Source organism: Rhizobium sp. 05L429 (genome assembly GCF_056397645.1).
The window spans coordinates 1-56,088 of the sequence record NZ_JBFTNV010000044.1 but is presented as its reverse complement, the minus strand read 5'-3'; the positions used below and the strand labels follow the sequence as shown (position 1 = coordinate 56,088).

54 protein-coding genes and 1 pseudogene are annotated in these 56,088 nt (G+C 61.3%); 31 read left to right on the top strand and 24 right to left on the bottom strand.

The window, feature by feature from the left end:
* Nucleotides 1-115: pseudogene (locus AC1DNW_RS32220) on the top strand (IS5/IS1182 family transposase); the annotation flags it as partial.
* A gap of 120 nt (nt 116-235) precedes the next feature.
* Here the strand turns inward: AC1DNW_RS32220 and AC1DNW_RS32215 are convergent.
* Entirely contained in the window at nt 236-1,111 is an 876-nt protein-coding gene (locus tag AC1DNW_RS32215; RefSeq protein ID WP_477855453.1) for a LysR family transcriptional regulator, read from the bottom strand.
* 93 nt (nt 1,112-1,204) lie between these two features.
* Between AC1DNW_RS32215 and AC1DNW_RS32210 the strand changes: the two genes are divergently transcribed.
* The 3 genes from AC1DNW_RS32210 to AC1DNW_RS32200 are packed head-to-tail and all read left to right on the top strand — an operon-like array spanning nt 1,205 to nt 3,627.
* A complete protein-coding gene (locus AC1DNW_RS32210; RefSeq protein ID WP_162748607.1) occupies nt 1,205-1,990 on the top strand; it encodes an SDR family oxidoreductase in 786 nt (261 codons plus the stop codon).
* A gap of 9 nt (nt 1,991-1,999) precedes the next feature.
* Nucleotides 2,000-2,704, top strand: a complete 705-nt coding sequence (locus AC1DNW_RS32205; protein WP_113311182.1) for a ribonuclease activity regulator RraA — start codon at nt 2,000-2,002, stop codon at nt 2,702-2,704.
* Nucleotides 2,701-3,627 carry a dihydrodipicolinate synthase family protein gene (locus tag AC1DNW_RS32200; protein WP_113311183.1) on the top strand — a complete coding sequence of 309 codons (927 nt, stop codon included), beginning with the start codon at nt 2,701-2,703 and terminating at the stop codon, nt 3,625-3,627. Before AC1DNW_RS32205 ends, AC1DNW_RS32200 begins: the two co-directional genes overlap by 4 nt.
* Before the next feature lie 111 nt (nt 3,628-3,738).
* On the opposite strand, the gene AC1DNW_RS32195 is transcribed toward AC1DNW_RS32200, so the two are convergent.
* The 3 genes from AC1DNW_RS32195 to AC1DNW_RS32185 form a co-directional block, all read right to left on the bottom strand.
* A complete protein-coding gene (locus AC1DNW_RS32195) occupies nt 3,739-4,710 on the bottom strand; it encodes a D-2-hydroxyacid dehydrogenase family protein (protein ID WP_477855452.1) in 972 nt (323 codons plus the stop codon).
* 107 nt (nt 4,711-4,817) lie between these two features.
* Nucleotides 4,818-6,014 carry a LysR family transcriptional regulator gene (locus tag AC1DNW_RS32190; protein WP_113311184.1) on the bottom strand — a complete coding sequence of 399 codons (1,197 nt, stop codon included), beginning with the start codon at nt 6,012-6,014 and terminating at the stop codon, nt 4,818-4,820.
* A gap of 32 nt (nt 6,015-6,046) precedes the next feature.
* Complete coding sequence (locus AC1DNW_RS32185; protein ID WP_477855451.1) at nt 6,047-6,967, bottom strand: methylenetetrahydrofolate reductase; 921 nt, start codon at nt 6,965-6,967, stop codon at nt 6,047-6,049.
* A gap of 355 nt (nt 6,968-7,322) precedes the next feature.
* Here AC1DNW_RS32185 and AC1DNW_RS32180 point away from each other — a divergent pair, with 355 nt between their 5' ends.
* From AC1DNW_RS32180 to AC1DNW_RS32155, 6 genes are all read left to right on the top strand, one after another.
* On the top strand, nt 7,323-8,792 hold the full coding sequence (locus AC1DNW_RS32180) for an aldehyde dehydrogenase (protein WP_477855450.1): 1,470 nt from the start codon (nt 7,323-7,325) through the stop codon (nt 8,790-8,792).
* 232 nt (nt 8,793-9,024) lie between these two features.
* Entirely contained in the window at nt 9,025-9,984 is a 960-nt protein-coding gene (locus tag AC1DNW_RS32175; protein WP_477855449.1) for a VOC family protein, read from the top strand.
* A 3-nt stretch (nt 9,985-9,987) separates the two neighbouring features.
* Complete coding sequence (locus AC1DNW_RS32170) at nt 9,988-10,716, top strand: PIG-L deacetylase family protein (protein ID WP_113311188.1); 729 nt, start codon at nt 9,988-9,990, stop codon at nt 10,714-10,716.
* Nucleotides 10,716-11,387, top strand: a complete 672-nt coding sequence (locus AC1DNW_RS32165) for a 4-carboxy-4-hydroxy-2-oxoadipate aldolase/oxaloacetate decarboxylase (protein WP_477855448.1) — start codon at nt 10,716-10,718, stop codon at nt 11,385-11,387. Before AC1DNW_RS32170 ends, AC1DNW_RS32165 begins: the two co-directional genes overlap by 1 nt.
* On the top strand, nt 11,380-12,438 hold the full coding sequence (locus AC1DNW_RS32160; RefSeq protein ID WP_477855447.1) for a 4-oxalomesaconate tautomerase: 1,059 nt from the start codon (nt 11,380-11,382) through the stop codon (nt 12,436-12,438). The genes AC1DNW_RS32165 and AC1DNW_RS32160 overlap by 8 nt, the downstream gene beginning before the upstream one ends.
* 65 nt (nt 12,439-12,503) lie before the next feature.
* A complete protein-coding gene (locus tag AC1DNW_RS32155) occupies nt 12,504-13,370 on the top strand; it encodes an NAD(P)-dependent oxidoreductase (protein ID WP_477855446.1) in 867 nt (288 codons plus the stop codon).
* 152 nt (nt 13,371-13,522) lie between these two features.
* On the opposite strand, the gene AC1DNW_RS32150 is transcribed toward AC1DNW_RS32155, so the two are convergent.
* Genes AC1DNW_RS32150 through AC1DNW_RS32135 form a run of 4 tightly spaced genes read right to left on the bottom strand, consistent with a single transcriptional unit; the run spans nt 13,523 to nt 15,740 of the window.
* Nucleotides 13,523-13,849, bottom strand: a complete 327-nt coding sequence (locus AC1DNW_RS32150; RefSeq protein WP_477855445.1) for a YciI family protein — start codon at nt 13,847-13,849, stop codon at nt 13,523-13,525.
* Complete coding sequence (locus AC1DNW_RS32145; protein WP_477855444.1) at nt 13,849-14,691, bottom strand: class III extradiol dioxygenase family protein; 843 nt, start codon at nt 14,689-14,691, stop codon at nt 13,849-13,851. Before AC1DNW_RS32145 ends, AC1DNW_RS32150 begins: the two co-directional genes overlap by 1 nt.
* Nucleotides 14,684-15,037, bottom strand: a complete 354-nt coding sequence (locus AC1DNW_RS32140; RefSeq protein ID WP_113299883.1) for an extradiol ring-cleavage dioxygenase — start codon at nt 15,035-15,037, stop codon at nt 14,684-14,686. The genes AC1DNW_RS32145 and AC1DNW_RS32140 overlap by 8 nt, the downstream gene beginning before the upstream one ends.
* Nucleotides 15,030-15,740: an alpha/beta fold hydrolase gene (locus AC1DNW_RS32135; RefSeq protein ID WP_477855443.1), complete on the bottom strand. Its 711-nt coding sequence runs from the start codon at nt 15,738-15,740 to the stop codon at nt 15,030-15,032. The genes AC1DNW_RS32140 and AC1DNW_RS32135 overlap by 8 nt, the downstream gene beginning before the upstream one ends.
* 198 nt (nt 15,741-15,938) lie before the next feature.
* Here AC1DNW_RS32135 and AC1DNW_RS32130 point away from each other — a divergent pair, with 198 nt between their 5' ends.
* From AC1DNW_RS32130 to murA, 3 genes are all read left to right on the top strand, one after another.
* Nucleotides 15,939-16,673, top strand: a complete 735-nt coding sequence (locus AC1DNW_RS32130) for a GntR family transcriptional regulator (RefSeq protein WP_477855442.1) — start codon at nt 15,939-15,941, stop codon at nt 16,671-16,673.
* Between the two features lie 157 nt (nt 16,674-16,830).
* Nucleotides 16,831-18,243 (top strand): vanillate/3-O-methylgallate O-demethylase, encoded by a 1,413-nt coding sequence (ligM, locus tag AC1DNW_RS32125; RefSeq protein ID WP_477855441.1) that lies wholly within the window; start codon nt 16,831-16,833, stop codon nt 18,241-18,243.
* Nucleotides 18,244-18,445: 202 nt separating this feature from the next.
* Complete coding sequence (gene murA, locus AC1DNW_RS32120; protein WP_477855440.1) at nt 18,446-19,759, top strand: UDP-N-acetylglucosamine 1-carboxyvinyltransferase; 1,314 nt, start codon at nt 18,446-18,448, stop codon at nt 19,757-19,759.
* Nucleotides 19,760-19,763: 4 nt separating this feature from the next.
* Here murA and AC1DNW_RS32115 read toward each other — a convergent pair whose 3' ends face one another.
* Genes AC1DNW_RS32115 through AC1DNW_RS32095 form a run of 5 tightly spaced genes read right to left on the bottom strand, consistent with a single transcriptional unit; the run spans nt 19,764 to nt 24,327 of the window.
* Nucleotides 19,764-20,462, bottom strand: coding sequence for an ABC transporter ATP-binding protein (locus AC1DNW_RS32115; protein WP_477855439.1), 699 nt, complete (start codon nt 20,460-20,462; stop codon nt 19,764-19,766).
* Entirely contained in the window at nt 20,462-21,208 is a 747-nt protein-coding gene (locus AC1DNW_RS32110) for an ABC transporter ATP-binding protein (RefSeq protein ID WP_113311196.1), read from the bottom strand. Before AC1DNW_RS32110 ends, AC1DNW_RS32115 begins: the two co-directional genes overlap by 1 nt.
* On the bottom strand, nt 21,205-22,239 hold the full coding sequence (locus AC1DNW_RS32105; protein WP_113311197.1) for a branched-chain amino acid ABC transporter permease: 1,035 nt from the start codon (nt 22,237-22,239) through the stop codon (nt 21,205-21,207). The genes AC1DNW_RS32110 and AC1DNW_RS32105 overlap by 4 nt, the downstream gene beginning before the upstream one ends.
* Nucleotides 22,236-23,096: a branched-chain amino acid ABC transporter permease gene (locus tag AC1DNW_RS32100; RefSeq protein ID WP_113311198.1), complete on the bottom strand. Its 861-nt coding sequence runs from the start codon at nt 23,094-23,096 to the stop codon at nt 22,236-22,238. Before AC1DNW_RS32100 ends, AC1DNW_RS32105 begins: the two co-directional genes overlap by 4 nt.
* A gap of 55 nt (nt 23,097-23,151) precedes the next feature.
* The gene (locus tag AC1DNW_RS32095) at nt 23,152-24,327 is read right to left on the bottom strand and encodes an ABC transporter substrate-binding protein (protein ID WP_477855438.1); all 1,176 of its coding nucleotides are present in this window, start codon (nt 24,325-24,327) and stop codon (nt 23,152-23,154) included.
* A 333-nt stretch (nt 24,328-24,660) separates the two neighbouring features.
* On the opposite strand from AC1DNW_RS32095, the gene ppk2 reads away from it, so the two are divergent.
* A complete protein-coding gene (gene ppk2, locus AC1DNW_RS32090) occupies nt 24,661-25,569 on the top strand; it encodes a polyphosphate kinase 2 (RefSeq protein ID WP_477855437.1) in 909 nt (302 codons plus the stop codon).
* Between the two features lie 45 nt (nt 25,570-25,614).
* Here ppk2 and AC1DNW_RS32085 read toward each other — a convergent pair whose 3' ends face one another.
* The 4 genes from AC1DNW_RS32085 to AC1DNW_RS32070 all read right to left on the bottom strand — a co-directional run bounded on the left by AC1DNW_RS32085 (nt 25,615) and on the right by AC1DNW_RS32070 (nt 29,789).
* Entirely contained in the window at nt 25,615-26,457 is an 843-nt protein-coding gene (locus tag AC1DNW_RS32085) for an ABC transporter permease subunit (protein WP_113311201.1), read from the bottom strand.
* Nucleotides 26,458-26,460: 3 nt separating this feature from the next.
* Nucleotides 26,461-27,342, bottom strand: coding sequence for an ABC transporter permease subunit (locus AC1DNW_RS32080; RefSeq protein WP_113299871.1), 882 nt, complete (start codon nt 27,340-27,342; stop codon nt 26,461-26,463).
* On the bottom strand, nt 27,339-28,448 hold the full coding sequence (locus AC1DNW_RS32075) for an ABC transporter ATP-binding protein (protein ID WP_477855436.1): 1,110 nt from the start codon (nt 28,446-28,448) through the stop codon (nt 27,339-27,341). The genes AC1DNW_RS32080 and AC1DNW_RS32075 overlap by 4 nt, the downstream gene beginning before the upstream one ends.
* A 165-nt stretch (nt 28,449-28,613) precedes the next feature.
* A complete protein-coding gene (locus AC1DNW_RS32070; RefSeq protein ID WP_113311311.1) occupies nt 28,614-29,789 on the bottom strand; it encodes an extracellular solute-binding protein in 1,176 nt (391 codons plus the stop codon).
* 238 nt (nt 29,790-30,027) lie between these two features.
* Between AC1DNW_RS32070 and AC1DNW_RS32065 the strand changes: the two genes are divergently transcribed.
* Together AC1DNW_RS32065 and uxuA are read left to right on the top strand one after the other, a co-directional pair.
* Nucleotides 30,028-30,750, top strand: coding sequence for a GntR family transcriptional regulator (locus AC1DNW_RS32065; RefSeq protein ID WP_477855435.1), 723 nt, complete (start codon nt 30,028-30,030; stop codon nt 30,748-30,750).
* Nucleotides 30,751-30,790: 40 nt separating this feature from the next.
* Nucleotides 30,791-31,978 carry a mannonate dehydratase gene (gene uxuA / locus AC1DNW_RS32060; RefSeq protein WP_113311203.1) on the top strand — a complete coding sequence of 396 codons (1,188 nt, stop codon included), beginning with the start codon at nt 30,791-30,793 and terminating at the stop codon, nt 31,976-31,978.
* Nucleotides 31,979-31,980: 2 nt separating this feature from the next.
* Here uxuA and AC1DNW_RS32055 read toward each other — a convergent pair whose 3' ends face one another.
* The 5 genes from AC1DNW_RS32055 to AC1DNW_RS32035 form a co-directional block, all read right to left on the bottom strand.
* On the bottom strand, nt 31,981-32,391 hold the full coding sequence (locus tag AC1DNW_RS32055; protein ID WP_113299867.1) for an ACT domain-containing protein: 411 nt from the start codon (nt 32,389-32,391) through the stop codon (nt 31,981-31,983).
* Nucleotides 32,392-32,481: 90 nt separating this feature from the next.
* Complete coding sequence (locus AC1DNW_RS32050; protein ID WP_113311204.1) at nt 32,482-32,688, bottom strand: hypothetical protein; 207 nt, start codon at nt 32,686-32,688, stop codon at nt 32,482-32,484.
* Between the two features lie 143 nt (nt 32,689-32,831).
* On the bottom strand, nt 32,832-33,200 hold the full coding sequence (locus tag AC1DNW_RS32045; RefSeq protein WP_113299865.1) for a response regulator: 369 nt from the start codon (nt 33,198-33,200) through the stop codon (nt 32,832-32,834).
* A gap of 93 nt (nt 33,201-33,293) precedes the next feature.
* Complete coding sequence (locus tag AC1DNW_RS32040; protein WP_113311205.1) at nt 33,294-33,941, bottom strand: response regulator transcription factor; 648 nt, start codon at nt 33,939-33,941, stop codon at nt 33,294-33,296.
* Nucleotides 33,928-35,517, bottom strand: a complete 1,590-nt coding sequence (locus tag AC1DNW_RS32035) for a sensor histidine kinase (RefSeq protein WP_477855434.1) — start codon at nt 35,515-35,517, stop codon at nt 33,928-33,930. Before AC1DNW_RS32035 ends, AC1DNW_RS32040 begins: the two co-directional genes overlap by 14 nt.
* Nucleotides 35,518-36,072: 555 nt before the next feature.
* On the opposite strand from AC1DNW_RS32035, the gene AC1DNW_RS32030 reads away from it, so the two are divergent.
* The 14 genes from AC1DNW_RS32030 to AC1DNW_RS31965 all read left to right on the top strand — a co-directional run bounded on the left by AC1DNW_RS32030 (nt 36,073) and on the right by AC1DNW_RS31965 (nt 53,010).
* The gene (locus AC1DNW_RS32030; protein ID WP_477855433.1) at nt 36,073-37,062 is read left to right on the top strand and encodes an HlyD family secretion protein; all 990 of its coding nucleotides are present in this window, start codon (nt 36,073-36,075) and stop codon (nt 37,060-37,062) included.
* A 1-nt stretch (nt 37,063) separates the two neighbouring features.
* Nucleotides 37,064-38,275, top strand: coding sequence for an ABC transporter permease (locus AC1DNW_RS32025; protein WP_113311208.1), 1,212 nt, complete (start codon nt 37,064-37,066; stop codon nt 38,273-38,275).
* Nucleotides 38,272-39,426, top strand: a complete 1,155-nt coding sequence (locus tag AC1DNW_RS32020) for an ABC transporter permease (RefSeq protein WP_113311209.1) — start codon at nt 38,272-38,274, stop codon at nt 39,424-39,426. The genes AC1DNW_RS32025 and AC1DNW_RS32020 overlap by 4 nt, the downstream gene beginning before the upstream one ends.
* Before the next feature lie 123 nt (nt 39,427-39,549).
* The gene (locus AC1DNW_RS32015) at nt 39,550-40,545 is read left to right on the top strand and encodes an aldo/keto reductase (protein ID WP_113311210.1); all 996 of its coding nucleotides are present in this window, start codon (nt 39,550-39,552) and stop codon (nt 40,543-40,545) included.
* A 33-nt stretch (nt 40,546-40,578) separates the two neighbouring features.
* Entirely contained in the window at nt 40,579-41,088 is a 510-nt protein-coding gene (fae, locus tag AC1DNW_RS32010) for a formaldehyde-activating enzyme (protein WP_113311211.1), read from the top strand.
* Between the two features lies 1 nt (nt 41,089).
* Nucleotides 41,090-42,535, top strand: a complete 1,446-nt coding sequence (locus tag AC1DNW_RS32005) for an NAD-dependent succinate-semialdehyde dehydrogenase (RefSeq protein ID WP_477855432.1) — start codon at nt 41,090-41,092, stop codon at nt 42,533-42,535.
* Nucleotides 42,535-43,530: a LysR family transcriptional regulator gene (locus tag AC1DNW_RS32000; RefSeq protein ID WP_113311213.1), complete on the top strand. Its 996-nt coding sequence runs from the start codon at nt 42,535-42,537 to the stop codon at nt 43,528-43,530. The genes AC1DNW_RS32005 and AC1DNW_RS32000 overlap by 1 nt, the downstream gene beginning before the upstream one ends.
* 36 nt (nt 43,531-43,566) lie before the next feature.
* Entirely contained in the window at nt 43,567-45,192 is a 1,626-nt protein-coding gene (locus tag AC1DNW_RS31995; RefSeq protein WP_113311214.1) for an ABC transporter substrate-binding protein, read from the top strand.
* 53 nt (nt 45,193-45,245) lie between these two features.
* On the top strand, nt 45,246-46,205 hold the full coding sequence (locus AC1DNW_RS31990) for an ABC transporter permease (RefSeq protein WP_477855431.1): 960 nt from the start codon (nt 45,246-45,248) through the stop codon (nt 46,203-46,205).
* 7 nt (nt 46,206-46,212) lie between these two features.
* Entirely contained in the window at nt 46,213-47,058 is an 846-nt protein-coding gene (locus AC1DNW_RS31985; protein ID WP_113311215.1) for an ABC transporter permease, read from the top strand.
* Complete coding sequence (locus tag AC1DNW_RS31980) at nt 47,055-48,644, top strand: dipeptide ABC transporter ATP-binding protein (protein WP_477855430.1); 1,590 nt, start codon at nt 47,055-47,057, stop codon at nt 48,642-48,644. Before AC1DNW_RS31985 ends, AC1DNW_RS31980 begins: the two co-directional genes overlap by 4 nt.
* Nucleotides 48,645-48,740: 96 nt before the next feature.
* On the top strand, nt 48,741-50,159 hold the full coding sequence (locus AC1DNW_RS31975; protein WP_477855429.1) for an aldehyde dehydrogenase family protein: 1,419 nt from the start codon (nt 48,741-48,743) through the stop codon (nt 50,157-50,159).
* An 11-nt stretch (nt 50,160-50,170) separates the two neighbouring features.
* Complete coding sequence (locus tag AC1DNW_RS31970) at nt 50,171-51,388, top strand: mandelate racemase/muconate lactonizing enzyme family protein (RefSeq protein ID WP_113311218.1); 1,218 nt, start codon at nt 50,171-50,173, stop codon at nt 51,386-51,388.
* An 8-nt stretch (nt 51,389-51,396) separates the two neighbouring features.
* Complete coding sequence (locus tag AC1DNW_RS31965; protein ID WP_477855428.1) at nt 51,397-53,010, top strand: GMC family oxidoreductase; 1,614 nt, start codon at nt 51,397-51,399, stop codon at nt 53,008-53,010.
* A gap of 3 nt (nt 53,011-53,013) precedes the next feature.
* Here the strand turns inward: AC1DNW_RS31965 and AC1DNW_RS31960 are convergent, their stop codons facing one another.
* The gene (locus AC1DNW_RS31960; protein WP_025668423.1) at nt 53,014-53,484 is read right to left on the bottom strand and encodes a cupin domain-containing protein; all 471 of its coding nucleotides are present in this window, start codon (nt 53,482-53,484) and stop codon (nt 53,014-53,016) included.
* A 74-nt stretch (nt 53,485-53,558) separates the two neighbouring features.
* Nucleotides 53,559-54,917, bottom strand: a complete 1,359-nt coding sequence (locus tag AC1DNW_RS31955; protein ID WP_113311220.1) for a M24 family metallopeptidase — start codon at nt 54,915-54,917, stop codon at nt 53,559-53,561.
* A 148-nt stretch (nt 54,918-55,065) separates the two neighbouring features.
* Between AC1DNW_RS31955 and AC1DNW_RS31950 the strand changes: the two genes are divergently transcribed.
* Nucleotides 55,066-56,067, top strand: coding sequence for a LacI family DNA-binding transcriptional regulator (locus AC1DNW_RS31950; RefSeq protein WP_477855427.1), 1,002 nt, complete (start codon nt 55,066-55,068; stop codon nt 56,065-56,067).
* Nucleotides 56,068-56,088: the final 21 nt, after the last annotated feature.

The window sequence follows — 56,088 nt, the reverse complement described above, 5'->3', positions numbered from 1 at the left end:
ACGTGCTTTCTGTCGCCTCAAGGACTGGAGGCGTGTCGCAACTCGATATGACAAGCTCATGCTCAACTTCGCGGCAACTTGCTACATCGCCGMCATCGTCATTTGGTGGGCCTGATTGAGTCTGGAGCCTAAAGCGCGTCGCGATCTTTCAGGTTCGCTTGCCGCGCTTTAGGCTTTTATTTTCGCATKGCGTGATCGCAAAACCGCTGCATACTTTTGCGCGGGACGCTTAGCGCTAGATAGCGGTCTGCGAGCGTTTGAGCGCATCGAGTACGATGCGGGTCAGCCGGCGCGACGGGGAACTGCGTGGCCAAAGCATCCCGACCTCTCGCGGTGGGAAGGGGACGGGCAGTTCGAGGACGGCGATGTTGAGGCCTTCGGGCCAGGGTCTTGCCCAGTCCGGCACGAGCGAGATGCCAAGCCCATTGGCGACCATGACCGAGATCGCTTCGAGGGAATCGAGTTCCAGACGCTCGGCGGGTTTCAAGCCTTGTTTCTGAAGATATTCGTCGGCAAGACGTCCGCCCCAGTTGTTTCGGTCGTAGCGGATGAAGGGCCGTGTCTTCAGGAGTTGGTGCGGGTTCTCGCCCCGGCAATCGGCGGGGGCCACAAGAACCAGACGTTCAGCCCGCAGAAGCTCCCATTCCAATGTTTTCGGTATCGAAAAAGGTGGCTTTACGAGGATCGCCGCGTCGATATCCCTGTCCATCAGCCGCTGATAGAGATCAGTGGAGGGTCCGGGTAGCAGAAAGACCTCGACATGCGGCATGCTGGCGAAGACCTCATGGAGAGCCGCTGGCAGCAGCCCGGTCAGCGCAGTGGTGATGGCACCAAGGCGAAGCTCCCCGKAGGGCAGGTCGGCATTGGCKAGGCTGCGCAGATCGCGGACCTCGGCAAGGATCGTACGGCTCTTTTCGATGATGGCGTGGCCGGTGTCGGTCGGGCGGACGCGGCGTCCGACACGGGTCAACAACGGCACACCGACATCGTCTTCCAACGCCTGCATGCGCTGGGCGACCGCGGCAGGCGTAATGCCGAGGCGGCGGGAGGCTTCGGCCAGTGATCCAAGCTCGGCAACGAGCAGGAATGTGTCGAGAAAGCGCGTTTCCATAAGAATAGATTTTCTATCTTCTGAAACCAGGGAAAGCGAGATTTTTCTTCTTGTCGCGATCGCCATAATGCCGGCGAAACCGGAGTATCTGCCTTGGATATGCGATTGGACGGAAAGACCGCGCTGGTGTTCGGCGCGGGTGGTGGACTGGGTGGTGCAATTGCCCGCTCGCTGGTTTCGGAGGGCGTTCGCGTCGCCGTAGCCGATATCGATGACGCCGCCGCTGCAAAGACGGCGGAGGGTATTGTGTCTGCGGGAGGAAAGGCGCTGGCGATCAGCTGGAACATCGCCGATCTCTCCGTCATCGAGGCGAGGCTGGCTGTGATTGCGGAGACTTTCGGACCCGTCGATATTCTCGTCAACAATACGGGTGGGCCACCGCCGACACTGGCCTCCGGTCAGTCGGCGGAGACCTGGTCGAAATATTTCGACATGATGGTGCGTTCGGTGATTGCCGTGACGGACGCCGTGTTGCCCGGCATGAAAGAACGCGGCTGGGGTCGGATCATCACCTCCACGTCGTCAGGCGTCGTGGCGCCGATCGCCAATCTCGGCATTTCCAACAGCCTTCGCCTGGCGCTGGTCGGCTGGTCGAAGACACTTGCACGCGAGATCGGCCGCGATGGGATTACCGCCAATATCGTGCTGCCGGGGCGCATCGCGACCGGCCGCATTACTTTCCTCGACGAGCAGAAGGCGAAGCGCGAAAACCGGCCGGTGGAAGAGGTGACGGCGGAGAGCACAGCCGCCATTCCCGTCGGGCGTTACGGCCGTCCGGAGGAATATGGAGACACGGTTGCTTTTCTCGCCAGCCCGCGCGCATCCTATATTACCGGCTCCGTCATCCGTATCGACGGCGGCCTCATCCAGAGCATATGAGGTGCATCCATGTCTCTCGATTCAGTGGTTATCGAAACCCTGAAGGGCGTTTCCACGGCGACTCTGACAACCGTGCTTCTTAAAAAGGGGCTCAGGAATGTCTGGATGCGCGGCACAAAGCCGCTGAGGCCGGGCCAGGAGCGGGTGGTCGGCCCAGCCTTCACGCTGCGTTTCGTACCGGCGCGTGAGGATCTGGCAACGCCCGAAAGCTGGGCTTCGCCGATCTCCACGCGGGCGGCGATCGAGGATATGCCGGAAGGATGCATCGCCGTGGTCGATGCCATGGGCGTGCAGGATGCCGGCATCTTCGGCGATATCCTCTGTGCCCGGATGATGAAGCGCAAGGTCGCGGCCCTGGTCAGCGATGGTGTGGTGCGCGATCTGGAAGGCGTGCTCGGAAGCGGCCTGCCTGTGTGGTGCGACGGCATGGCGGCTCCGCCTTCCGTCGCCGGGCTGACATTCGTCGGCTGGCAGCAGCCGATCGCCTGCGGCGGCGTTGCGGTTTTCCCCGGCGATATCGTCGTTGCCGACAAGGATGGCGCAGTGCTCATCCCGGCGGCCCTGCTGGATGCGGTGCTTGCCGAAGCGCCGGAGCAGGAGCGCATGGAAGGCTGGATCATGACCGAAATCGACCGGGGCGTGCCGCTTCCCGGTCTCTATCCCATGAATGCGGAAACAAAGGCGCGCTATCAGGCGTGGAAGGATGCACAATGAGCTTCGGAATTGACGCAAAAGGCGTCTATGCGATCGCAACCACGCCGTTCCTGCCGGACGGCACAATCGATGCGCCGTCGATCGATCGGCTGACCGACTTCTATCAGGATAGTGGCGTCACCGGCATGACGATCCTYGGCATCATGGGCGAGGCACCCAAGCTGGAGCCTGCGGAATCGCGGGCAATCATTCGCCAGGTGGTCGGCCGTTCCAGAGTGCCGGTCATTGTCGGTGTCTCCGCACCCGGCCTTGCGGCGATGCGTTCGCTTGCTCGCGATGCGATGGATATGGGGGCTGCCGGCGTGATGATTGCTCCGACGCCGGCGCTTCGCACCGACGAGCAGATCGTCCAGTATTTCGCGCAGGCCGTCGAAGCCGTCGGCACAGACGTTCCTTGGGTGCTGCAGGATTATCCGCTGACGCTGACGGTCGTCATGTCGGCCGGCGTCATTGCCAAGATCATCTCCGATCACCCTTCATGTCTTATGCTCAAGCACGAGGACTGGCCAGGATTGGAGAAGATCTCGAAGCTGCGCGCCATGCAGAAGGCCGGCGAGCTTCGTCCCTTCTCGATCCTCTGCGGCAATGGCGGTATGTTCCTTGATTTCGAGCCGGAGCGCGGCGCAGACGGCGCCATGACCGGCTATGGCTTCCCGGACATGCTGGCCGAACTGGTCGGCCTCTTTGCCGCCGGCAAGCGTGACGAGGCACATGATCTCTTTGACGCGCATCTGCCGCTGATCCGTTATGAGCAGCAGCTCGGCATCGGTCTTGCCGTCCGCAAGCATGTTCTCATGCGTCGAGGCGTCATCACCTCGGATGCGCAGCGCAAGCCCGGAGGCGCGCTCAGCGCCACGGCGCGCGCCGAGGTCGACTATCTGCTGCGGCGTCTTGCGCGGCATGATCCGCGTGCACCCGTCTGACCAACATGGCTCTCTGCGGCAAAGCGGGGAGCCTCCGAGTTCAAAAAGTGCCGTCGCCGGCTCGACGGCGGCGCTCGCCTGCGAGGCGATGTGTAAGCAGTCGTTCCTGCTCTACCTCGGAGCATTAAGAACCCGGACCGGTTTTCCGTCGATGCAGGCGGCAATATCCTCGAGGGCATCGCGGTAGAAGATGCGATAGGTTTCCTCCGTCACGTAGCCAAGATGCGGGGTTGCCACGACATTGGCGAGCCGCCGAAAGGCATGGTTTGCGGGCAKAGGTTCTTGATCGAACACGTCAAGGCCGGCGCCGCCGAGGTGGCCACTTTCCAGAGCCTCGATCAGCGCCTGCTCATCGACGAGCGGTCCACGGGAGGTGTTGAGAAGAATGGCGTCACGCTTCAGGCGGCCGAGTTCGCGCTTGCCGATAATGCCTTTGGTTTCCGCATTCAGGGTGAGATGCAGCGTGACGATATCGGCGGCAGGCAGCAGCTCTTCGACCGAAGCGGCATAGCCGATCCCGAGTTCGGCGCTCTTCTCCGGCGTATTGGAGCGCGACCAGCCGATGACGTTCATGCCGAAGGCGCGGCCATAGGTAGCGACCTGCTGGCCGAGCTTGCCAAGGCCGACGACGCCGAGCGTCAGTCCCCGAAGGTCGCGTCCGACGGAGATCTGCCACGGATCTTGCGCTGCGCGGAAATTGGCGACTTCCGAGGGGATATGGCGAACCATCGCCATMAGCAGCGCCCAGGTGAGTTCGGCGGCCGAGCCGACGAAACCGCGCGTGCCGGCAACCGTGATGCCGAGGCGGGCAGCAGCAGTCATGTCGATCGAGGCATTGGCCATGCCGGTCGTGATCAGCAGTTTCAGCTTCGGCAGCCGTCCGAGGCGTTCGGCGTCGAAGACTGTGCGTTCCCGCATGGCGATGATAATGTCGTAATCCGCCAGCCGGGCGATGAGCGCATCCGTGTCGGCGATATGGTCGTCGAAACGATCGATGGCGATTTTCGCCTCGATGCCACTCCAGTCGGCCATGGACAGCGCCACGTGCTGGTAATCATCGAGAATGGCGCAGCGTAAAGGCATTGGAAGAACTCCATGGAAGTATCGATGTTTGCCGCCCCCGGCGAAAGAACCATTATCGCATATTCCGAGGCGATGGTGGCTGCTCGCGCAATCGTGAGACAGAACGGCTAGTTCAGTCCTGCCGAATGTTCCCGCAGCAAACCCAGAAATTCCGCCTGAAGGGCGGTCGGCAGCCAGTGGCGGCGCAGGGTGATGCCGACGGGGCGGCGGGAACCCGGGAGCGGATAATCCATCGCTGCGAGGAAACCTGCTTCCAGCTCATAGCGGATCTGATGACGGGAGAGCAGGGCAAGGTGATCGGACCTCAGGAGCACGCCCCTGATCGCGTTGAGCGAGCCGGTCTCCACGCTCTGGCGGGCTGGTTTGTCCGCCGGAAAGGTCGCGGCCATGGTGTTGAACGTCTCGCGCGACGGCGTATCGCGGCGGGCAACGACCCAGGGATAGTCCGAGAGATCGTCCGGGGTGATTTCTCGACGTTGCTTCAGCGGATGGTCGGCGCGTCCGACGATGCTGAGTTCGAAATCGAACAGCGGTTCCTGATGCAAGGTTTTCGAAACAAGGCTCCTGCGCAGCGCGCCGACGAGAATATCGATGCGCCCGCGCTCGAGATCGTCGATCAGTACCTCATAGCTGCCCTCCACGATTTCGAAGCGTGCGAGCGGATGGCGATTGGCGAGAAGGGCGATCACATCGGGCACAAGGAAGGTGCGGGTCAGCGGCAGAGTGCCGATGGAAATTCGGCCGGCATAGTGGTTGCGGGCCTCCAGGAGTTCGTCGCGCAGACTGTCGAATTCTGCGAGCGTCAGACTGAACCAACGGGCTGCGGAGAGTCCTGCGGCCGTCAGCCGGACATTGCGGCCGGAGTTTTCAAAGAGGGGAATGCCCATAACGGCTTCGGCCTCGCGGGCGGCGCGCTGCACGGCCGGTTCGGATTGATCCAGCATGCGGGCCACTGCACTGAAGCTGCCATGTTCGGCAAAACCCGTGATGGCGCGCAGGTGGGGCCATGCCAGACGGGTTTCGACGATGCCGATCGCTGCTTTTGCGACCTGAGTACAGGCCTGACGGATGAGATCGCAGAGGCGGCGGAACCGCTGCAAGGCGATCTTGCCTTCCACTGTCAATGCCATGCCGTCGCGTTCGACGAGGGCGACGTCCAGAAGCTGTTCCAATCGCCGCAAGGCCTGGGATGCGGCGGGTTGGGTGATGCCGAGCATGGCCGCGGCCGACGTCAGCGAACCGGTTTCGGCGCAGGCAATGAACAGCCTGATATGTCTGATATTCGGAAGGGTGGGCGTCGGCATGGTTCTCCCTGAAGGCCCGCAGCCGGACCATCTCAGGGTAGCGCGACAGGTGTTGCGAAGGAACGGTGTTTGTTCATCCAATTGGTGGCCACCTGGATGCCGCCGAGCGGGAAGATGTGCAGCTGACTGATGAGGCTTTCCGGCTTTCTTGCCTTGTAATCGGCAAAGGCCGCGACGAGGTCGGTTGGCTCATAGGGTAAGAGCAGCTTGCTCATGTCCATGGCGCGTTTCTGCAGTACCTCCATCGAGGGGCCGATGCCGCAGGAAATGGCGTATTTGATCAGCGTCTGCAATTTGGCAGGGCCGGCAATGCCGACATGGATGGGCATGGTGACGCCGGCTGCCTGGATGCGCTCCGCCCAGTCGATGATGGGCTGCGGGTCGAAGGCGAACTGGGTGGCTATGGCAAGCTTCGCATCGGTTCGCGAGGCGAGATCCTGCTTCCAGCGCAGTGCCCGATCGGCCAGGGCGGTTGATCCGTCCGGATCGACATCACGGCTGCCTTCCGGATGACCGGCAAAATGCAGATGCGTGTAGCCGTGGTGGTCGAAAAGCCCGGTCTCGATCAACTGCATGGAACTGTGAAAATCGCCTGCAGGCGCGGCCCTGCCGCCGCCGAGCAGGAGAGCCTGACGGACATCGGCTTCGCCGCGATAGCGTTCCAGCCAGTCCGCCAATGTGCTGATATCAGGAATACTGCGGGCCGGGAGATGCGGCATGACCGGAAATCCCTGTCCGTTTAGCCGCCTTGCCGTCGCTACCATATCCTCGATCGGGGTGCCGTCGAGGTGAGCGATATAGACGCGGGTCCCGGTCGGCAGGAGGGCGCGAAAGTCATCGATCTTGGCGGCCGTGCGCGGCATCACCTCGATCGACCAAGCCTCGATCATGTCTGCGAATTCCGGCTCCGAAGTGCGTTCCCTCGACTTGCCGGTGAAATTCAACAAAGCCATTCCAGCGCTCCCTTCGGTACTCCTTCATGCCTTCGAAATGTATACATCGATATATCTATTTCAATCAAGATGAGTCAATTTCGTGTGAAAAATGCAAAAATCTGCAAATTTTCCGATTTTATAGTATGCATTTTTATCGAGAAGAATGGCTTTCCGCTCGAAAGCAACTTGCGCGCTAAAGTCTCCTCTGGCACTCTGCTTTCCCGGAGGAGGTGCAGGTTTCGTGGAGGGAACCGGCACTGCGGCAATGACATGACATCGGCCGGGTTTTGCCCGGCATCCGGTGCCGAGGCACCTGAAATTGCCGGATCTGTTAAGCCTAGCAAACCGTCACCATATCTGAGGAGGAGCAGCAATGAATGTCATGACCGCGCCAAAGTCTGTGTTGCGTGCGCCGGAGAAATTCTTCATCGGCGGCGAATGGGTGAGCCCGCTTTCGGACCGGATGCTCGATGTAATTTCGCCGGTCACCGAAGAGCTGATAATGCAATATCCGGAGGCCTCGATCGAGGATATGGATGCGGCCGTGGCCGCTGCCCGTGACGCCTTTGACAACGGCCCGTGGCCGCGGCTTTCACCGCGGGAGCGCGCCGAGTATCTGCGCAAGATCGCCGCAAATATTTCTGAGCGACTTGATGATATCGCCGAAGCCTGGACTCTGCAGGTCGGCGCGCCGATCATGCTGACGAAGAAGCTGGTGCCGCAGAATGCGACGCTCTTCAATTATTATGCCGATCTGATCGATGGCAATTCCTACAGTTTCGTCGACGAGCGTACGCGCGCAGATGGCGGCAAGGTGCGGGTCGTCAGGGAGCCTGTGGGCGTTTGCGCAGCGGTCACTCCCTGGAATGCACCGATGGTGCTCCTGAGCTACAAGATCGCAGCCGGTCTTGCGGCAGGCTGCACCTTCGTTTCCAAGCCTTCGCCGGAAACGCCGCTGGAAGCCTATATCCTTGCCGAATGCATCGAGGCGGCGGGCCTGCCGAAAGGTGTTTTCAATCTCGTTCCGGCAGGGCGCAAAGCGGGTGATTATCTGATCCGCCACAAGGGCATCGACAAGGTCGCCTTCAYCGGCTCGACCGCAGCGGGCAAACACATCGCCGCGGCCTGCGCCGAGCGTCTCGCTCGCGTCAGCCTGGAACTTGGCGGCAAGTCCGCAGCGCTTCTTCTCGACGATGCGGATTTCAAGCAAGCGCTGCCAAGCCTGATGATCTACACCATGCCGATCACCGGCCAGGTCTGCTTTTCGCTGACGCGCATCCTCGTGCCGGAGACCCGCAAGCAGGAATTCCTCGATCTTTTCCTCGGCGCCGTCTCCAATATCAAGGTCGGAGACCCTTCCGACCCCACTGTGCATATGGGACCGCTTGCCATGGGTCGTCAGCTCGAGCGTGTGAAAACCTATATCGATGCCGGCATCAAGGGCGGCGCGACACTTGCCTGTGGCGGTGGACGGCCGGCGGGGTTGGAGAAGGGCTTTTATGTCGAGCCGACCGTCTTTACGGATGTGACGCCAGACATGAAGATCGCGCAGGAAGAAATTTTCGGACCGGTCGTTTCCGTCATCACCTATAGCGATGAGGAGGATGCGATCCGCAAGGCAAATGATAGTGCCTATGGTCTCAACGGTGCGATCTACAGCGCCGATCCGGAACGCGCCTATCGCGTCGCGCGGCGGATCCGATCCGGTGGTCTGACGATCAACGGCAATATCGTCGATCCGACCATGCCTTTCGGCGGTGTCAAGGAATCCGGGCAAGGGCGCGAGGGCGGCATCGAAGGTCTCGACAATTATATCGAGCTGAAGACCATCCACTTCGCCTAGTTATTGGCGGCGTGACGGCCGCCGGACAGGGGCTCTGGAGGCCGTGTGTTCAGCTTGGTTCCGAGCCGGTCTGTAACCTCAGCTTATGACCCGTCAGCAGAACGAAATTGCCTGCTGCTGCCAACCTTCCTAGTATGTTCAATGGCAGGCGGACGTGGAGGAGTACGCCTGCCAGGAGGATCATCATGAGATTTTCGAAAGCCGGTGAGGCTATCGCCCGGGATGTTGCAGCATGACCGAGCCCTGCTTTGACGTCGCCCATCTCGGGCATGTGGAACTCTACAGCGATCGTTTCGAGGAGAGTCTGGACTTCTTCACGCGGGTCTATGGGCTCACACCCAGCCTGATCGAAGATGGCGTCGCCTATCTGCGCGCCTTCGACGATTATGAATTCCATACGCTGAAGCTGGTTCGCCATCACACGACCGGCGTCGGCCATGTCGGCTACCGCACTTCGTCTMCAGAAGCCTTGGAGCGGCGGGTGAAGGTGATCGAGGAGATGGGCTGTGGCCTCGGCTGGGTGGACGGCGATGCGGGACATGGCCGCGCCTATCGCTTCACCGATCCGGACGGTCATATTTTCGAGTTCTATTACGACAMGCATGTCTATGAGGCGCCCGAAGGTGAGCGTCCAGCGCTGAAGAATATCGCCCAGCGCTATCACGGGCGCGGCGCCAGTCCGCGCCGGCTCGACCACCTGAACCTGCTCGCAAGCGATATCAGGGCAATCCGCGACTTCATGACGAAAGCGTTTGGCAGCCGKGTGACGGAGCAAATCCAGCTCGACAATGGCCGGCTTGGAGGCTGCTGGTTCACGGTCAACAACAAGACCTATGACATCGCCTATTCCGAGGATCATACCGGTGCGAAGGGCCGCTTCCATYACGTGACCTATGCCGTCGACCAGCGCGAGGACATTCTGCGCKCGGCCGATATCTTTCTGGAGAATGGCGTCCATATCGAAACCGGACCGCACAAGCATGCGATCCAGGGCACCTTCTTCCTCTACGTCTGGGAGCCGGCGGGAAACCGTGTCGAACTCGCCAATGCCGGTGCTCGGCTGATCCTCAGGCCCGATTGGCCGACCGTGACCTGGACGGAGACGGAGCGCAAGAAAGGCCAGGCCTGGGGCCTGAAAACGATCGAGACATTTCACACGCATGGCACGCCCCCCGTGGCAAGGAAGGACTAGTTCATGGCAAAAACGGCCTTGGTCATCAGCGCGCATTCGGCGGATTTCGTCTGGCGCTGCGCCGGTGCGATCGCGCTGCATCAGGAAAAGGGCTACGAGGTGACGGTCGTGTGCCTCTCCTACGGCGAGCGTGGCGAGAGCGCCAAGCTCTGGAAGAATGCCGGGATGACCCTGGAAAAGGTGAAGGCAGGGCGGCGTATCGAAGCAGAAAATGCCGCCAAGGCGCTTGGCGTACACGACATCCAGTTCTTCGATCTCGGCGACTATCCGCTGGTCGTCGATCAGGAGGCAAAGTTCCGGCTGGTCGATGTGATCCGCGCCGTGCAGCCGGAGTTCATGCTCAGCCACTCCAAATGGGATCCCTACAATACCGACCACATGTATGCGACGCAGGTGGCGCTCGAGGCGCGCATGATCGCGCAGGCCTGGGGGCATAATCCCGGCGAGAAGGTCCTAGGCGCGCCGCAGCTCTATCTCTTCGAGCCGCATCAGACCGAGCAGATGGAATGGAAGCCCGACGTCTTCCTCGATATTTCACCGGTATGGGAGAAGAAATGGGCGGCGATCCAGTGCATGGAGGGGCAGGAGCATCTCTGGCACTATTACAAGAATGTCGCCGAGAACCGCGGCAATCACTTCATGCGGAATTCCGGCGGGCAGTCGGGTGGGCGCAAGGCAACGCATGCTGAGGGCTTCCAGTCGGTGTTCCCGCGAACGGTGGATGAACTCTGATGGGCGTCGTCGTTCAGAACATCCGGAGAGCGGAGCAGTCTGTCATCGATCGTCTCGCCGCCTGCGGAGTAGCGACCGTGCATGAGGCGCAGGGCCGCAAGGGCCTGCTCGCAAGTTACATGCGACCGATCTATCCGGGCGCGAGGATTGCGGCGAGCACGGTGACTATTTCCGCCCCTMCGGGCGACAACTGGATGCTCCATGTGGCTATCGAGCAGATCAGAGCGGGTGATATCCTGCTGCTTGCGCCAACCAGTCCTTGCGAAGACGGTTATTTCGGCGATCTTCTGGCGACGTCTGCCATGGCACGTGGCTGCCGTGGGCTGGTGATCGATGCCGGCGTACGCGATGTTGCCGATCTCAAGACGATGAACTTTCCCGTTTGGTCGAAGGCGATCTCTGCACAGGGGACGGTCAAGGAGACGCTAGGCTCGGTCAATATTCCCGTCGTCTGCGCCGGTGCACTGGTCAATCCAGGTGACGTGATCGTTGCCGACGATGATGGCGTCTGCGTCGTGCGGCAGGAGGAKGCTGCTGACGTTGCYGGCAAGGCCGAGCAGCGGGTCGCGGCGGAAGAGGAGAAGCGCCGGCGGCTTGCCGCAGGTGAGCTCGGGCTTGATATCTACAAGATGCGCGAACGGCTGGCGGAGAAGGGGCTGAAATATGTCTAGGGCCGCCGCGCAAGACGGCGTTCGCTGCATGTGGATGCGCGGCGGCACCTCCAAGGGCGGTTATTTMCTGGCTGAGGATCTGCTCGAGGATCGCGACGGATTTCTGCTGCGCGTGATGGGCTCGCCCGATCCGCGACAGATCGACGGCATGGGCGGCGGCGATCCGCTGACCTCGAAGATCGCCGTCGTCAAGCGGTCCGAGCGGCCCAGCGTCGATATCGACTATCTCTTCCTGCAGGTCTTTGTTGATGAGCCCATTGTCACCGATGCGCAGAACTGCGGAAACATCCTTGCCGGTGTCGGGCCCTTCGCCATCGAGCGCGGCCTGATCGAGGCCGAGGACGGGCAGACGGAAGTGCGTATCTTCATGGAAAATACCGGGCAGATCGCCACCGCGAAGATTGCCACGCCGGATCGGCGGGTGACCTACGCGGGGGAGGCCCGCATCGACGGTGTGCCGGGCACAGCGGCGGCGGTGCCGGTCACCTTTGCCGATACGGCAGGTTCAAGCTGTGGAGCCCTGCTGCCGACCGGCCATGCCGTCGATATCATCGAGGGTATCGAATGCACGCTTATCGACAATGGCATGCCCTGCGTCGTCATGCTGGCGAGCGATCTCGGCATCGAGGGAACGGAGACGCCTGACGCGCTCGAATCCAATGGAGAACTCAAAGCGAAACTGGAGGCGATCCGGCTGAAGGCCGGACCGATGATGAATCTCGGTGATGTCGCGAAGAAATCGGTGCCGAAGATGACCATGGTTTCGCCGGCCAGAGCTGGTGGCGCGATCTCGACGCGGACCTTCATTCCGCATCGCTGCCATGATGCGATCGGTGTGCTCGGCGCCGTCAGCGTGGCGACGGCCTGCCTGCTGCAGGAAGGGGCTGCGGCGAAACTGGCTGTCGTGCCTGACGGCAACGAGAAGCTGCTCTCGGTCGAGCATCCGACCGGGGAGATGAGTGTGATCGCGACCGTCAGGGACGGTGTCGTGACCGATGCTGCGGTGCTGCGGACCGCCCGTAAGCTTTTCGACGGATATGTCTTTGCGTGAATGCTGCAGCACTTTGTTGCTGATCAACAAGGACAAGCCGGCGTATCCGCAAACAGGAGGCTGAGATGAGGATCGGGTTTCTAGGTTACGGCGAAGCGGCGAGGGCTTTTCACGAGGGGTTGAGCCGGCCGGGCCTGAGCTTCATTGCCTATGATATCCTGCTTGCCTCTGATGGTGAGGCCGTGCGCGAAGCGATGCGGACCCGCGGTGCCGATATTTCCGAGACCATTGCGGGGCTCTCGGACGCGGACTGGGTGTTCAGCGCCGTGACTGCCGACCAGAGCCTGCTTGCGGTCGAACCATTGCTGCCGTATCTGCGTCAGGGGCAGGTGGTGATCGATATCAATTCCGTGTCTCCCGGCCAAAAGCGGGAGACAGCTCTCGCTGTAGAGGCGGCGGGCGGCGATTATCTCGACATGGCGGTCATGGCGCCGGTTCACCCGCGCAAGCACCAGACGCCCGTACTGCTCGCCGGTGCTCCGGCTGAGCGGCTGTTGCCTGAGCTTCTGGGTTTCGGCTTTTCGGCAGAGATTGCGGGGCCGGCAGCCGGTGCTGCGACAGCGATCAAGATGGTGCGTTCGCTATTTGTGAAAGGGCTGGAGGCGATTACCGTCGAGGCCTTGCTCGCAGCAAAGGCATCCGGTTGCTACGAAGAGATCCTTTCGTCGCTTTCAGGGTCTTTTCCTGGTCTCAGCTGGCCGCAATTTGCCGAATACCAGATGGAGCGCACGACGCGGCACGGGCGGCGRCGAGCGGCGGAGATGCGCGAAAGTGCTGCGACGCTCTATGCGCTTGGGCTTCGCGGCGGATTGGCGATGGAGATTGCCGAGGTGCAGGAGCGCACGGGTGCTTGCGGCCTCGGCCCGACTGACGGGCTGGAAGAAACTGTCGGACGTGTGCTGGAATTGCGGTTGAGGCCTCAGAAAGGATGAGCACCCGAGGTCGGGACTGTAGGGCCGGATGAGGGGGCCATAGCTCACAAGCGACCGTCCCTCTCGGTCCGATCGTTCCCTCTCTTGTTTTGCCAGCCCCCTCATCTGCCCCTCTCCGGGGCACCCCTCCCGCTCGTGGCGGAACTAAAACTCTATGTCCTCGGTGTCATCGGATCACTGATGCGTCCGGCCTGGAATGTCGCAGGCAATGGCGTGAGTTCGATCTTTGCCACAATGCCTGCCCTGTTGAAAGGGTCGCCCTGTGCAAAGGCTGTTGCTTCGGCGATACCAGCCGTTTCCAATATGCCGAAATTACCGATCGAGGTCCCGCCATCATTGAGCAGGGCAGAGCCGATCAGCACCTTAGCAAGGCCTTCACCACCAGATTGCACCCAGGCGCGATGGGCCGGGCGGTGCAGGTCGCGGGCGCTATCCTGCCCGGAATGGTGCAAGCAGCGCATGAGGAAGAAGGCGGGCATCAGGCGGCGTTTTCCAGAACGACCATACCGGCACCAGTCATGGAGGCCGGGGCATGATAGTGCTTGTGGATGAGGTTTACCTGCTCATTCATGGCGGCACKCATGACCAGCCACATGATGAGCTCTGCGCCTTCAGAACCGAACTGCTCGACATAATCCTCGCGGCTCATGGCGCGATAAGGTTCCGGATTGGCAGCAATGCCGTCCAGCCAGGCGCGATCGGCCGTCTGGTTGATGAAGCCGGCGCGGGCGCCTTGAAGCTGATGCGACAGGCCGCCGGTGCCGAGGATGACGACGCGTTCGTCGCCCGGCCAGCTTTCGATCGCCTCGCGCAGCACCTTGCCCATCTCCCAGCAGCGCTGCGGTGTGGGTATTGGATACTGGATCGTGTTGACCCAGATCGGCAGAACCTTGACCGGCCAGCGCTCCGGCCGGCCGAAGAAGAGTTCCATCGGCACCTGCAGTCCGTGATCGACCTCGATCTCGCGGCAGACCAGCGGATCGAAGTGGCGCTCGACCAGCTTGTCTACGAAGTGCCAGGAGAAATCGACGGCACCTTCGAAGGCTGGAATAGGCCGCGGTCCCCAGCCTTCATCGACTGGGTGATAGGTTTCTGCGACACCGACGGCGAAGGTCGGCACGCGGTCGAGGAAGAAGGTATTGCCGTGATCGTTGAAGATGACGACGGCGATATCGGGCCGCGCCTCGCGCATCCACTGCTTACCGACTTCGTAGCCGTCGAAGAAAGGCTTCCAGTCCGGCGTGTCACGCAGGCCCTTGTCGAGTGCTGCGCCGATCGAGGGGACGTGGCTCGTTCCTAAGCCGCCGATGATTTTAGCCATGTCTCTTCTTCCCCAGTCTTTCGTAGAGAAAATCCTCATGCGACATGCCGGCCTGTGCCGCGCCAATCTGAGTGATCGGCGTCGGGTCGACAGCGGCAATCTTCAGGATGAAGAACAGGTTGCCGCCKAGGCGCACCATCTCGTGCCAGTCGCGGCTTTTGACGGCGGACTTCTCCTCATCGTTCAGGCCGAAGCGGGCGAGGTAGACATCCTCGTCGGCCTTGAAGGCGTCGCGGTTGACCGCTTGGCCTAGTGCCATTGCCATCTTGTTGAGCCGGTAGCCGCGGATCGAGCCGGCTCGGTCGAAGAGTGGTGTGTCAGGAATGGTCGCTGTCTTCTCAGGCATCAAATCCTCCAAATCGACGTGTCAGCCAGCCGATGATTACATCAGTGACTTCGGCAGGCCGCTCCACGGGGGCGAAGTGGTCGGCGTCTTCGATGATGACGAGTTCAGTATCGGGTGCGGCATCGGCGATTTCCTGATGCTGGACGATCGGGCTCCAGCTATCGTGGCGCGCGGCAACGAGCAGGATGGGGCAGCCGAGTTCGGCCATATAGGCGGTAGCGTTCGGCCTGTTGATCAGCGCGCGGATCTGCCGCTCATGCATATCGGGGCCGGCCCGCAGAGCCATAGCGCGCAGGCTGGCGATCACTTCCGCATCTGTTAGCCGKGCAGGGTCGACCATGGGCGGCAACCATTCGTCTGCCAGCTCCTGCATGCTGCGATGGCCGAGATCGATCATCTGCTGGCGCCTGATTTCCTCGCCTTCACGTTTCGGGTGATGGCCGGTATTGGCGAGCACCAGCCCGCGGACACGATCCGGTGCGATGCGGGCCATTTCCATGGCGACGCGGCCGCCCATGGAATGGCCGACCGCGATCAAATCGCCTTCTGTGGCGGCGAGAATGCTTTCCGCCATGTCAGGTATCGAGGAGGTGCGGGACACGTCTGCCGCGTGCACGGACATGCGGTGCGCGACAGCATCGGCCAGCGGTGCCCAAACAATGCTGTCGGACACCAGCCCTGGAATGAGCGCGAGCGTTGCCATCAGTTTTCGTCCCGCAAACCAGACATCATAAATGTATACATTATGTCAAGTGATCGGCGCATATACCTACACCAATGGCCAATTCCGCCGGACGAGAATTTTCTCGTGCATACAAAACTGTGATACAGAGATGGTTCGGGGTGGGGTTTTGTATGCGTTCGCGCTGTTATATACATTTAGCCGGGATTGGAGGCGCCGATGAAGCAAAGTGAAGCCGCAACGCATGGCCGTCGCGCCGTTATCGAATTGCGGGAAAAGATTCTGAGCGGCGAKCTACAGGGCGGTACGCGGCTGTTCGAAGTGCCGTTGGCCGAGGCGCTGGATATTTCCCGCACACCGGTGCGTGAGGCGATGTCGCGGCTGACGGAGGAGGGGCTTCTGGATCGCCTTCCGAACGGCGGCTTCGTGGTTCGTCGTTTCGGCTTTGCCGACGTGGTCGATTCCATCGAGGTGCGCGGCGTCATGGAAGGCATGGCGGCCCGGCTTGCTGCAGAGCGCGGTGCTGCGCCCGAAGCGCTCGATGAGATCAAGCAGACGGTTATCAAGCTTGATGCCTGTTTCGGAGAGCGCCTCGACGATGTCGATTTCGACGCTTACTCTGACCTGAACGAGAAGTTCCACCACCAGCTTGCAGCACTTGCCGGCAGCGAGATCATTCGGCGTGAGGTAGAGCGGGCGAGTTCGCTGCCCTTTGCTTCACCGTCCGCCTTCCTGCCCGACAAGGCGGATATTGCCGCCTTCCGTCGTTCGCTCCGCTCCGCGCAGGAGCAGCACAGGGAACTCGTGAGCGCGATCGAAGCGCGCGAAGGCAGCCGCGCGGACGCGATCGCCAGGGAGCATGCCCGCACGGCGCGGCGCAATCTTGAATACATTCTGGCGGAAGACCCTGATCTGATCGAGCAGATCAGGGGACTTGCACTGATTCACCGGTAATTTCCGGCAAATCGGCATTTGGGAGGGCGGCTTTTGAGTCGCCCTTTTGCGTTTCCGGCTTCTGGAATACAGTGAGGCGGATAGAAAATAGGCTTGCAATCTGATCGCTTTGGGCATTTCATGTATACATTATCGCATACCAATGGGAGGACATCAGGTGGCGAGATCAAGCTTATCGGAAGTTTTGAAGTCGGCCGGCAATACGGTGGAGCTGCTGCGCAATTCCAAAGTCGGCATGTATGTATACCCGGTCGTGGCAACCGAGTTTTCCAACTGGCGCTCGGAGCAGGCCGCGTGGCGTAACTCCGCTGTCCTCTTCGACCAGTCACACCATATGGACGAGTTGACCGTCGAAGGACCGGATGCGGAGAAGTTCCTCGCCTATCACGGTGTCAACTCCTTCTCGAATTTCGATACGAACCGCGCCAAGCATTTCGTGCCGGTCACGCCTGCCGGTCATGTCATCGGCGACCAGATCATCTTCCGCGAGCGCGAAGACAAATTCATCCTCGTCGGTMGTTCGCCGACCTCCAACTGGCTGATGTTCTGCGCCGCCTACGGCAAGTGGAATGTGCGCCTGAAATATGATCCGCGTTCGCCCTCACGCCCGGAAGGCGAACGCGTGCTGCGCACCCATTACCGCTACCAGATCCAGGGGCCGGATGCCCCAAAGATCTTCGAGAAGATGAACGGAGGCCCTATCCCCGAGGTCAAGTTCTTCCATGTAGACAAGATCAAGGTCGGCTCGAAGACGGTGAATGCGCTGCGCCACGGAATGTCCGGTGCGCCGGGTCTGGAAATCTGGGGGCCCTATGAGGACAAGGCCTATATCCACTCTGTCATCCTGGAATCGGCKAAGGCGGCGGGCGTCGATCTCGTTCGTTGCGGCAGCCGCGCTTATTCCACCAACACGCTGGAATCMGGCTGGATCCCGTCGCCGCTGCCGGGCATCTATACGGGTGACGGCATGCTGGCGGCCTATCGCGACTGGCTGGGCGCCGACAGTTATGAGGCGACGGGTGCGATTGGCGGCAGCTTCGTTTCCAGCAATATCGAGGACTACTACGTCACGCCGTTCGAACTCGGCTACGATTTCTACATTGGCTGGAAGAAGGATGACTTCGTCGGTAAGTCCGCGCTCGAGAAGATGAAGGGCCAGACGAGCCGCAAGAAGGTAACCTTCGAGTGGAATGCCGAAGACGTGGTCAACGTCATCGCCTCGGCCTTCCGTCCGGGTGAGGATCACTTCAAGTGGATCGACTTCCCGCAGCCGAACTATGCCTCGACCAGCGCCGACAAGATCATGCGCGACGGCAAGATGGTCGGCATGTCGATGTTCAATGGTTATAGCTACAACGAACGCTGCATGCTTTCGCTCGGCATCGTCGATGCGGATGTCGAGATCGGCGACGTGCTGACCCTCGTCTGGGGCGAGCCTGACGGCGGCTCCGGCAAGACCTCGGTCGAGCCGCACAAGCAGGCCGAAATCCGCGTGCGCGTCTCGCCCACGCCCTATGCCAGCGAAGCCCGCGAGAATTACGCTGACAGCTGGCGTAGCAAGAAGGGCTGAAATCCGACACCCATCCACGGTGTTAACGACGGCGCCCGGGAGGGCGCCGTTTTTTATGGATTCTTCCTGTCATCTTGCACCTAGCCCTCGATGCAAGGCAGCGTTAAGAACAGCCGCAGCTTGGAACGGGCGATCACTTCGATGTCACAATGACAACGCAGATAATGTCCGTGAAAAATCGAATCGAACAAGGATGACAGCAGTGGCACAGGCCCAGCCGCATGAGCGAATTCAATACATCGTCGAGGGCGGGCACCGCCTTGCCGGCGAGATCCAGCCGAGCGGCAACAAGAATGCCGCGCTACCGATCATTGCCGCCTCGCTGCTGACCGACAAGCTTGTGCATCTGACCAACGTGCCGCGTATCCGCGATGTCGAAGCGCTCGTCGAGCTGATCCAGTCGGTTGGCGCCAAAGCGCGCTGGTTGGGACGCAATGAGCTCGAGATCGAGGCGAGCGACCTCAAGCCGGCCGATCTCGATCCTGGCCTCTGCGCCCGCATTCGGGCATCCATCCTGCTTGCCGGGCCGATGCTGGCCCGCTGCGGCGAGATCACGCTACCGCCACCCGGCGGCGATGTCATTGGCCGCCGCCGCGTCGACACACACTTCCTGGCGCTTGAGCAGCTCGGCGCCAAGATCAGCGTCAACGGCTCCTATAGTTTCCGTGCAGAGCATCTGCGCGGCGCTGACGTATTCCTCGACGAACCCTCCGTCACTGCGACCGAGAATGCGCTCTGCGCAGCAGTTTCTGCCGAAGGCAAGACAATCCTGCGCAATTGCGCATCAGAGCCGCATGTCCAGGATCTCGCCCATTTCCTCATCGCCATGGGCGCGAAGATCGAGGGCATCGGCACCAATACGATGACCATTCACGGTGGCCAGCCGCTTGGCGGCGCGTCGCACCGTATCGGCCCCGATCACAACGAGATCGGTTCGGTGATCGGCCTCGCTGCCGTCACCGGTTCGGAAATCACCATCCGTCGGGCGGGCGTTGAGCATTTACGTTCGACATTGATGACTTTTGAGCGTCTCGGCATCCGATGCCGCATCKAGGGCGACGATCTCGTGGTGCCGGCGGGGCAGGAGATGAAGATCCARCCGGATTTCGGTGGGCACATTMCGAAGATCGAGGACCAGCCATGGCCGGCCTTCCCGGCTGATACGATGTCGATTGCCATCGTCACCGCCTCGCAATGCGATGGTGTGGTGCTGATGTTCGAGAAGATGTTCGAAAGCCGAATGTTCTTCGTCGACAAGCTGATTACCATGGGCGCACGCATCGTGCTCTGCGATCCGCATCGCGCGATCGTGGCCGGCCCCTCCAAGCTGCGTGCAGCGCAGGTCGAGAGCCCGGATATCCGTGCCGGCATGGCGATGCTGATTGCTGCCATGTGCGCTGAGGGAACCAGCGTCATCAATAATGCCCAGCAGATTGAACGCGGCTATGAGCGGATCGAGGAGCGGCTGAACGCACTCGGCGCGCGCATCACCCGTGTACCGCCTCGGGAAACCTGAAATCTCAGACGCTTAAGTGTGCGTCGAGAGTTTCGGGTGAGGCAAGAAGCGCTTCCGATGTATCGCGATAGATCACCGCGCCGCGTTCGAGCACGATGACCTCATCCGTCAGCGGCAGCACCTTGCGCGCCTTCTGCTCGACAATGATCGCCGACATGCCCTCACCGGTGACGATACGGCGAAGTGCAGCCAGAAGCTCGTCGACGATGATAGGGGCGAGGCCTTCCAGGGGCTCGTCGAGCAGCAGGATCTTCGGATTGAGCATCAGCGCGCGGGCGATGGCGAGCATCTGCTGCTCGCCGCCGGACAGTTGATTGCCGAGGTTGCGGCGGCGTTCCTGCAGGCGCGGGAACATCTGGTAGACGCGGGTGACATTCCACGTGCCGGGGCGGGCGCTTGCCGTCAGGTTTTCCTCCACCGTCAGCGAACGGAAGATATTGCGCTCCTGCGGCACCCAGCCGATGCCGAGCGGCGCGCGCTTTTCCGCMCTGAGCCGCGTGATGTCGCGCTGCTGCAGGTGGATGGAGCCGGCGTGGTGGGTGGTGACGCCGATAATGGTGTTGAGCAGGGTCGTCTTGCCGGCGCCGTTGCGGCCGAGCAATGCCAGCGAACGGCCTTCCTMCAGCGAGACATCGACCTTGGCAAGCACATGGGCCTCCCCATAACCGGCGACGAGACGTTCGATACGAAGCAGTTCGACCATCAGGCATCCTCCCCGAGATAGATGGCTTTCACCTGCGGGTCTTTCGAGATCTCGGCGACGGTTCCCTCGGCGAAGAGTGCGCCGGCGGCGAGTACCGAAATACGGTCTGCGAACGAGAAGACGAGGTCCATATCATGTTCGATCAGCACGACGGTGACATTGGCCGGCAGCTCGCGGACGATGCCGAGAACCTCGTGCCGCTCCTCTTCGGGAACGCCGGCGGCGGGCTCATCGAGTAGCAGCACCTTCGGCTGCATGGCAATCGCAAGGGCGATCTCCAGCAGGCGCTGCTTGCCATAGGGCAGGAGTGTCGTCGGCGTGCACATGACATCGACCAAACGAAAGCGCTCCAGCAGTGCGGCGGCTTCATCGGCGACTTCGCGGTCGGCCGAGAGCGGCCGCCAGGCGAAGCGGCCATGCCCCTTGCGTTCGCTGATCGCCAGCATGACGGAATCCAGCGGCGTGAAATCGCCGAAGAGCTGGTTGATCTGGAAAGTGCGCGCAAGACCCTTGCCGACGCGGCGATAGGAGGAGACGCTGGTGATATCTTCGCCAGCGAGCAGGATCTCGCCGCTGTTCGGTGTCAGTACGCCGGTTAGCAGGTTGATGATCGTGGTCTTGCCGGCGCCGTTCGGGCCGATCAGCGCATGGCGCGCGCCCTGGCGGATCTGCAGCGAGACGTCATTGGTGGCGATGAAGCCGCCGAAGCGCTTGACGAGGTGGCGTGTCTCGAGGGCGAGCGTCATTTACTTTCCTCCGCGACGGCTTGCTGCATGCTGGCTTCGCGCTTGCGCGTCGAGCCTGGTAGCAGGGTCTGCCAGCGCGTCAGGCGCTCGCGGCCGACTAGGACGATGATGATAAGCACGAGGCCGATCCAGAACATCCAGTATTGCGGCGTGATGACCGACAGCCAGTTGCGCAGGATCGAGAAGATGACAGCGCCGAACACGCCTCCATAGAGATAGCCGACGCCGCCGATAACCAGCACCAGCAGCACTTCGGCTGACCTGTGGAAGGCGAGAACGTCAGGCGAGACGAAGCTGGTTGTCTGGGTCAGTAGCGCGCCCGCTATGCCGGCATAGGCGGCGGATATCGTGTAGATTGCGACGATGCGGCGGGTGGGCGAGATGCCGAGCATGGAGGCGCGGCGCTCGTTGCGCTTGATCGCCTTCAGCGACAGGCCGAAAGGCGAATTGACGATGCGCCGGGCGCCATAGGTCAGGACCATCAGCACAATCAGGCAGTAGATGTAGCCGGTGCGGCCCCAAAGATCGAATTCGAAATAACCGAGGATTGGATTGATGATGACGCCGCTGAGGCCATCGGCGCCGCCGGTAAGCCAAGCGGCCTGATTGATGAGTTCGGCGAGCAGCATGGCGACACCGAAGGTGGTCATGAGCCGGGTGAGATCAGAACCGCGCAGCACGAGGAAGCTCGTCAGAAAGCCGAAGATGCCGCTGATGAGGCCAGCGACCAGCAGACCGATAATCGGCTCGCCGGAGACATGGACGGCAAAGAGACCAGCTGCGTAAGCGCCGAGGCCGAAGAAGGCGGTATGGCCGAGCGAGACGATGCCGGCATAACCGAGGATGAGATCCAGCGAGATGGCAAAAAGCGCCAGGATGGCGATCTCCGTCAGGATCAGCATCTGCGAGGGCAGGACAAAGATCGCGGCGATGGCCACCAGCCACAGCGCGAATTCCCAGATTTGCCAGCGGCCGGCGCGCTTCAGGAGCCCCATGGCCTCCGTGGAGGCGTTGTTGCGTTCGCCGCTCATCGGCCGCCCTCCCGGGAGAAGAGGCCATGGGGCCGGAGGATCAGCACAAGGATCATGACGGCATAGATGATGAAGGCGCCGAGTTGCGGCACGTAATATTTGCCGGCGACATCGGCGATGCCGAGCAGCAGCGCAGCAATGAAGGGGCCTGTTATAGACGACGTGCCGCCGACGGTGACGACGATCATGAAATAGATGAGGTATTTCAGCGGAAAGTTCGGGTCGAGGCCGAGTAGCTCGGTGCCGAGTGCGCCGCCAAGGCCGGCAAGGCCGGAACCCAGCGCGAAGGTCAGTGCGAAGATGACCGACACGTTGATGCCCAAGCCGCGCGCCACGCGTCCGTCATCGACGGCGGCGCGAAGCTGGCTGCCGAAGCGGGTGCGGGTGAGAGCTAACTGAAGTGCTACCGTCAAGGCTGCGCAGATGACGATGATGAAGAGCCGGTAACGGCCGATATCCATGCCGAGGAAGCCGAAGCGGCCGCTGAGTTCGGGCGGCAGATTGATGAGCTGCTGCTGGCCACCCATGAAGTAATCGATTGCCGCGATCGCCATGAAGACAAGGCCGATCGAAAACAGAACCTGATCGAGATGCGAAGCCGAATAGAGGCGGCGGTAGAGCAGCCGTTCCAACACAACGCCGGCAAGCGCCGTGACGATGAAGGCAGCCGGCAGGCACCAGTAGAAGGAGATGCCGTAGCTATTCATCATGATGACGGTGACGTAGCCGCCTGCCATGGCGAAGGCGCCATGCGCCAGATTGACGAAATTCATCAGGCCCAGCGTGACCGACAATCCGCAGGCTAGAACAAAGAGAAGCATGCCATAGGCAATGCCGTCGAACAGGATTGTCAGCATGAGACCTCACTGCATCCAGGCGGCGGAATTGCTTCCGCCGCCTGTTCCTCGGGGCTTACTTGGCAGCCGTATTCGGATCGTGGATCTTCGGGTAAGTCGCGAACTCGACATTGTAGAGCTCGCCATTCTTCTCCTTGACCTCGCGCATGTAGATGTCCTGCACGATGTCGCGAGTTGCCGGATCGATAGTGATCGGACCACGGGGGCTGACGAACTCCATGCCCTTCATGGCTTCGACGAGCTTGGTGCCATCGGTATCGCCGCCGGTCTTTTCGAGCGCGGCATAGGCGACATGCATGGCGTCATAACSGCCGACCGACATGAAGTTCGGGCGCATATTTTTGTTGGCCTTACGGACTTCGGCAACGAAGGCCTTGTTTTCCGGACTGTCGTGGTCGGTCGAATAGAAGTGGCCGGTGATGACACCCTTGGCGGCCGGTCCCATGCCGTTMAGGAGGTCGTCATCGGTGACGTCGCCGGTGGCGATCAGCTTGATGCCGGCATCCGCAAGACCCCGGTCGATGAACTGTTTCATGAAGATCGCGCCGACGCCCGAGGGCACGAAGACGAAGAGGGCATCCGGCTTGGCATCGCGCACGCGCTGAAGGAAGGGTGCAAAATCGGGGTTCTGCAGGGGAACACGAAGCGCTTCTACAACCGTGCCGCCCTCCTTCTTGAACTGGTCGGTAAAGCCCTTCTCGATGTCGATACCCGGGCCGTAGTCAGTCACCAGCGTGACGACCCGTTTCAGGTTGTTCTGGACGGCCCAGGTGGCGACCGGAACGGCCGATTGCGGACCGCCCATCGAGGTACGCACGAAATAGGGCGACTGCTTCATGATCGCCGAAGTCGTGGCCGAGGTGATGATCGCCGGGACCTTTGCCTGATTGAGAACTGGGGCGACACCCATGGCAAGTGGCGTCAGACCGAAGCCGACCAGCATCTTGACGCCGTCATTGACGACGAGTTCCTGGGCGATGCGGCGGGTCTGGTCGGCCGTGCCGGCGTCGTCACGCAGGACAAGCTCGATCTTCTTGCCTGCAACCGTATCGCCATTGATTGCCATGTATGCGCGAGCGCCCGCCTCGACCTGGCGTCCGGTTGAGGCGAAAGGGCCTGTCATAGGCAGGATCACGCCGATCTTCACCGTTTCCTGTGCAAATGCAGGTGCTCCGGCAAGCGTCGCGAGCGCAGCGCCGGCAACGAATAGTCTTCTCGAAAACGAAACCATGTATACTCCTCCCAATGTTGCGCACCATATCTCTCTCCCGGAGATATGCCCGCGACCTGCGCGTTTTCCTTCGCTCCTCCGAAGAAAACGCCGCCGTCGCGAAAATTGCTCAGCAAGTCCAATGTATACATAAAACTTGACATGGCACAAGCCGCGGCCATCTGTAGAACCAGTCGATTGCCACCGCCGAAACGGCCATAAAAGGCTGTACAAGCCGGGGTTCCCGGTCTGTAATTTTGCGTTTTGCCAAAGCAAATTTTCGATCGTCGCAACTCTGTCATATAGCTATGGCGAGAACGTGCTTTATCGAGCAAATTGAACAGGGAGCGTGCCATGATCGAAAACACTGAGCTCGACCGTATCAAGAACGAAATTGCAGACAGCTTCGACGAAGAGCTGAAACTGCAGTTGGAGGAGGACCGGCTCGACGAGCTGGTCGCCGAGGGCATGTCCGGCCCGGCGGAACAGACGCTCGAACGCAAGCTCTATTTCCGCGAGCTTTTCCGCCTGCAGCATGAACTAGTCCGCCTGCAGGACTGGGTTCAGTACAAGAAGCTCAAGGTCGTCGTGCTTTTCGAAGGCCGTGACTCCGCCGGTAAGGGCGGCGCGATCAAGCGCGTGACCCAGCGCCTCAATCCGCGCGTCTGCCGTGTCGTCGCACTGCCGGCGCCGACCGAGCGCGAGCGGAACCAGTGGTATTTCCAGCGCTACACTCCACACCTGCCATCGTCAGGCGAAATGGTGCTCTTCGACCGCAGTTGGTACAACCGCGCCGGCGTCGAGCGCGTCATGGGCTTCTGCACCAAGGACGAGCTGGAAGAGTTCTTCCGCTCGGTCCCTGAGTTCGAGCGCATGCTGGTGCGTTCGGGGATCATTCTCATCAAGTACTGGTTCTCGATCACCGACGAGGAGCAGGAATTCCGCTTCAACATGCGCATCCACGATCCGCTGAAGCAGTGGAAGCTTTCGCCGATGGACCTGCAGAGCCGCGTCCACTGGGAGGAATATACCAAGGCCAAGGAAGAGATGCTGGATCGCACCCATATCGACGAAGCGCCGTGGTGGGTCGTCCAGGCGGTGGACAAGAAGCGGGCGCGCCTGAACTGCATCGCGCATCTGCTGGGCCAGATTCCTTACGAGGAGGTGCCGAAGCAGGAGATCGTGCTTCCCGATCGTGTGCGCCACGATGATTATCAGCGCAGCGCGGTTCCTCAGGAAATGTACGTTCCCGAAGTCTACTGACGATTGAAAAAGAAAGCTGCTGCCGGGTTTCCGGCAGCAGCATGCTCAATGCGCTGATTGCTGCTTGGCGCGCGCGACGATCTGCGTCGGATTGACGAACTGCAGCGCGATGATGAGCCAGAAGAGCGTCGTCACCATATAGATCACCGCCATTGCATCGATCGACTGGCCGGCGCGCACGCCGGATGCAAAGACCGCGTAATAAAGCGAGACGACAAGCGTCTGCGTCTGCGGCCCCGCGATCAGGAAAGTCAGCTCGAACATGGCAAGCGTGCGCACCAGAACCAGCAGCAGTGCCGCCAGCATTCCAGGCAGAAGCAACGGCAGCAGAATGCGGATGAAGAGGCTGGTCGTGCCGGCGCCGAAAACGCGTGCTGCTGCCTCGATGCGCGGATCGATCTGCTCGATGAAAGGGATCATGACGAGCACGACGAAGGGGAAGGACGGGACGAGGTTGATCAGCACCACGCCCCAGAACGTGCCGCCGAGGCCGAGCTGATAGAGCACGGTCGCCAGCGGAATGCCGTAGGTCAGCGGCGGGATCAGCAGCGGCAGAAGGAAGAGCAGGATGATGGCGCGCTTGCCCGGAAAGTCGCGCCGCGCCAGCGCATAGGCTGTCATCACGCCGAGAATGCCCGAGATGAGGACGACGACGAAGGCCATCTCGAAGGTGACGATGACGACGCTGGAAAGCTGGAACTCGCTCCAGGCGCTGAAATACCAGCGATCCGTCCAACCGCGCGGCAGCCATGTGCCGAGCCATCGCGTGGCGAAGGAGTTGACGATCACGGCCGCGATGACGGCTAGCAGGTTGAGGACGAAGAGGGTCGCGAGCGCCCAGACGGCGATGCGCCAGATCTTTGAAGTAAGGCCCTGGTCACGGATCATGGCTCAGCCTTTCGTGCCGCCGGCCGGGCCGCGGTAGAAGAACGAACGTGCGCCGAGAATGGCGACAACGACGAAGAGCTCGACGCCGCCCATGATAAGGGCGATGGCCGTGCCGTAGGAATGGTCATATTGTTCGAAGGCGGCCTGATAGGCGGCAATCGAGATGACTCGCGTTGGACCGGCCGGCGCGCCGAGCAGGACAGCTGATGGAAAGACGGCGAAGGCCTGCACGAAGGAGAGGCAGAAGGTCACGGCAAGACCGGGCACAAGCAGTGGCAGGAAAACGCGCATGAAGCGCTGCCGTGCATTCGCCCCGAGCGTGGCAGCAGCCTGCTCGATCGCTGGATCGATGCCGGTGATATAGGACAGCGTCAGCAGGAAGGCGAAGGGAAAGCCCGTGATCAGCAACGAGGCGAAGACGCCCCAGTAGTTGTTAGTCAGCTTGACCGGTGAATCCAGGACGCCGAAAAGAATGAGTGTCTCGTTGAACCAGCCGCGCGGCCCGAGAAAAGTCAGAAGACCATCGGCGACGAAGACCGTGCCGAGCGTGATCGGTAGCACGAGAATGGTTGTCAGCAGCCGCTGCCGGCGCATCAGCCGGACGCGGAAGGCCACGGGGACTGCGAAGGCCAGGTTGACGATGGTGACAGGCAAGGCGAGCCACATGGTGTTGGCGATCGTGCCGTACTGGAACTGGTCGGAGAAGAACTTCGCGTAATTTTCGTACCAGAACCCTCCATCCTTCGGCATCAGCGAATCCGCGACGCCGTAGATGAAGGGATAGATGAAGAGCGCGATCATGAAGAGCAGGCCCGGCAGCACAAGCAGCGTCGTGCCATCAAGGCCTTGGGCGGCGAGCCTGGTTTTCAGTGACGGCCCGCTCATCCGGCTGCCCCCTTGAAGACGAGCGAGCGACCCGCGACCGGCTGTAGCGTCGCTGCGGCGCCGCGCGGCAATGCGTCATCGGCGCGGAAATAGAGGTCCGATCCGTCGGCCGAGCGAGCCATGCCGAAGAAGGCGCGGCCGCGATATTCGGTGCTGGCGACGGTGACGGGAATGCCGATGCCGTCATTGGTTGCGACGAGATCTTCTGGGCGCACGGAAAGCACGGCGGCATCGCCTACTTTAAGCGTATCACGCATGGTACCGGTCAGCCGGGCGCCGGTGGTTTCGATCTCGGCCTCGTTGCCGGAGACGGACACGACGCGGCCGGGGATGCGGGTGCGGAAGCCCATGAAATCGGCAACATTAAGATTGACCGGTCGCTGGTAGAGGTCCTGAGGCGTGCCGATCTGCTGGATATGGCCCTGGCTCATGACGACGATACGGTCGGCAAGCGACAGTGCCTCATCCTGGTCATGGGTCACGTAAACGGTGGTGGAGCCGATCTGATCATGGATGCCTCGGATTTCGGCGCGCATTTCCAGGCGTAGCTTGGCGTCCAGGTTGGAGAGCGGCTCGTCCATCAGCACGATCGGCGGGCGGATCACGATGGCGCGAGCGATGGCGACGCGTTGCTGCTGACCGCCGGAGAGTTGGCCGGGCAGCTTGTCGGCCTGACTTTCGAGGCGCACGAGGGCCAGGGCATCGATGATGCGTTTGTCGGCCTCTGCGCCGCGGATGCCCTGCATCGCAAGGCCGAAGCCGACATTCTTGCGCACGCTCATGTGCGGGAAGAGTGCGTAGCTTTGGAAAACCATGCCGAAGCCGCGCTTTTCCGGCTCCAACTGATCGATGCGATTGCCGCCGAGGCGGATTTCGCCGCCGGTAAGGCCAAGCAGACCGGCAATGCAGTTCAGCGCCGTGGACTTGCCACAGCCAGAGGGGCCGAGAAGTGCGATGAATTCGCCGGGCTCAATGGCAAGATCGATGCCATCAAGGGCGTTATAGGCGCCGAAGGATCGCCTGATGCCATCAAGCTCAAGTCGCGCATTCTTCCGCGAAGACAGCGTTGCAGCGTTATGAACCGGCAAAGTCAATGCAATCTCCATTTATCGGCAATCATGGCCGATAGAGCATCACCGCTCTTGAAGCACGGCGACGCTCTATCCTTTGTTTTCAAGCAGTTCCCGCAAAAACGCTGTGCACTTTTGCGGGAATTGCTTTGGAACTCCGGCGCCGTGAAGCCAGCGCCGGATTATTATGACCAGCAGGGATCAGCCCTTCTTGGCGCCGATCTTTTCGTCCCAGATGCGGAAGGCCTGGACGAGCTGCTTGGGCTCCAGCGGAACTTCCAGAGGGCTGCCGGCGATCCAGTCGGCATATTCCGGCCGGCCGAATTCCTTGATGGTTTCCTGGCTTTCTGCCGGCGCCATATCGAGGGTGACATCCTTCACCGCCGGGCCGGGATAGAAGTAGCCGGCGTCATAGGCGATCGCCTGCTGCTGCGGCTGATAGATGAAGTTCAGGACGTCGAGCAGAACGCCGATCTTTTCGTCGGAAACACCCTTCGGGATCGCCGCATAGTGGGCGTCGGTGACCCAGTGGAAGCCTTCGAGCTTGCCGACCTTGGCTTCCTCGGGAACGATGCCGAGCGCGCGCGGGTTGATGTCCCAACCGGTGGTCGTGGCGACGATGTCGCGCGTGCCTTCGCCTAGTTCTTTGAAGACCACTGCGGTGCCGGTCGGGTAGTATTCGATGTTTTCGCCGAGAGCGGCCAGATATTCCCAGGTCTTGGCCCAGCCGTTGACCGGGTCGCGCGGATTGCTGTCACCGAGCAGGTAGGGCAGGCCCATCAGCAGCGTGCGGCCCGGGCCGGAGTTTGCCGGGCGGGCATAGAGGAACTTGTTCTTGTTCTGCTTCGTCCAGTCGAGCAGCTCCTGCGCCGTCTTCGGCGGGGTTGCCACCTTGTCCGGCATGTATTCGATCAGCGGGCCGGACGGATAATAGGTGATGACGACGCCCTGGTCCTTGGCAAGCGCCTGCATCTTGAATGCCTGTGGCTGCAGGATGCTTTCAAGATTGGGCAGTGCCGACTTGTGGCTGGTTAGGTCGACCCAGAGACCCTGGTCGACGCCGGCCGAAAGCGCGTCCGTGCCGGTCAGGACGAGATCGATATCGACCTTGCCGGCAGCCTGCTGGGCCTGGATCTTGGCAGGCAGTTCCGGAGCAGGAGCCTTGGTGAAGGAAAAGCTGGAAACGAATTCCGGCTTAGCCTTGGCGTAGTTTTGGAACATACCCTGCGTCAGCGCCAGGTTGCCGGCGACATCGACGACGGTGATGGTAACAGGGCTTGCCGGTGCCTTTGCCTGCGCGAAAGCGCGAAGCGGCAGCAATCCGGCCGCGGCGACGCCGGCAGCTCCGCCGACGAAGGTTCTGCGTGTKATCTTCATTCTGTCCTCCTCCTTTGCGGCGGTGTCGGCCTTAACCCCGAGCGCCGCCCGTTTGCATCGCAATGCACGTCTCAATGCCTCGATGCGCCGGTTTTCCGGCAGCATCAAATGCCCGCAGCTCGAAGCTTTTCCTCCGGGTGCAATGCCACGCCGCTGTTCTCCTCCGCAGCATGTCTTGGCAWCAGAATTCAATTGATATACTAGTATGCACGAGAGTGTCAACGTCCCGAGATCATGCATGCGGCAGGCTTCCGATCCTGAAATCCTCGCCTTCCCGACGTCACGCGACGCCGGCGGAAAGATCCGCCGCGTGACGACGGCAGCGGCGATCCATGAGCGCCTGCATGCCRACATCGTTTCGCTGAGGATTCCACCGGGAACGGCGCTGCAGGAAAAGCGGATCGCCGAGGATTTCGGCGTCAGCCGCACGCCGGTGCGCGAAGCGCTGTTGCGGCTCTCCGAGGGTGGGCTCGTCGATATCTATCCGCAGTCCGGCACGGTGGTTTCGCGCGTGCCGGTTTCGGCCATTCCGGAAGCGGTCGTCGTGCGCAAGGCGCTTGAGGGAACGACGGTAGAAACGGCGGCAAGCATTGCGACAGGTGGCGACATTGCGCGGCTGGATGCAATCATAGCGCGGCAGAAGACACATGCAGCACTCGGCAATGCTTCGAGCTTCCATGAAGAGGACGAGGCCTTTCACGAGGCGATCGCGCAGATTGCCGGCTATCCCGGCATCTGGACTATTTTAAAGACCGTGAAGGTACAGATCGACAGGGCGCGGCGACTGACGCTGCCGGTGCTCGGCCGCATGGACAATGTCGTGCACGAGCATATTGGCATCCGCGACGCCATCGCCGCGCACGATGTCGCGGCGGCGCGCGAAGCTATGATTCATCACTTGAGCGCCGTTATACCCGACGTGGCGGAGCTGCGGTCGCAGTTCCCCGACTATTTCTGCTGACGGCGGAACGACAGAACACAGGATATCAAGGAGAGAGGAAATGCGGCAAGGTTGGAGATGGTTTGGGCCGGAGGCGCCGGTCACGCTGGACGAGGTGCGCCAGACGGGTGCGACAAACATCGTTTCGTCGTTACACCAGGTGCCGATCGGCCGCGCCTGGACCGAAGCGGAAGTGCGCGAGCGCCAGTCGCTGATTGAAACGACGCCGGCCGGCCGCTCGAAACTGACCTGGAGCGTTGTCGAGAGCATCCCGATCCCCGATGCCGTCAAGCGCAAGGGCGGGCAGGCCAAGGCCGAGATCGAAGCATGGATCGCCAGCCTCGAAGCCGTCGCCGCCTGCGGTATTCCGATCGTCTGCTACAACTTCATGCCTGTGGTGGACTGGACGCGCACCGATCTCGACTATGTAACGCCGACCGGTGCAACCGCCATGCGCTTTGACCATGAGCGATTTGCGGCCTTCGAGTTGTTCGTGCTGGAGCGGCCGGGTGCTGCCCAAGAATATTCTGAAGAGGATAAAGCGCGGGCCAGGGCCGTCTACGAGAGCATGACGGAAGCCGAGATTGCCGAAATTACCCGCATCATCACCTCGGCTCTGCCAGGCTCGACGACCGAGCCGCTGACCATTCCGGCTTTTCGCGAAAAGCTTATCGCCTATCAGGGGATCGACGCGAAGAAGCTTCGCCAGCACCTCATCGAATTCCTTGAAGCCGTCGTGCCGGCCGCAGAAGCGCGAGGCGTGAAGCTGACCCTGCATCCGGACGATCCGCCGCGATCGCTCTTCGGCCTGCCGCGTATCGCTTCGACGGCTGAGGACTACGCAGCACTGTTCGACGCCGTGCCGGCGGCCGCCAACGGCATGTGCTATTGCACCGGCAGCCTCGGCGTGCGCGCCGGCAACGACCTGCCGGCGATTGCGCGGCGTTTTGCCTCGCGCATCTATTTCGCCCATCTTCGCGCTACGATCCGCGAGGGCGACGGCCGTACCTTCCATGAAAGCGCACATCTCGAAGGTGACGTGAACATGGTTGCCGTGCTGAAGGAGCTCGTTGCCGAGGATCGCCGCCGCAGCGCCGACCAGTCGATCGTCTTCCGCTCGGATCACGGCCACCGCATGCTCGACGATCTGCAGAAGAATGTCACGCCCGGCTATCCGGCAATCGGCCGTCTTCGCGGCCTTGCCGAGCTACGCGGCATTCTGCACGCGCTCGACGCGCCACCGACCTGATTTCAGTTCTGGCTTGCAGCCGAAAACTGCCGCAGCGCTTCGACGGCCCGTTCGGCATCAATGGCAGGCACGAAAATGTGGTCGTGGTGATAGGCCGCAACCACATTGGCGCTGATGCCGACTTCCGTTAACGCGCGGGAGAAGGCGGCGGTMAGGCCCACCGCTTCAAGCGAGGAATGCACCTTCAGCGTGATCTGCCGCATGGGCGGGCTAGCCTGCAGGCCGGCCTTGCGGGCCGCCTCCAGCGACAGGATGAGCGTCAGCCCTTCCGTTTCGTGAAAGAGGCCGAGCGGGCGAAGATGCAGGTAGTCTTCCGGCTGGAAGGCCGGCACGGTGCAATAGACAAATTCGCCGTCTGCCAATTCCGGCTCCATGGTCGAAAGAAGAACGGAAAGGTCCGTGATGCCTGTCATGTCGTCTTTTCCCTGAAGCCGAGAGATGGCGGCGTTATCTCACTGACCGGCCGGGAGGAGTAAACCGGTCAGTACCAGGTATTGGGAGGATCAGAAATGCGTCCGGCTGATTTCRTCCGGGCGGCGATGCGCGGCAATGCGGACCGGTTGGTATTCGTAGATCGGATTTTCCGGTTCCAGGCGCAGAAGCGCGCAGTGGAACTTGTAATTGGCACCGGTTACGATGTTGGAGAAGATTACATCCATCAGAATGTTCTTCCCCACGCTGATAAATATCGGACGTTTGAACTTCATCATGGCGTCACCTCGTTTTTCTATCCAGTGTACTGGATGTAACGAAGGAATTCTATTCTTTAATGCTTCCGTCCAAAATTATACATAGGTGTATAAATTTGATCTGATGGCGGAAGCAATACTTCGGAATTCGCCGCAGTGGAGCCTTACGGCTTCAGAGCCATTTCCAGATACTTGATGAGGGAATCAAATTCGACCGGCTTGCCCAGAAAGGCCAGCGCGCCGCCTTCAATGGCGGCCGTCCTAGTCCGCTCGTCGCGATAGGAGGTCATGAAGATCATCGGCGGTTTTTCGGGCTCGCCGTTGAGGATTTCCTGCAGTTCGATGCCGCTGAGGCCCGGCATCTTGACGTCGACGAGCATGCAGTCGATCGCCGCCCTGTCATTAAAGGCCAGAAACTCTTCCGCAGAAGCAAAAAGCTTGCTGCGGTAGCCGCACGACTGGATCAGATCGTCAAGAGCCTCCCGGATGGCCTGGTCGTCATCGACGACCGCGATTGTGGATGTATGTGACACGAGATTGGTAGCCTTGCTTATTCCTGCATTACGTTAGGTTATATTATGAGGCTCATGACCGTGTCGCGGTACCATACAAGGGTCTAGGTTACACTACCTGCCTTCCAGCATTTCGGTCTTGCGCACCAGATCGGCCACCGAGCGCACCTGCATCTTGCGCATGACATTGCCGCGATGCAGCTTCACGGTGATTTCGCTGATGCCGAGGTCATAGGCAATCTGCTTGTTCATCAGTCCCTTGACGACAGCGGCCATCACCTCCCGCTCGCGGGGCGTGAGCGTATCCACCAGCGAGGCGACAGCATCGCTTGCTGCCATTTCCCGGCGCCGCGCCATGTCCTTCTCGATCGCGATGCCGACGGCATCGAGAATGTCCTGGTCGCGGAAAGGTTTTGTGAGGAAGTCGACGGCGCCGGCCTTCATGGCGCGCACGCTCATCGGAATATCGCCGAAGCCGGTCATGAAGACGATCGGCATCCTGCTGCCGATCCGTTCGAGATGAAGCTGGAAATCCAGTCCGCTGAGGCCCGGCAAGCGCACGTCGAGGAGAATGCAGCCCGGCCGGCGCAGGTCGGCGGTATCGAGAAAGGCAGTGGTCGTGGCAAAGGAGGCGGCGTCCATCTGGACCGACCGGAAGAGGTCGACAAGCGACTCGCGGATGGATTCGTCATCATCGACGACATAGACGATTGGCAATACGGACTGCGAGGCTGCCTTCGATGCGGCGCTAGTGTCGGTCATGGTCGTCCTCAATCGGTATGATCATTTCGAAGATGGCGCCGCCTTCAGGATGATTGCCGGCAATCAGCTGGCCGCCTCCGGCTTCCAGCGTGCTGCGGCAGATGGAGAGTCCCATGCCCATTCCGGAGGGCTTGGTCGTGAAGAAGGGCGTGAAAAGCTTCGTCATTGCCTCCTCGCTGATACCAGGGCCGAAATCTCTCACGGAGAGGCTGACAAACATATCATCCTTCCTTTCGAGCGAGATCAGAATCTTACGCTGGTCGATCGCCGTCGCCTGCATCGCCTGCACGGCATTGGTAACGAGGTTGATCAGCACTTGCTGCAGTTCGATGCGGATCGCCTTTACCGAAGGCGCTTTTTCGCCTCGTTCAACCTCGAAGCTCACCATGTCGCGCTGGAAGTCGTGATCCATCAAGGCGCGCGTTTCCTCGATCAGGGTTTCAAGATCGACATATTCGGGCGTACGGTCGGTATGGGACAGCATCGAGCGGGTGTTGTGGATGATTTCGCTCGCGCGCTGGCTGTCGCGGATGATGCGCTCGGCCGAACGGTGCACGGCGGCAAGATCCGGCGGTTCGCGGTTCAGCCAGCGAAGCAGCGTCTGAGCATTGACGACAATCGCGCCGAGCGGCTGGTTGAGTTCGTGGGCGAGCGAGGCTGAAAGCGTGCCGACGGTCGCCGCGCGGGAGGCACGGGCAAGCTCGTCCTGCGCTTCGCGCAAAGCCTTCTGCGTCATTTCGCGCTGGGTGATATCCACCATGCCGACCACCACGCGGTTGAAGGCGGCAGGGTCCTCGGGAAAACTCATGCTCATGATGACAAGCCTGATCTCGCCGTTTTCAGCAATCAGATTGCCCTTGCCTTCAAAATGACGTTCCCCGCGAAAGATGGCATTCATCAGGTCCAGGAAGGTATCATCGTCAGGGGCGATGTAGCGGCGCATCGTGCGCGACTGCAGGCCGTCGGMGACGTGGCCGAGCAGTTCCAGCGCCGCGTCATTGAAGGCGATGGTACGGATGAGGCCCGTGCAGGTGGCGATGATGCTGGGGTTCGTTCGGTAGTAATCTTTGAGGTCGCTGACACCTTCGGCCTTCAAAGACATCAGGAAGGCTCGCACTGCGGAATAATCGYGCTCCCAGAGTGCGATGCGGCTGTGCTCGAAAATATAGCGGAAGCGGGTCTCACTGTCGCGAAGGTGCAGGTTGGCCTCGATGAGCCCGGTGCGCGCGGTTTCGTTCCGGAGAATAAGGGCGCAGGTGATGGTGATCGCGGCTAGAGAAACCGCAAAGCGCAACTGCGCCGGAACATCTTCCCCCAGGCCGTGCGAGTAGAAATAAGCAAAAAGTGTAAAAGCGGTGCAGATGACCGCAAGCAGCGTTGTTCCGATCCTCGTCAGTATTTCGGCAGCTAGCAGCAGCACGATAACATAGAGGACTGCGATGGCGCTTTGGATCTCGGTGAAGGCATCGACGTAGAATACAGTGGCGCCGAGAACCAGGGCGATCAGGCCAAGCGTGATTTCATGCGAGGGTGTTCCTCGCCGGTTGACCAGCTTCAATAATACAGATGATCCCATGCCCCCTCGCTGTGGCCCCGGTCCTATTCGAACCGGTTAATTCTCGCGTAGCTTAATGCGGTGTTTAGCCGCGCAAAGCTATACAAAAGTGTTGGAAGTAAAGGGCGAATAGTTCCTCCGRCCAAAAAGAAAGACCGCCCCGAGCGGCGGGACGGTCTATGGCGGATGGGAGGATCCGCAGGGCTTCGGCGGAGGGGGACGCCTGCCCTAGAGGTGGCAAGGGGCGGTGCCACCAGCTTGGAACCGTGAATGGTCAGGTCGGCTCCGAGCTACGAGTAGAAGGTAAATCGAAGAGCCCTGTGGCGTAACTATACTTAGGTTTTGGTCCGGCCATACGAAGCGGCAGGTCCGTTTGCTGGGCGAATGGCTTTGAAACTTGGGTTGATGACTTCCGCAAGGATGACGCCGCAGGTGGCACGCAGAACCGATGAAAATCCATCGGACACGGTCACGACTTTTACGGCGTGCAAGGCGTCGCAGCACGGTTGTCATATTGCCAGAGGCATAATCCTGAGACACAGTCAGCCGGACTACTCCATCTGAAAGAGGGCACCGATGAKGGCAGCAGGAATGGTACGGGCAGTCGTGGGGATCGTGGCCCTCGTCGTTCTTGGTGTTCTGCTTTGGTTTGCGACGCGCCCGCCGCCGCTGGTAGTGCAGGGCGAGGTTTCCGCCAATCGCGTCGATATCAGCCCGCGTGTCGCTGGCCGTATTCTCAAACTCAACGCCGATGTCGGTGACAATGTCGAGAAGGGCACTGTTATCGCCGAGCTGGAAAGCCCGCAATTGACGGCGGCATTGCATCTGGCCGAAGCGGCAGTCGGCGTATCCGAAGCCGATCTGACCCGGGTCAACAGCACGCGTCCGGAAACCATCGATGCGGCCAATGCCGAGCTTGCGGCAGCGAGCGCCGACGTCACGCTCTATCAGGAAGAGTCCGCCCGTCAGGCGCGGTTGATAACGACAGGGGCCTCGACGCAGGCGCAGGTCGATCAGACGGCCCGCAATCTGGAAGCGGCGATCCGCAAACAGGAATCGGCTGCAGCCAATGCGCGGCTTGCGACGGCCGGGTCCAGCAAGGAAGAAAAAGCGCTTGCCGCCGCCCAGGTGGAGCAGGCGCGCGCCTCCCTCAATCAACGGCAAGTCGATGTCTCGGAACTCACCATCCATGCGCCGATTTCCGGTCAGGTGACGACGCGCGTTGCCGAGCTCGGCGAAAACTTCAGCGCCGGTTCGCCGCTGTTTTCGATCATCGACCTGCAGAGCCCCTGGTTCACCTTCAATCTTCGTGAGGACCTGCTGAAGGGACTCAAGGTCGGGGACGGCTTCAATGTCACTGTTCCGGCGCTTGGTGGCGGTCAGTCGATCCCGGTCAAGGTAACGATGATTAACGCGCAGGGCCAATATGCGACCTGGCGTGCGACGCGCGCTACCGGCGATTTCGACCTGCGCACCTTCGAGGTGCGCGCCGTGCCCGCCAATCCCGTCGAAGGGTTGCGGCCGGGCATGAGTGTCATCGCCTCCTGGCCGCCGGCGGGGCATTGAGATGAAGCCGCCCGGCGGGCTCCGCCCCGGCTTTCTTCTGGTGTTCCGGCGGGAGTTCGACTGGTTCTATCGCCGGCCTTTCCTGCTTTTCCTGACGACTCTGCTGCCGCTGCTGTTGATGGGCGTGCTCGCCATCGTCTTCAGCGCGGGACTTGCAACACGGCTGCCGATCGCCGTGCTTGATCTCGATGGCAGCGACCTTTCGCGAACGATCATCCGTGCGGTCGATGCGACGCCGGATACCGCTGTCGCCATCAATGTCAGCGATCTCACAGAAGGCCGCGCGCTGATCCTGTCCGGAAGGGTTCACGGGCTACTGATGCTGCCGCACAATCTCGAGCGCGACGTCTTCGCCGGCCGGCGTCCCGAGGTGGTGTTCTTTTACAATACGCAGACACTGACAACAGGTAATCTTACGCTCAGGGGCGTCAGTGCTGCCGTGCCGACTGTGGCTGCCGGCATCCGCCTGTCGCTGCGCACGGCGCAAGGGCAGCCGGTCGATATTGCGCAGGCCGATCTTTCGCCGATCCCCGTTCAGGTCAATCCACTCTTCAATCCGACGCTCAACTATGCGCATTTCCTGCTGGCAGCGCTGATGCCCGCCTTGCTGCAGGTGGTGATCGTCACGACCATGGCCTACACGGTGGGCATGGATGCTGAAACCATGCACCGTCTTGTCATTCTGCGGCGGCTCGGCGGCGGTCTCTGGCCGGCGATGGCCGGCAAGATGTTGCCCTACACGCTGATCTTCCTTGTGGTTCTTGGCCTGTCGGACGCCGTTCTCTTCGGCGTGCTCGATATGCCGCTCAGGGGCGAGCGCTGGATACTCGTCGTTGCCGGATTGCTCTTCATCCTCGCGAACCAGTTTATCGGCGTGCTGCTGGCGCTTTTCCTGCGGCCGGTCGCAAGCGCCATCAGCGTTGGCACGCTGATCTTCGCCCCATCCTTCGGCTATATGGGTATCGGCTTTCCGCGTCTGGCAATGAACGGGTTTTCCTATTGGTGGGGTGAGCTCATTCCGGGCACCTGGTATCTGACGGCGAGGATCGATCAGACGATCCGCGGCACGCCGGTTGATCTGTCCCTGAAGCCACTGATGGTGCTTGGTATATTCGTCCTGGTGCTGGCGATCGTGACGGCGCTGCGGCTGGAAGTGTTCCGCATTCGCCGGGAGCGACAGGCAGCGCAGAGGCTGAGGGAGGTCACGCCATGAGGGCCTTCCTCGCGATCTTTCGCATCGAGCTGATCCGCATCCTGACGCTGCGCCCGGCGCTCGCGGTACTGGTCTTCGGGCCGCTTATCTATGCCCTCTATTATCCCCAGCCTTATGCCAACGAGGCGCTGCGCGACGTGCCGATTGCTGTCGTCGATCTCGATGATACGACGAGCAGCCGTGAGTTGGTGCGMCGTATCGATGCGTCGAGTGATGTCGCGGTGGCTGCGACGCTGCCGGATCAGGTGAGCGCCGAGCGGGCGGTGCAGGGACGCCAGCTTCACGGCATTCTGGTCATCCCGCAATATTTCGAACGTGACCTGTTGCATGGGCGGCAATCGCCGGTCGCGCTTTACGGGGATGCGAGTTATTTCCTGATCTATCAGCGCATTTCCGGCGCGGTCGTTGCCGTTGCCAGAACCATGGGTGCGGAAATCGAGACGGCGCGGCTGATTGCGGCCAATATCGATCCGGTGCTGGCGGCAGCTGCCCCTGATCCGATGCCGTTGACGACGGTCGCATTGTTCAATCCGCAAGGCGGCTATGCGACCTATATCCTGCCCGCAGCCTTCGTCCTGATCCTGCAGCAGACGCTGTTGATCGGCGTCGGCCTTCTGGGCACGATCGGCAATGATGCGGCGGCGCGAAATCCCGCTGCCTCGGCGGCTGGCCCCTTTGCCCGGGTCGGAGGCAGGCTGCTTGCCTATCTTGTTATCGAGGCGATCGTGTTGCCATTCTACCTGATCGTGCTGCCTTACCTTTACGGCATTCCGCGGTTGGGTGGTTTGTTGACGATCTTCATCTTCTGCCTGCCGTTCGTTCTGGCAGTTGCCACGCTCGGGATGGTGATTGCCTCCCTGTTCCGCAAGCCGCTCGCCGTTCAGCTCGTCTGCGCCACGCTCGGGTTGCCTTTCATGTTCCTTGCCGGTTTTTCGTGGCCGAGCGAAGCCATACCCGAGCCGCTGCGGGCGCTGACCGTTCTGCTGCCAAGCACCAGCGCCATCAACGGCATCGTCGAGGTGTCACAGCTCGGCGCTCCGCTTCAGGCGGTCAGGGAACCGTTCCTTACGCTGTGGATACTTGCCGCGGTTTACGGGCTTGTCGCGGTGCTGCTGGACATCAGGTCCGCAAGGGAAAAGCCTGCGGCATAGGCCCCTGCGGGCGGTTGATGGCGCCATCTCATTTTGAGATAGCCGCATCGAATAAACCTATTTGTCACAATAGTGTCGCCACGGCATAGTCTTAGGAGGGAGAAACACTTTTAGGACATTGCTGTGGAATATGTGCGCTTTGGCCAGACCGGCCTGAAGGTTTCGTCGCTTTGCCTCGGTACCATGGGTATCGGCTCATCCAAGTGGAAGGGTTGGGTGTTGGACGAAGAAAAGTCGGTACCGATCCTCAAGAAGGCGCTCGATGTCGGCATCAATTTCTTCGACATGGCGGACTGGTATTCGACAGGCGTCAACGAGCAGGTCGTCGCCCGCACGCTGCTGTCGCTGACCGACCGCGAAAAGCTGGTGCTTGCCACCAAGGCCTTCTATCCGATGAGCGATGATCCAAACGACAAGGGCCTGTCGCGCAAGCATCTGATGGCCTCGATCGACAAGTCGCTGAAGCAGATGGGCACAGACTATGTCGACCTTTACGTCATCCACGCTTTCGATCCGGAAACCCCGATCGAAGAAACGATGAGCGCCCTGCATGACATCGTGAAGTCGGGCAAGGCGCGCTACATCGGCGCTTCCACCATGTATTCCTGGCAGTTCGCCAAGATGAACCATGTCGCCGACAAGAACGGCTGGACGCGGTTCGTCAACATGCAGTGCCAGTATTCGCTGCTCTATCGTGAAGAAGAGCGCGAAATGATGCCTTACTGCCAGGACGCTGGCATCGCGGTGACAACCTTCTCGCCGCTCGCCCGTGGTTATCTGGCCGGCGGCGGCTCGGCGCCGCGTATCGCCCATGACCTCTATCTCGACTGGTTCGGCGACGAGATCGACCAGGAGATTGCCAAGCGTGTCAACGAGATCGCTGCCAAGCGCGGCAAGACGGCGAGCCAGATTGCCCAGGCCTGGGTCATCGGCTCCGGCAACAGCACGGTTCCGATCGTCGGCACGGAGAGCCCCGAGCATGTCATTGCCGCCATCGAGGCTGCGGCGATCGAGCTGACGGCAGAAGAGCGTGCTTTCCTTGAAGAGCCCTATCGCCCGCGCGACATGATCAACGACTACAACACGGTCCGTCGCCCCCGCGCCCTTTCGAAGGCATAATGGGTTCGACTCGCATTTTTACTGGAGAATTCCATGCTTTATATCGGTGAAGGCTTCGAGGGTTCCGGCCCGAACGCTGCCCATATCAACCTCTATATCGGCCCGAAGAACGGCCCGATTTCCGGTGCACTCGCCGGTGCGGCCGCAAGCCCCGGTCCCGGTCACCTGCCGTTCCAGGCAGTGCTGAAGCCGAACCTGCCTGCCAAGCCAGTGACGCTGTTCATCGCCAAGGCGGTGATGGAGTCAGGTTCCTCGCATGAGCTAATGACCTGGGGTCCGGCGCAGGCCGGTGTTGCCGCCGGTATTACTACAGCGCTGCTCGACGGCTCGTTGCCGGCGGAAGCTGAAGATGACTGGGTCGCGATTGCCGCCGTCTGGGTCAATCCGTCGGCAAACGATGCCGAAGAAGTGTATCATAACAACAAGGCTGCAACGCATCTTGCCGCCAAGCGCGCATTGCTGAAGGGCTGGCCGTCGCGTGCTGAGCTTGCCGAAGGCGTGGCAACGGTCGGTAATCCGTTCTTCACACCGAAGGTCGCCTGATATGAAGCTTGTCGAAGACAATGCACTGATCGGTGGAGGCTGGGGAAGTGCTGCTGACAGCAAGCGCTTCGCCGTGCTGAACCCCGCTGACGGCAGCGAGCTTGCGACCGTGCCGGATTGCGGCGCGGCGGAAGCGCAGCAGGCGGTCGATGCCTCAGCAAAAGCCTTCAAGACTTGGCGCAAGACGCTCGCCTCCGAGCGCTCCGCGGTTCTGCGCCGTTGGGCCGAGCTGATGCTTGCCAACCAGGAAGACCTCGCGCGCCTATTAACGGCCGAGCAGGGCAAGCCGCTTGCCGAGGCGCGCGGCGAAGTCGCCTATGCGGCTGGCTTTCTGACCTGGTTTGCCGAAGAGGGCCGCCGCTCTCATGGTGGCGTCGTGCCGTCGCACAAGGTTGATGCCCGCATCGTCGTCATGAAGGAGCCGGTTGGTGTTGTTGCGGCGGTCACGCCGTGGAACTTCCCGCTGGCGATGATCACCCGCAAGGTCGGCCCGGCGCTTGCCGCCGGCTGCACTATCATCATCAAGCCGGCCGAAGACACGCCGCTTTCGGCGCTGGCGCTTGCCCGTCTTGGCGAACAGGCCGGCGTCCCCACCGGTGTTGTCAGCGTGGTGACTACGAAGTCTCCGGCCGATGTCGTCGGCGTCTGGATGAAGAGCCCGGTCGTGCGCAAGTTCTCGTTTACGGGATCGACGGCGACCGGCAAGCTGCTCATGCGCCAGAGTGCCGACACGGTGAAGCGCATCAGTCTCGAACTCGGCGGTAACGCTCCGCTGATTGTCTTCGACGACGCCGATATCGACCAGGCCGTGCGCGGCACGATCGCTTCCAAATTCCGCAACACAGGGCAGACCTGCGTCTGCGCCAACCGTATCCTCGTCGAGGACGGCATTTACGACCGTTACGCCGAGGCTTTGGCCAAGGCGGTTGCGGCCATGAAGGTCGCCCCCGGTGTCGAGGATGGCGCACTGCAAGGTCCGCTCATCAATGCGCCGGCGCTGGCGAAGGTCGAGCGGCATGTGACCGACGCTGTCGAAAAGGGCGCCAAGGTGCTGACCGGCGGCAAGCCGCACGAGCGCGGCGGCCTGTTTTATGAACCGAYGGTGCTGACCGGCATGACGACCGATATGGCGCTTGCCACGCAAGAGACCTTCGGTCCGGTTGCCGGCCTTTTCCGCTTCAAGGGTGAGGAAGAGGCGATCGCGCTTGCCAATGATACGGAAACCGGTCTTTCGGCCTATTTCTTCACGCAGAATCTCGGCCGCGCCTGGCGTGTCGCCGAAGCGCTGGAGGCAGGCATGGTCGGCATCAACGAGGGCGTGATCTCGACGGAAGTTGCTCCGTTTGGCGGCGTCAAGCAATCCGGGCTCGGCCGTGAAGGTGCTGCCGAAGGGCTCGATGAATATCTCGAGAGCAAATACGTCCTGTTCGGCGGGCTGTCGGGCTGATGACGGAGGATCGCTCTCCCCAGACGAAGAAGGAGCCGGCGGTCGATCGCCGCCGGTTGCCGTTGAATGCGCTACGAGCCTTCGAGGCGGTGGCGCATCACGGCAGCTTCACGGCGGCCGCCGTGGCGCTCAACATTTCGCAGAGCGCGCTTTCGCGGCATGTCATCGGTCTGGAAGAGAGTATCGGGCGCAAGCTTTTCGAACGCGGCCATAAGGCCACGACGCTGACGGATGCCGGGCGCTCGCTCGCTGCCGGCATCGGCAAGGGCTTCGACCGCATCGAGCAGGCGCTGAAGGAAGTTTGCGCGCCGGACGAACAGCGCCAACGCAAGCTGCGCATCAACCTGCCGCCGAGCTTTGCCATGAAGCTCACCGTGCCGCTGCTGACGGATTTCCGGCGCAGCTTCCCGGAAGTGCTTCTGGAGGTTTCGACCCCCTATGGGGTGCCGGACAGCGAATTCGATGTGGCGGTCGTCTATACGCGGCCAGCAGTCGATGAATGGATCACCGACCTGCTCTGGGAGGAGCGGCCGACGATCCTTTGCCATCCCGATCTGGTCAGGGGAGGCGTGTCGGATATCGCGGCTTTCATTGCTGCAAACGAGATCATCCACATCAAGATCGTAGACATGGAGCCCTACCTCACGTGGCAGCGCTTCCTTGTGCAGAACGGTCTTGGAGGGGTTTCCGTGGCGCGGGGCGTGACATTCGACAGCGCCAGCCTCGGGGTTCAATACGCATTGTCGGGGCAGGGGCTGGTGCTTGCAGATCCGGCGCTATTTCGGGAGGAAATAGAAAGCGGCCGCTTGGTTGCGCCGGTCACCGCACACTATTACGAAGGCTTCGGCTATTACCTGAAGACCGATGCGGAAGGGCTGGTGGATCCTCTGATTGCAGGGTTTCGATCCTGGATCATCAGCCGCTTCAGCAATCGTGTGGTGAACGACGGTGAAAAGCCCGCCCTGCGCATCGTGTCTGGCACAGAGGGTGTCTGATAGCGAACATACTGCCATTCAAGGAGGAGGCAGATCATGACTGAATTGAAAACCAACAGCGGCAATCCGCTGCATCCCTCCGTGCCGGAACTGTGCGAACAGGTCCGCGCCGGCAAGATCGATCGCCGCGGTTTCCTGCGTGCCGTCGCCTGGCTMGGTGTGACGGCGGCCTCCGCCAGCGCCTTCCTCGGCGACAGCAAGCCCGCACTCGCTCAGGAGACGCCTACCGATGGCGGCACACTGCGTTTCGGCTGCCAGATCCAGGAACTGACCGATCCGATGATGACGAGCTGGATCGAGGCTTCAAACCTCTATCGCAACAGCCTCGAATTCCTGACCTATGTCGATGCCGACAACGTCACCCATCCCTACCTCGCCAAGAGCTGGACGCCGTCTGCTGACCTGAAGATCTGGGATTTCGAGCTCGACGAGCGCGCCAAGTGGTCGAATGGCGATGCCTTCACACCCGAAGACGTGATCTTCAATATCCAGCGCTGGATTGCGCCTGACTCCCAGTCTTCCAACAAGACCGCTTTCTCGGCCGTCGCGAAGGTGGAAAAGACCGGCGACCATACGGTTCGCATTACGCTATCGCGTGCGGTTTCCTCGCTGCCAGAGCAGCTTTATTCCTACACCTGCCCGATGCTGCACCGCGACTTCGTCAAGGGCGGCGCCAACTGGCCGGCCAATCCTGTTGGTACCGGCCCCTTCAAGCTGGACGCTTACGAAGTCGGCCGTCAGGCTGTGTTCAGCAAGCGCGCTGACTATTGGGGTAAGCCGGCTCATCTCGACGGCATCCAGTATATCGACCTCGGCACCGATATCACCACGCATCTCGCAGCGCTTTCGAGCGGTCAGATCGATATCATCTACCGCGCGACGATCGCCGAATACGATCTTATGAAGTCGCTGCCGAACATCCAGATCCTGACCGGCAAGGCTGCCCATACACTCGTCATGCGCATGCAGTCCGACCAGAAGCCGTTCGACGATGTTCGCGTCCGCAAGGCCGTGCAGCTTGCCGCCGACAACAAGCAGATGCTCGACGTCGCCTATCGCGGCGAAGGCGAAGTTGGCGCCAATTTCCACGTCTCGCCGGTTCAACCCGATTACTTCGCGCTGCCGGCTGTGCCCCGCGATGTCGGGAAGGCCAAGGCCCTGCTCGCAGAAGCCGGCTACAAGGACGGTTTGGATCTTGAGCTGACGCTCGGCAACACGCAGGGTACCTGGGAGCAGGATACCGCGCAGGTACTGCAGCAGAATCTGGCCGAAGCCGGCATCCGGCTGAAGCTGAATGTCCTGCCGGCCTCGCAGTACTGGCCGATCTGGGACAAGGTTCCTTTCGGCCTCACCTACTGGGCGCACCGTCCGCTCGGCGCCATGACGCTCGATCTGGCCTATCGCTCCGGCGGTGCCTGGAACGAGAGCCATTTCGCCAGCAAGGAATTCGACGCCGCGCTCGACAAGGCTCTGGCCGTCGTCGATCCGGCCAAGCGTCCCGAAGCCATGAAGGATGTCCAGCAGATCCTGCAGGATTCCGGCGTCATCGTTCAACCCTACTGGCCGAACCGCTTCAGCGCCGCAGCCACCACCGTGCGCGGTTTCGTGCTCCATCCGGCGGACTACTTCCGCATGGACGGCGTCTGGCTCGTCAAGGCTTGATCTTCGGCGGGGCCGCTCATCGCGGCGGCCCCGACCCGGCAAAGAGGTGGTTCGTGACCGTTTTCCTTTTCATTCTCCGTAAACTGGCAAGCGCGCTCGCGGTGATGTTCACCGTGTCGCTGCTCGTTTACCTGGCACTGGAGGTCAATGTCGGCGATGTCGCCGTCAAAGTCCTCGGCCAGTTCTCGACGCCGGCACAGCGCGCCCAGTGGCTGACTGCCAACGGTTACGATTCCCCCTTCATCATTCGCTACGGCCGCTGGCTCTGGTCCTTCGTGACCGGTGACTGGGGCATGTCCACCTACTATCGTGCACCGGTTGCCCAGCTTATCCCGGACCGCCTTGCGGCCTCCGGCATTCTTGCTGGCGGTGCGCTGCTCGTGATCGTCCCTGTCGGCCTGTTTGCGGGCATCATTGCCGGCATGCGGCCTGGTTCGTTGCTCGATCGTGTCGTCTCCTTCATCGCAATCGTCACGACTTCGATCCCGGATTTCGCCTCTGCGGTCTTCTTCTCGGCCGTCTTCGTTTTCTGGCTACACTGGTTGCCCGGCGCCAGCACCATGCTGACGGGCTTCTCGCTGCAGCAGATCATTCTGCCGGTGCTGGTGCTCGCCTTCTATTCCACCGGCTACCTGGCGCGCGTCACCCGCGCCTCGATGATCGAAGTCATGGGCACCCATTATGTTCGCACGGCACGCCTCAAGGGGGCCAGCACGGCTCGCATCGTCTGGAAGCATGCGCTGCGCAATGCCCTGATCACGCCTGTCACCGTCATCATGCTGCAGTTTCCCTGGCTACTCTCGGGCGTCATCGTCGTGGAGGTCTTCTATGCCTATAAGGGCTTCGGCACGCTGCTCTATGACGCCGCGCTCAACAGCGATATCCGACTCGTCGAGGCGTGCGCGATGGTGAGCGTCGTCGTCGTCGTCGCGACGCAGATCCTCTCCGACCTCGCCTATGGCTGGCTCAATCCGCGTGTCTCGCTGCTCGATGCAGCCAAGGGACGGAAGTGAGGGCGCCATGCGGAAAGCTGTAACACCCTATCTCACCAATCCGGTCGTGCTGATCGGCGGGTTCCTGACCATCGGCTGGCTGCTGGTGGCCATCTTTGCGCCAATCCTTGCGCCCTTTGACCCGATCCGTACGCTGCTGCCGCTGGCAAAGCCGGGTACTGCCGCTCCGACAGGCGGCGTATTCTGGCTCGGCACCGACAAGCTCGGCCGCGATATCCTTTCGCGCCTGATCTACGGCGCACGCACCGTCGTGGTGTTCTCGACGCTTGCGACGGTGACGGCCTATATCGTCGGCGTGGCACTCGGGCTTATCGCTGGTTACCGGCGCGGCTGGATCGATGCGGTCCTGTCCTATATCGCCAATGTGGTGCTCTCCTTCCCGGTGCTGGTGCTCTACATTGTCATCATCGTCGTGGTCGGCTCCTCTCCATTCAACATCGTGCTTGCGGTTACCTTCGGCAGCGCGCCGGCGATCTTCCGTATCGTGCGCGGCATTACCATCGATGTGTCGAGCCGCGATTTCGTGGCGTCTGCTGTGACGCAGGGCGAAAGCACCTGGCGCATCATGCTCTTCGATATCCTGCCCAATGCCAGCGGCCCGCTCGCAGTCGATTTCTGCCTGCGCCTCGGCTACACCGCGATCACCATCGGCACGCTCGGCTTCCTTGGCCTCGGCCTGCCGCCACCGACGCCGGATTGGGGCACGATGGTCAACGAAGGACGCGCCATGGCGATCGCCTTCCCACACTTGGTCATCTTTCCATGCCTTGCGATTTCGTCGCTGATGCTGGGCCTGAGCCTGCTGGCGGACGGATTGCGGGAAGTCTCGGAAGCGCAGGGGAGGCGTGCATGAGCAGCAACGAAAACCAACCGATCCTTCGGGTCGAAAATCTGAGTGTCGCACTGCCGAAGGGCGCCGACCGACCCTATGCCGTCAAGACGGCGAGTTTCGATCTCAGGCCGCGTGAAATTCTCTGCATCGTCGGCGAGTCCGGCTCCGGCAAGTCGGTGCTGTCCAGTGCACTCATGGGCGCGGTGCCGGAGGGATTGAAGGTTTCCGGCGGCAAGGTGATGCTCGGGGATACCGATCTCGTTGGCCTTTCCGAGCGGGCGTTCCGCGCCATCCGGGGCAGCGACATTGCCATGATCTTCCAGGAGCCGATCGCTTCGCTCAATCCGGCGATGACGGTTTCAGCGCAGATTGAGGAAGTCTTCGAGCTGCATTCGGATTTCGATGCCGCCGAGCGCAGGAAGCGTGCCCGCGCGCTGATCGAATCCATGCATCTGCCGAACCCGGACCGCATCCTGCAGGCCTATCCGCATGAACTCTCCGGTGGGCAGTGCCAGCGTGTCGTCATCGCCATGGCGCTTGCCATGAACCCGCGCGTACTGATTGCCGACGAGCCGACGACGGCGCTCGACGTGACGACGCAGGCGCAGGTGCTGAAGCTGGTGCGCGAATTKCGCAACATGCATGACCACGGCATCGTCTTCATCACCCATGATTTCGGTGTGGTTGCCGACATCGCCGACCGCGTGGCCGTCATGCGGCACGGTGAGATCGTCGAGATCGGTGAGGCAAGACAGGTGCTGACGGCTCCGAACCATCCCTACACCAAAGAGCTTATCGCCGCCGTGCCAAGCCTGAAGCCGCACGACCGTCCGGCCCCGCCGCAGGGTGAAGCGCCGGTCCTTGCCGTGCACGACCTGCAGCATTCCTATGGCAGCGTCCAGGTTTTGAAACATGTGGAACTCAGCCTTTCGCCGGGCCGTGTGATCTCCATCGTCGGTGAATCCGGCTGCGGCAAGTCTACCCTTGCCAAGGCGATGATCCGCCTGATCGAGCCGAAGAGTGGCCGGGTGGAAGTGGCGGGTGCTGACATTCTTGGTCTCGCGCCGGCGCCGTTGCGCGCCAGACGGCGGTCGATCCAGATGATCTTCCAGGATCCGTTCGGCTCACTCAATCCGCGCCGCCGTGTCGGGCCGATGATTGCCCGCTCAGCCCGGCTTGCCGGCATGGAGGCAGACGAGGCGCGGCGTCGGGCGGAAGAGTTGCTCGACCTCGTTGGCCTGCAGAAGAGTGCCTATTGGCGCAAGCCATCGGCCTTTTCCGGTGGACAGCGACAGCGCATCGGCATTGCGCGTGCGCTCGCCATGCGGCCGGATGTGCTGATCGCGGACGAGAGCGTTTCGGCGCTMGACGTCTCCGTGCAGGCACAGGTTCTGAAACTGCTTCGCGAGCTKCAGGAGAAGCTGCAGCTCGCCATCGTCTTCATCACTCACGACCTGCGCGTCGCTGCCCAGATCAGCGACGAGATCGTGGTGATGCAGAAGGGTGAAATCGTCGAGCGCGGCAGTGCGGCCCAAGTGCTGCAGGCGCCGACACACCCCTATACGAGAACACTTCTCGACGCGGCGCCGGGCCGCAGCACGTTCTAGTCGCCGCTTTCGAGCGTCGGCACCCTGTTTCGTTTCAACGCATGGCCGGCAGAAGCTGGCATGCGCGTGGTCAGCTATTGTCCTGAGGATGTCGTCATGACGGAATATCGCAATTTTATCGCCGGTGAATTCCGGTCTTCCGGCACGCTGGTACCGGTGCTCAATCCGGTAACAGAAGCTCAATTCGCTAGGGTGCCGTCAGCGACCGCGGCTGAAGCCATCGAGGCTGTCGAGGCAGCGGCGAAGGCGCAGAAGGAATGGCGGGCGCTGCCGGCGATTGCGCGTGGCGACGCGCTGCGGGGGGTCGCTGCCGTTATCGAACAGCGAGCGGAGAAGATCGGTGCCGCCTTGGCACTGGAATCCGGCAAGAGTCTTGCCGACGCGACGGGCGAGGCGATCTACGGCGCAGAGCTGATGCGTTACCATGCCGAGTGGGCACGTCGCATCGAAGGCGAGATCATTCCGAGCGACAATGCCAACGAGACGCTGCTTCTGAAGCGCGAGGCAATCGGCGTCGTCGCCTGCCTGATCCCCTTCAATTTTCCGATCTATACGCTGGTGCGCAAGATCGCGCCGGCGCTGATCGCCGGCAATGCCGTCGTCGTGCGCCCGAGCAATTCTACGCCGACCTCGGCCTTCGAGATCGCCGAAGCCGTTGCCGAGGCAGGTTTGCCGGCCGGGCTCGTCAATATTCTCGCCATGTCGCATGATGTTGCGGCCACGCTCTGCACGCATCCGAAGGTCGGGATGATCACGCTGACAGGTAGCCTGCAGGCGGGCCGTGTCGTGCTCGATTATTGCAAGGCTAATATCGCCAAGCCGTCGCTGGAACTCGGCGGCAAGACACCCGTCATCATAGAGCCGGATGCGGATCTGGATGCAGTCGCGGCACAGCTCGTTGCTGCAAAGACCAATCATTGCGGCCAGCTCTGCACCGCGCCTGAGCGCGTCTACGTGCATCGCTCCATTCATGACGCGCTACTTGCCAAGTTGAAGGCCGGCTTTGCTTCACGTGTCTTTGGCGACCGCTCGGTTGATGCGTCTCGCGTCGGGCCGCTCGCCACGAAATCAGCACAGACGAATGTGCACAAGGCCGTCCTCAAGGCAGTGGAGCAGGGCGCGCGCATCGAGGCCGGCGGTACCTTGCCTGATGGCCCCGGTTTCTTCTATCCGCCGACACTGCTGTCCCACTGCCGGCAGGACATGGAGATCATCGCCGAGGAGATCTTCGGTCCGGTTCTTCCTGTCGTCGCCTACGACACGACCGAGGAAGCGCTGGTGCTTGCCAATGATCACCAGTTCGGTCTGAGCTCGGTGCTCTTCACCAACGATCACCGCTCGATCATGCGTTTTTCTGACGCGATCGAGGCCGGCGAATTCTACGTCAACCGTTTCCCGGCCGATCCCTATCAGGGCTATCACGCCGGCTGGAAGCGCTCCGGTCTCGGCGGCGATGACGGCAAGCACGGCATGCTCGAATTCACCCAGACACGCCTCGTCATACTCAAGCATTGAGGATCACGGCCATGCAGATCGCATCGCTTTCCACCCATGTCGTCGCCGTTCCGCCGCCGCATATCGGCGGCATGTACTGGATCTTCGTACGACTGACGACGGCAGACGGGATCGAGGGTGTCGGGGAGATCTATTCCACCGCTTTCCATCCGAACGCACTCGTGCCGCTGATCGAGGATGTCTTCCAGCGCTATCTGCTCGGCCATGATCCGCATGATATCGAACGCTTCTGGCGGCTTGCCTATTCGAGCGGTTTCACACAACGCCCGGACCCGACGATGATGGGCATTGTCTCCGGGCTGGAGATCGCCTGCTGGGATATTATTGGCAAGGCCGCCGGCAAGCCGGTGCACAAGCTGATCGGCGGGCGCGTGCATGAGAGGCTGCGCGCTTATACCTATCTCTATCCGAAGAACGCTGCTGGCGAATATGACTATAACGATCCGGACCTCGCCGCCGAATGCGCGGTGAAGATGGTCGAGATGGGCTTTACCGCCGTCAAGTTCGACCCGGCCGGCCCCTATACGGCCTATTCCGGCCATCAGGTGTCGCTCGGAGTGATGGATCGCTGCGAGGAATTCTGCGCCAAGATTCGCGAGGCTGTCGGAAGCAGTGCCGATCTGCTCTTTGGCACGCACGGCCAGATGGTGCCGTCTTCGGCGATCCGGCTGGCGCAGCGGCTGGAGAAATATGATCCACTCTGGTTCGAGGAGCCGGTGCCTCCCGGCCACGAAGAGGCGATGGCGGAAGTCGCCCGCAGGACCTCGATCCCCATTTCGACCGGTGAGCGGCTGACAACGAAATACGAGTTCCAGCGCGTGCTGGAAACGGGTGCAGCCTCGATCCTGCAGATGAATGTGGCACGCGCCGGCGGCATTCTGGAATCCAAGAAGATCGCTGGCATGGCGGAAGCCTATTACGCGCAGATCGCGCCGCATCTCTACAACGGACCAATCGGCGCTGCGGCCAGCATCCAGCTTGCTGCGTCCTCGCCGAACTTCCTGATCCACGAGGCGATCGTCGATTTCTCGGGCTTCTACGCCGAGATCCTGAAGACGCCGCTGCGCTTCGAGGACGGTTACCTGATCCCATCAGACGAGCCGGGGCTGGGGGTGGAACTCAATCTCGATGTCGTTGCCAAACACTCGCCTTACGAAGGACAGCGACTGCATCTGCAAATGGATGACAAGCCCGCCGACGTGAAGGCCTTTGCGCCGGCTCGCGGCTGAGAACGAAGATGACGACATACGATTACATCATCGTCGGCGCCGGCTCGGCCGGCTGCATTCTGGCCGCGCGCCTCAGCGAGAGCGGCAGGCACAATGTGCTGCTCATCGAGGCCGGCGGCAATGACAGCTCACCGTGGTTCCGTGTCCCGGTCGGCTATGCACGCTCCTATTACGATCCGAAGGTCAACTGGATGTACTGGAGCGAGCCGGAGGCCGCGCTCAACGGCCGGCGTATCTATGCGCCGCGCGGCAAGGTGCAGGGCGGTTCGGGCTCCATCAATGCGATGATCTTCGTGCGCGGTGCTGCCGACGATTTCCAAGACTGGAAGGCTGCCGGCAATCTCGGCTGGGGTTATGAGGACGTGCTGCCATTCTTCCGCAAGCTGGAGACCCATGCGGGCGGCGAGAGCAAATATCATGGCGGCGGCGGGCCGATTCATGTGACGCCGATGCGTGGTCAGTCGCATGCGATTACCGACCGTTTCCTGGAAGCCTGTGCCGAACTGCAGATGCCGCTGAATGCGGATTTCAATGGCGAAAGCATCGAAGGCGCCGGCATCTATGACATCAATACGCGGAATGGCGTTCGTTCCTCATCATCGCTCGCCTATCTGAGGCCGGCGCTCGGGCGGCCCAATCTTGCCATCCTGCGCAACAGCYGGGTGCGCCGAGTGATAGTGGATGCGGAAGCTCGCGCGACCGGCGTGGAGGTGATCGGTGCCGGCGGCATCACCAGCTATTCAGCGCGACTGGAAGTCATCCTCTCGGCCGGTGCGGTCGATACGCCGAAGCTTCTGCAGCTCTCGGGCATCGGCGACGGTGCACATCTGCAATCGCTCGACATTCCGCTGGTGCGGCATTTGCCGGCGGTCGGCAAAAACCTGCAGGATCATCTCTGCGCCAGCTTCTATTACCGCTCCACGGTGCCGACGCTGAATGACGAGCTTGGAACGCTGTTCGGCCAGGCGCGGCAGGCACTGCGCTATATCCTGACGCGGCGCGGGCCGCTGGCACTCAGCGTCAACCAGGCCGGCGCCTTCCTGCGCGGCCGTCCGGAGGAAGAGCGGCCGAATATCCAGCTGTATTTCAACCCGCTCTCCTATCGCATTCCGACGGATCCGAAGGCAGGTTTGAAGCCGGAGCCCTATTCCGGTTTTCTGCTCGCCTTCAATTCCTGCCGGCCGACGAGCCGCGGCACGGTTGGCATCGTCTCGCCCGAGATAACGGAAGCGCCGCAGATCAAGCCGAACTATCTCGGCACTGTGCATGACGAGGAAGAGGTCATTCAGGGCAGCCGGCTGGTGCGCCGGATCATGGAAGCGCCGGCTCTGCAATCGATCACCAAAGCCGAAATGCCGCCTTCGGTAGAAGCTCAGACGGATGAGGAGTTGCTGACCTATTTCCGTGGCAATTCCGGTTCGATCTACCACCTCTGCGGATCGGCTTCGATGGGGCCGGATGCTACGACATCCGTGGTCGACGCCTCCCTGAGGGTGCACGGCATCACCGGGCTGCGGATCGTCGATGCCTCGGTTTTCCCGAACATCACAGCCGGCAATATCAACGCGCCGACGATGATGGTGGCGGAAAAGGGCGCGGCGATGATCCTCGCCGCTGCTTGAGAGCTAGTGGCGGTGGATGGGGTCGATCCAGGGGACGTCTTCGGGCTTTTCGACCGGTTCGATGTCGAGGTTGACGACCACAGGTTCCTGGCCTGATCGCACGACCACGCATTCCAGCGTCTCGTCACGGTTGGCATTGATTTCCTGATGGGGAACGAAAGGCGGCACGTAGATGAAATCGCCGGGGCCGGCTTCTGCGGTGAATTCGAGGTTTTCGCCCCAGCGCATGCGTGCCTTGCCTTTCACCACATATATGATGCTTTCGAGATCGCCGTGATGATGGGCGCCGGTCTTGGCATTGGCATGGATCGTCACCGTACCAGCCCAGATCTTTTCCGCCCCGGCGCGCGCATTGTTGATGGCGGTTGCGCGGTTCATGCCCGGTGTCTGCGCCGTATTCGGATCGAGTGCGTTGCCGGGAATGACCTTCACGCCATGTTCGCGCCAGTCGATATGCTTGTGATCGTCGCTCATGCCGCTCCTCCTGCTTTCAAGCCAAATTTAGGTAAGGTCGGACCGACAGCCAAGGGCCGTCGATCCTTTGCGCGCTATGCGCGGACCAGCACATGGTTCGCTTTCAGCCAGAAGGGTGGCAGGTAAAGCGGCGTGTCGGACAGAGGCAGTATGTTCTCATTCAAGGAAACGCCGAGCTTATCCGCCATGAACGTACGACGAGCGGTGATGCGGGCATGCATCTCGGGGTACTTCGTGCGGATTGCCTCACGAAGCTCTGCATCGGCAAAGGCGACCGCATCCTCGCAGTTGAGCGCCCGGCCGGCCGGCATGGGCACGGGGATGACGTCGACCTGGAAGGGCATGCCTGAGCGCAGGCGTTCGGTGGAGCCCGGGCGGACCGGCGAATGCAGCCATTCCTCGTGGCTGCCGAGATGGCCGGGGTTGAGCGCTGAGTTCAGGCCGGCGGATTTCAGCTTTTCGGTGACGGATGCGAAGAGATCGCCGCCGGTCGTGCCGATATCGGCCGTCTCGTACCAGATGATCAGCGCTTCAAAATAGGCCTTGGCAGGTTTCAGGAAGGCGTCGTCATGGTCGGTCAGCAGGCCGGCGCGGGAGGAGAGGGCGCCCCAGTAACCGAGGGCAGTCGTTACGCCATCACCCTTCTTCAGACGCCGTGCCGTCGGGCTGCGCAGGCCGACGATGGCCTCGCCAGAACTGACAGAGGCGAACATGGTGTGCAGGTTCAGCGGATCGCCTTGGTAGCCCAGTCTGCCGAGTGCCTCGAACTCGCTGTCGCCTTCGCGAACACCTGAGACGACACGCCAGAGAGCACGTGAGCAGCGGGCCGAAGCCCATTCGAAGGCGGCGAGCTGGTCGACATCGACGACGGCACGCAAGCCGGTCTCGGGATGCATGAGAACGGCAGTCGCATCGGTGATCTTGCCGGCCAAGCGGCGTAGCGCAGAGACGATGAAGTCGGGCACGAAGAAGCAGTTTGCATGATCCTCATCCTCCTCCGCCGAAAGATACTTCCAGCCTATGAGGCCGATGCTGTCGCCCTTGCCGATGCCGGCGTCGCGCAGACGGTCGGAGAGGCGCGGGTTTTGGCTGCGGTCCTGGCCCATGAGGCTGAAGGTCTGCGCTCGCAGCACGTCGATGCCCGGCAGGCGGGCAAGCACCGTATAGCTCTCGGATTCATTGCCCGTGATAATCACCCGCTTTCCCTTCGGGCCGAGCAATAGCAGGGCCTCTTCGAAGCGAGGTTCGAAACCGGAGAGGAACATGATGTTGCCGAAGTGCTCGCGGTCGGCATAGACGACGAGCCAGTCGGTACCGGCAGCTTTCAGCGCGGCATCCGCGCGGGCGGCATAGGTTGCCGCCGGAATCTGCGGTTGTTCGGCGGCCACAGGTCCAAAATCGGGCAGGGCTATGGGTGATAGGGTGATTGCCATACAGTTCCTCCATTCAGGCTGGCATTGAGGCGAAAAGGGATCGTGGCATCGGTTTCAATGCCACGAAAGTGGATGATCGCAAGTTTCCGATAGCGAAGATGCGCTTCCCTGCGCTATCACGCCATGACAGGTTGGAAAGCGCTCGAACATGACACAAAACATTGGCCGCGATGCCGCCCCGACGATTGCCGATGTTGCAAAGCTGGCCGGAGTGTCGCGTGCGGTCGCCAGCCGGGCGCTCTCCACCGAGCCGCGACCGGTTTCGGCCGATAAGCGTGAAAGAGTGGTCGAGGCGGCTGCACAGCTTGGCTACAAGCCGAACCTTCTGGCGCAGAGCCTGACGACCAAAACGGTCAACCTCGTCGCCGTTGTCGTCAACCACATCCACGATCTCTCGGACCTCGATCTTTTCGACCGGCTGCTGGACCAGATCCAATCGATCGGCAAGCAGGTCATCATGATCCGCATCGGTTCGGTGGCCCGCGTCGAGGAATTTCTGCGCAATGGCGTTGCCTATCACGTCGATGCGGCGCTCGTGTTTTCGGATTTTGCGGATGCTGCCACCGTGCGGCGCATGTTTCGTTCCGATCTGGTTATCATGTTGAACGGCCTGCATGACKACCTTTCGCCAGTCGTCATTCCCGATGAAGGCAGTGGAATTGCTGAAGCCGTCGCCGATGCCGCAACGAAGGGTGTGAAGCGGGCGGGGCTCGTGACCGGTCGTTCGTCCTCGCCGGTGGAGCAGGCACGCATCGGCTTCTACAGGCAGGCTTTCGCTGAAAACGGCATAGAGCTGGGGCGGACGGTGCAAGGCGACTACTCCTATGAGAGCGGGCATGCTGCGGCTGCGGTCTTGACCGGCGCCGATTGCCCCGATGCGATCTTCTGCACGTCGGATGCGATGGCCATGGGTATTCTCGATGTCTGCCGCGTCGACTTTCCCGCCAACCGGCCGACGCGCTTTCGTCTGTACGGCTTCGACAACCTGTCGCTCACCGATTTCGATGCCTATCCGATTTCCTCGATCGGCTACGACAAGGGTGTCTACGTGGAGCAGATGGTGGATTTCATCGCCAACCCCGGCACTTTTCGGCCCAACCAGCCGCCGGTCATCGTGCCGACGACCTTCTTTCCGCGCCTGACTGCCTGATGGCGCCTGACTGCCTGATGG

Coding starts and splice junctions, on each gene's coding strand:
- AC1DNW_RS31960 (WP_025668423.1), bottom strand. CDS start 53,484: ATGAGCGACGATCACAAGCATATCGACTGGCGCGAACATGGCGTGAAG.
- AC1DNW_RS32190 (WP_113311184.1), bottom strand. CDS start 6,014: ATGCCGACGCCCACCCTTCCGAATATCAGACATATCAGGCTGTTCATT.
- AC1DNW_RS32085 (WP_113311201.1), bottom strand. CDS start 26,457: ATGATCCGTGACCAGGGCCTTACTTCAAAGATCTGGCGCATCGCCGTC.
- AC1DNW_RS32080 (WP_113299871.1), bottom strand. CDS start 27,342: ATGAGCGGGCCGTCACTGAAAACCAGGCTCGCCGCCCAAGGCCTTGAT.
- AC1DNW_RS32000 (WP_113311213.1), top strand. CDS start 42,535: ATGACGGAGGATCGCTCTCCCCAGACGAAGAAGGAGCCGGCGGTCGAT.
- ppk2 (WP_477855437.1), top strand. CDS start 24,661: ATGATCGAAAACACTGAGCTCGACCGTATCAAGAACGAAATTGCAGAC.
- uxuA (WP_113311203.1), top strand. CDS start 30,791: ATGCGGCAAGGTTGGAGATGGTTTGGGCCGGAGGCGCCGGTCACGCTG.
- AC1DNW_RS32185 (WP_477855451.1), bottom strand. CDS start 6,967: ATGGCTTTGTTGAATTTCACCGGCAAGTCGAGGGAACGCACTTCGGAG.
- AC1DNW_RS31970 (WP_113311218.1), top strand. CDS start 50,171: ATGCAGATCGCATCGCTTTCCACCCATGTCGTCGCCGTTCCGCCGCCG.
- fae (WP_113311211.1), top strand. CDS start 40,579: ATGCTTTATATCGGTGAAGGCTTCGAGGGTTCCGGCCCGAACGCTGCC.
- AC1DNW_RS32205 (WP_113311182.1), top strand. CDS start 2,000: ATGTCTCTCGATTCAGTGGTTATCGAAACCCTGAAGGGCGTTTCCACG.
- AC1DNW_RS32170 (WP_113311188.1), top strand. CDS start 9,988: ATGGCAAAAACGGCCTTGGTCATCAGCGCGCATTCGGCGGATTTCGTC.
- AC1DNW_RS32075 (WP_477855436.1), bottom strand. CDS start 28,448: ATGGAGATTGCATTGACTTTGCCGGTTCATAACGCTGCAACGCTGTCT.
- AC1DNW_RS31955 (WP_113311220.1), bottom strand. CDS start 54,917: ATGGCAATCACCCTATCACCCATAGCCCTGCCCGATTTTGGACCTGTG.
- AC1DNW_RS31985 (WP_113311215.1), top strand. CDS start 46,213: ATGCGGAAAGCTGTAACACCCTATCTCACCAATCCGGTCGTGCTGATC.
- AC1DNW_RS31975 (WP_477855429.1), top strand. CDS start 48,741: ATGACGGAATATCGCAATTTTATCGCCGGTGAATTCCGGTCTTCCGGC.
- AC1DNW_RS32150 (WP_477855445.1), bottom strand. CDS start 13,849: ATGCCCGCCTTCTTCCTCATGCGCTGCTTGCACCATTCCGGGCAGGAT.
- AC1DNW_RS32110 (WP_113311196.1), bottom strand. CDS start 21,208: ATGACGCTCGCCCTCGAGACACGCCACCTCGTCAAGCGCTTCGGCGGC.
- AC1DNW_RS32025 (WP_113311208.1), top strand. CDS start 37,064: ATGAAGCCGCCCGGCGGGCTCCGCCCCGGCTTTCTTCTGGTGTTCCGG.
- AC1DNW_RS32105 (WP_113311197.1), bottom strand. CDS start 22,239: ATGAGCGGCGAACGCAACAACGCCTCCACGGAGGCCATGGGGCTCCTG.
- AC1DNW_RS32040 (WP_113311205.1), bottom strand. CDS start 33,941: ATGACCGACACTAGCGCCGCATCGAAGGCAGCCTCGCAGTCCGTATTG.
- AC1DNW_RS32100 (WP_113311198.1), bottom strand. CDS start 23,096: ATGCTGACAATCCTGTTCGACGGCATTGCCTATGGCATGCTTCTCTTT.